The sequence below is a fragment of the Pelomonas sp. CA6 genome (assembly GCF_022549225.1).
Taxonomy (GTDB): domain Bacteria; phylum Pseudomonadota; class Gammaproteobacteria; order Burkholderiales; family Burkholderiaceae_C; genus Roseateles.
This window is the reverse complement of record NZ_JAKZFD010000006.1, coordinates 111847-168094: the sequence shown is the minus strand read 5'-3', so window position 1 is coordinate 168094 and position 56248 is coordinate 111847. Positions and strand designations below refer to the sequence as shown.

Annotated in this window: 50 protein-coding genes and 4 tRNA genes (2 of these 54 running past the window's edge); 13 read left to right on the top strand and 41 right to left on the bottom strand. The window is 68.2% G+C overall.

Going from position 1 to position 56248, the window contains the following annotated elements; all coding sequences use genetic code 11:
* Both LZ017_RS12145 and LZ017_RS22105 read right to left on the bottom strand, forming a co-directional pair.
* A protein-coding gene (locus tag LZ017_RS12145) for a sulfite exporter TauE/SafE family protein (protein WP_241397201.1) crosses the window boundary here: on the bottom strand, positions 1-116 show its 5' end (the start). It extends 622 nt beyond the left edge of the window; 116 of the gene's 738 nt are visible here — the first part of the coding sequence; it begins with the start codon at positions 114-116; its stop codon lies beyond the left edge, outside the window.
* Positions 117-157: 41 nt separating this feature from the next.
* Positions 158-688, bottom strand: coding sequence for an Arc family DNA-binding protein (locus LZ017_RS22105; RefSeq protein WP_277604659.1), 531 nt, complete (start codon positions 686-688; stop codon positions 158-160).
* 150 nt (positions 689-838) lie between these two features.
* On the opposite strand from LZ017_RS22105, the gene LZ017_RS12135 reads away from it, so the two are divergent.
* Positions 839-1351, top strand: a complete 513-nt coding sequence (locus LZ017_RS12135; protein WP_241397085.1) for a hypothetical protein — start codon at positions 839-841, stop codon at positions 1349-1351.
* A 29-nt stretch (positions 1352-1380) separates the two neighbouring features.
* Here LZ017_RS12135 and LZ017_RS12130 read toward each other — a convergent pair.
* The 5 genes from LZ017_RS12130 to LZ017_RS12110 all read right to left on the bottom strand — a co-directional run bounded on the left by LZ017_RS12130 (position 1381) and on the right by LZ017_RS12110 (position 10242).
* Positions 1381-1457, bottom strand: a tRNA-Arg gene (locus LZ017_RS12130).
* 115 nt (positions 1458-1572) lie between these two features.
* Positions 1573-3564, bottom strand: a complete 1992-nt coding sequence (locus LZ017_RS12125; RefSeq protein ID WP_241397084.1) for an OPT family oligopeptide transporter — start codon at positions 3562-3564, stop codon at positions 1573-1575.
* 308 nt (positions 3565-3872) lie between these two features.
* A tRNA-Pro gene (locus tag LZ017_RS12120) sits at positions 3873-3949 on the bottom strand.
* Between the two features lie 42 nt (positions 3950-3991).
* Positions 3992-7459, bottom strand: a complete 3468-nt coding sequence (locus LZ017_RS12115; RefSeq protein ID WP_241397083.1) for an exodeoxyribonuclease V subunit beta — start codon at positions 7457-7459, stop codon at positions 3992-3994.
* 5 nt (positions 7460-7464) lie between these two features.
* Positions 7465-10242 carry a PD-(D/E)XK nuclease family protein gene (locus LZ017_RS12110; RefSeq protein WP_241397082.1) on the bottom strand — a complete coding sequence of 926 codons (2778 nt, stop codon included), beginning with the start codon at positions 10240-10242 and terminating at the stop codon, positions 7465-7467.
* A 136-nt stretch (positions 10243-10378) separates the two neighbouring features.
* Between LZ017_RS12110 and trxA the strand changes: the two genes are divergently transcribed.
* The 4 genes from trxA (at position 10379) to LZ017_RS12090 (ending at position 14368) form a co-directional block, all read left to right on the top strand.
* Positions 10379-10708: a thioredoxin TrxA gene (gene trxA, locus LZ017_RS12105; protein WP_241397081.1), complete on the top strand. Its 330-nt coding sequence runs from the start codon at positions 10379-10381 to the stop codon at positions 10706-10708.
* Positions 10709-10931: 223 nt separating this feature from the next.
* Positions 10932-12194: a transcription termination factor Rho gene (gene rho / locus LZ017_RS12100; RefSeq protein ID WP_241397080.1), complete on the top strand. Its 1263-nt coding sequence runs from the start codon at positions 10932-10934 to the stop codon at positions 12192-12194.
* Positions 12195-12349: 155 nt separating this feature from the next.
* Positions 12350-12610 carry a type B 50S ribosomal protein L31 gene (locus tag LZ017_RS12095; protein ID WP_241397079.1) on the top strand — a complete coding sequence of 87 codons (261 nt, stop codon included), beginning with the start codon at positions 12350-12352 and terminating at the stop codon, positions 12608-12610.
* A gap of 114 nt (positions 12611-12724) precedes the next feature.
* Entirely contained in the window at positions 12725-14368 is a 1644-nt protein-coding gene (locus tag LZ017_RS12090; protein ID WP_241397078.1) for a hypothetical protein, read from the top strand.
* Positions 14369-14375: 7 nt separating this feature from the next.
* Here LZ017_RS12090 and phoR read toward each other — a convergent pair whose 3' ends face one another.
* The 7 genes from phoR to pstS all read right to left on the bottom strand — a co-directional run bounded on the left by phoR (position 14376) and on the right by pstS (position 21051).
* Complete coding sequence (phoR, locus tag LZ017_RS12085) at positions 14376-15731, bottom strand: phosphate regulon sensor histidine kinase PhoR (RefSeq protein ID WP_241397077.1); 1356 nt, start codon at positions 15729-15731, stop codon at positions 14376-14378.
* A 34-nt stretch (positions 15732-15765) separates the two neighbouring features.
* Positions 15766-16467, bottom strand: coding sequence for a phosphate regulon transcriptional regulator PhoB (phoB, locus tag LZ017_RS12080; protein ID WP_241397076.1), 702 nt, complete (start codon positions 16465-16467; stop codon positions 15766-15768).
* A gap of 23 nt (positions 16468-16490) precedes the next feature.
* On the bottom strand, positions 16491-17198 hold the full coding sequence (gene phoU, locus LZ017_RS12075) for a phosphate signaling complex protein PhoU (RefSeq protein WP_241397075.1): 708 nt from the start codon (positions 17196-17198) through the stop codon (positions 16491-16493).
* Positions 17199-17212: 14 nt separating this feature from the next.
* Positions 17213-17998 carry a phosphate ABC transporter ATP-binding protein PstB gene (gene pstB / locus LZ017_RS12070; RefSeq protein ID WP_241397074.1) on the bottom strand — a complete coding sequence of 262 codons (786 nt, stop codon included), beginning with the start codon at positions 17996-17998 and terminating at the stop codon, positions 17213-17215.
* A gap of 19 nt (positions 17999-18017) precedes the next feature.
* Positions 18018-18899, bottom strand: a complete 882-nt coding sequence (gene pstA / locus LZ017_RS12065; RefSeq protein WP_241397073.1) for a phosphate ABC transporter permease PstA — start codon at positions 18897-18899, stop codon at positions 18018-18020.
* Positions 18896-19918, bottom strand: a complete 1023-nt coding sequence (gene pstC, locus LZ017_RS12060; protein ID WP_241397072.1) for a phosphate ABC transporter permease PstC — start codon at positions 19916-19918, stop codon at positions 18896-18898. Before pstC ends, pstA begins: the two co-directional genes overlap by 4 nt.
* 98 nt (positions 19919-20016) lie before the next feature.
* Positions 20017-21051, bottom strand: coding sequence for a phosphate ABC transporter substrate-binding protein PstS (gene pstS, locus LZ017_RS12055; RefSeq protein ID WP_374109915.1), 1035 nt, complete (start codon positions 21049-21051; stop codon positions 20017-20019).
* A gap of 257 nt (positions 21052-21308) precedes the next feature.
* On the opposite strand from pstS, the gene LZ017_RS12050 reads away from it, so the two are divergent.
* Positions 21309-21794: a fasciclin domain-containing protein gene (locus LZ017_RS12050; protein WP_241397071.1), complete on the top strand. Its 486-nt coding sequence runs from the start codon at positions 21309-21311 to the stop codon at positions 21792-21794.
* 109 nt (positions 21795-21903) lie between these two features.
* Here LZ017_RS12050 and glmM read toward each other — a convergent pair whose 3' ends face one another.
* The 4 genes from glmM to LZ017_RS12030 all read right to left on the bottom strand — a co-directional run bounded on the left by glmM (position 21904) and on the right by LZ017_RS12030 (position 26994).
* Positions 21904-23238 carry a phosphoglucosamine mutase gene (gene glmM, locus LZ017_RS12045; RefSeq protein ID WP_241397070.1) on the bottom strand — a complete coding sequence of 445 codons (1335 nt, stop codon included), beginning with the start codon at positions 23236-23238 and terminating at the stop codon, positions 21904-21906.
* A 110-nt stretch (positions 23239-23348) separates the two neighbouring features.
* Positions 23349-24173, bottom strand: coding sequence for a dihydropteroate synthase (gene folP, locus LZ017_RS12040; RefSeq protein WP_241397069.1), 825 nt, complete (start codon positions 24171-24173; stop codon positions 23349-23351).
* A gap of 82 nt (positions 24174-24255) precedes the next feature.
* Positions 24256-26160 carry an ATP-dependent zinc metalloprotease FtsH gene (ftsH, locus tag LZ017_RS12035; protein WP_308194074.1) on the bottom strand — a complete coding sequence of 635 codons (1905 nt, stop codon included), beginning with the start codon at positions 26158-26160 and terminating at the stop codon, positions 24256-24258.
* Positions 26161-26325: 165 nt separating this feature from the next.
* Positions 26326-26994 carry an RlmE family RNA methyltransferase gene (locus LZ017_RS12030; protein WP_241397068.1) on the bottom strand — a complete coding sequence of 223 codons (669 nt, stop codon included), beginning with the start codon at positions 26992-26994 and terminating at the stop codon, positions 26326-26328.
* Positions 26995-27012: 18 nt separating this feature from the next.
* Here LZ017_RS12030 and LZ017_RS12025 point away from each other — a divergent pair, with 18 nt between their 5' ends.
* Positions 27013-27495, top strand: coding sequence for a YhbY family RNA-binding protein (locus LZ017_RS12025; RefSeq protein WP_241397067.1), 483 nt, complete (start codon positions 27013-27015; stop codon positions 27493-27495).
* A 75-nt stretch (positions 27496-27570) separates the two neighbouring features.
* On the opposite strand, the gene LZ017_RS12020 is transcribed toward LZ017_RS12025, so the two are convergent.
* From LZ017_RS12020 to LZ017_RS12000, 5 genes are all read right to left on the bottom strand, one after another.
* Positions 27571-28014, bottom strand: coding sequence for a DUF4149 domain-containing protein (locus tag LZ017_RS12020; RefSeq protein WP_241397066.1), 444 nt, complete (start codon positions 28012-28014; stop codon positions 27571-27573).
* A gap of 12 nt (positions 28015-28026) precedes the next feature.
* Complete coding sequence (gene greA, locus LZ017_RS12015) at positions 28027-28503, bottom strand: transcription elongation factor GreA (RefSeq protein WP_241397065.1); 477 nt, start codon at positions 28501-28503, stop codon at positions 28027-28029.
* Between the two features lie 88 nt (positions 28504-28591).
* Complete coding sequence (gene carB / locus LZ017_RS12010; RefSeq protein WP_241397064.1) at positions 28592-31858, bottom strand: carbamoyl-phosphate synthase large subunit; 3267 nt, start codon at positions 31856-31858, stop codon at positions 28592-28594.
* Positions 31859-31882: 24 nt separating this feature from the next.
* The gene (gene carA, locus LZ017_RS12005; protein WP_241397063.1) at positions 31883-33043 is read right to left on the bottom strand and encodes a glutamine-hydrolyzing carbamoyl-phosphate synthase small subunit; all 1161 of its coding nucleotides are present in this window, start codon (positions 33041-33043) and stop codon (positions 31883-31885) included.
* Positions 33044-33335: 292 nt separating this feature from the next.
* A complete protein-coding gene (locus tag LZ017_RS12000) occupies positions 33336-33749 on the bottom strand; it encodes a heme-binding protein (protein WP_241397062.1) in 414 nt (137 codons plus the stop codon).
* A gap of 217 nt (positions 33750-33966) precedes the next feature.
* Between LZ017_RS12000 and LZ017_RS11995 the strand changes: the two genes are divergently transcribed.
* Positions 33967-34659 carry a Bax inhibitor-1 family protein gene (locus tag LZ017_RS11995; protein WP_241397061.1) on the top strand — a complete coding sequence of 231 codons (693 nt, stop codon included), beginning with the start codon at positions 33967-33969 and terminating at the stop codon, positions 34657-34659.
* Positions 34660-34750: 91 nt separating this feature from the next.
* Here LZ017_RS11995 and rlmD read toward each other — a convergent pair whose 3' ends face one another.
* The 5 genes from rlmD to surE all read right to left on the bottom strand — a co-directional run bounded on the left by rlmD (position 34751) and on the right by surE (position 39808).
* Positions 34751-36115, bottom strand: a complete 1365-nt coding sequence (rlmD, locus tag LZ017_RS11990; RefSeq protein ID WP_241397060.1) for a 23S rRNA (uracil(1939)-C(5))-methyltransferase RlmD — start codon at positions 36113-36115, stop codon at positions 34751-34753.
* Between the two features lie 49 nt (positions 36116-36164).
* Positions 36165-37157: an RNA polymerase sigma factor RpoS gene (gene rpoS, locus LZ017_RS11985; protein ID WP_374109914.1), complete on the bottom strand. Its 993-nt coding sequence runs from the start codon at positions 37155-37157 to the stop codon at positions 36165-36167.
* A gap of 25 nt (positions 37158-37182) precedes the next feature.
* Positions 37183-38091, bottom strand: a complete 909-nt coding sequence (locus LZ017_RS11980) for a peptidoglycan DD-metalloendopeptidase family protein (RefSeq protein ID WP_241397059.1) — start codon at positions 38089-38091, stop codon at positions 37183-37185.
* Positions 38092-38154: 63 nt separating this feature from the next.
* Entirely contained in the window at positions 38155-38985 is an 831-nt protein-coding gene (locus LZ017_RS11975; protein ID WP_241397058.1) for a protein-L-isoaspartate(D-aspartate) O-methyltransferase, read from the bottom strand.
* 70 nt (positions 38986-39055) lie between these two features.
* The gene (gene surE / locus LZ017_RS11970) at positions 39056-39808 is read right to left on the bottom strand and encodes a 5'/3'-nucleotidase SurE (protein ID WP_241397057.1); all 753 of its coding nucleotides are present in this window, start codon (positions 39806-39808) and stop codon (positions 39056-39058) included.
* Between the two features lie 134 nt (positions 39809-39942).
* Between surE and LZ017_RS11965 the strand changes: the two genes are divergently transcribed.
* Together LZ017_RS11965 and LZ017_RS11960 are read left to right on the top strand one after the other, a co-directional pair.
* Entirely contained in the window at positions 39943-40920 is a 978-nt protein-coding gene (locus LZ017_RS11965) for an NADPH:quinone oxidoreductase family protein (RefSeq protein WP_241397056.1), read from the top strand.
* A 118-nt stretch (positions 40921-41038) separates the two neighbouring features.
* On the top strand, positions 41039-41779 hold the full coding sequence (locus LZ017_RS11960) for a response regulator transcription factor (RefSeq protein WP_241397055.1): 741 nt from the start codon (positions 41039-41041) through the stop codon (positions 41777-41779).
* A 170-nt stretch (positions 41780-41949) separates the two neighbouring features.
* On the opposite strand, the gene LZ017_RS11955 is transcribed toward LZ017_RS11960, so the two are convergent.
* The 7 genes from LZ017_RS11955 to uvrC all read right to left on the bottom strand — a co-directional run bounded on the left by LZ017_RS11955 (position 41950) and on the right by uvrC (position 48075).
* Positions 41950-42025: transfer RNA gene (locus tag LZ017_RS11955), tRNA-His, on the bottom strand.
* A gap of 95 nt (positions 42026-42120) precedes the next feature.
* Positions 42121-44040: a SurA N-terminal domain-containing protein gene (locus LZ017_RS11950; RefSeq protein ID WP_241397054.1), complete on the bottom strand. Its 1920-nt coding sequence runs from the start codon at positions 44038-44040 to the stop codon at positions 42121-42123.
* Positions 44041-44193: 153 nt separating this feature from the next.
* Positions 44194-44269: transfer RNA gene (locus LZ017_RS11945), tRNA-Val, on the bottom strand.
* A gap of 10 nt (positions 44270-44279) precedes the next feature.
* Positions 44280-44552: an HU family DNA-binding protein gene (locus LZ017_RS11940; protein ID WP_241397053.1), complete on the bottom strand. Its 273-nt coding sequence runs from the start codon at positions 44550-44552 to the stop codon at positions 44280-44282.
* A gap of 194 nt (positions 44553-44746) precedes the next feature.
* Positions 44747-45313 carry a CDP-diacylglycerol--glycerol-3-phosphate 3-phosphatidyltransferase gene (gene pgsA / locus LZ017_RS11935; RefSeq protein ID WP_241397052.1) on the bottom strand — a complete coding sequence of 189 codons (567 nt, stop codon included), beginning with the start codon at positions 45311-45313 and terminating at the stop codon, positions 44747-44749.
* 160 nt (positions 45314-45473) lie between these two features.
* Positions 45474-46016 carry a hypothetical protein gene (locus LZ017_RS11930; RefSeq protein WP_241397051.1) on the bottom strand — a complete coding sequence of 181 codons (543 nt, stop codon included), beginning with the start codon at positions 46014-46016 and terminating at the stop codon, positions 45474-45476.
* A complete protein-coding gene (gene uvrC / locus LZ017_RS11925) occupies positions 46003-48075 on the bottom strand; it encodes an excinuclease ABC subunit UvrC (protein WP_241397050.1) in 2073 nt (690 codons plus the stop codon). Before uvrC ends, LZ017_RS11930 begins: the two co-directional genes overlap by 14 nt.
* A gap of 33 nt (positions 48076-48108) precedes the next feature.
* Between uvrC and earP the strand changes: the two genes are divergently transcribed.
* Both earP and efp read left to right on the top strand, forming a co-directional pair.
* Positions 48109-49206: an elongation factor P maturation arginine rhamnosyltransferase EarP gene (earP, locus tag LZ017_RS11920; RefSeq protein ID WP_241397049.1), complete on the top strand. Its 1098-nt coding sequence runs from the start codon at positions 48109-48111 to the stop codon at positions 49204-49206.
* A gap of 87 nt (positions 49207-49293) precedes the next feature.
* A complete protein-coding gene (gene efp, locus LZ017_RS11915) occupies positions 49294-49848 on the top strand; it encodes an elongation factor P (protein ID WP_241397048.1) in 555 nt (184 codons plus the stop codon).
* A 51-nt stretch (positions 49849-49899) separates the two neighbouring features.
* Here the strand turns inward: efp and ilvB are convergent, their stop codons facing one another.
* Positions 49900-51735, bottom strand: a complete 1836-nt coding sequence (ilvB, locus tag LZ017_RS11910; protein ID WP_241397047.1) for a biosynthetic-type acetolactate synthase large subunit — start codon at positions 51733-51735, stop codon at positions 49900-49902.
* Between the two features lie 98 nt (positions 51736-51833).
* Here ilvB and LZ017_RS11905 point away from each other — a divergent pair, with 98 nt between their 5' ends.
* Entirely contained in the window at positions 51834-52295 is a 462-nt protein-coding gene (locus LZ017_RS11905; protein WP_241397197.1) for an Lrp/AsnC family transcriptional regulator, read from the top strand.
* A 42-nt stretch (positions 52296-52337) separates the two neighbouring features.
* Here LZ017_RS11905 and LZ017_RS11900 read toward each other — a convergent pair whose 3' ends face one another.
* The 5 genes from LZ017_RS11900 to LZ017_RS11880 form a co-directional block, all read right to left on the bottom strand.
* Positions 52338-52706 carry a hypothetical protein gene (locus LZ017_RS11900; RefSeq protein ID WP_241397046.1) on the bottom strand — a complete coding sequence of 123 codons (369 nt, stop codon included), beginning with the start codon at positions 52704-52706 and terminating at the stop codon, positions 52338-52340.
* Positions 52707-52769: 63 nt separating this feature from the next.
* Positions 52770-53624 (bottom strand): 2OG-Fe(II) oxygenase, encoded by an 855-nt coding sequence (locus LZ017_RS11895; RefSeq protein ID WP_241397045.1) that lies wholly within the window; start codon positions 53622-53624, stop codon positions 52770-52772.
* 22 nt (positions 53625-53646) lie between these two features.
* Entirely contained in the window at positions 53647-54435 is a 789-nt protein-coding gene (yaaA, locus tag LZ017_RS11890) for a peroxide stress protein YaaA (protein WP_241397044.1), read from the bottom strand.
* A 164-nt stretch (positions 54436-54599) separates the two neighbouring features.
* Positions 54600-55952 (bottom strand): TolC family outer membrane protein, encoded by a 1353-nt coding sequence (locus LZ017_RS11885; RefSeq protein ID WP_241397043.1) that lies wholly within the window; start codon positions 55950-55952, stop codon positions 54600-54602.
* A gap of 36 nt (positions 55953-55988) precedes the next feature.
* Positions 55989-56248, bottom strand: the 3' portion of a protein-coding gene (locus LZ017_RS11880; protein ID WP_241397042.1) for a rhodanese-like domain-containing protein. Its footprint extends 67 nt past the window's final position; 260 of the gene's 327 nt are visible here — the last part of the coding sequence; the start codon falls outside the window, past its right edge; it ends in the stop codon at positions 55989-55991.

Below are 56248 nucleotides of genomic sequence, written 5' to 3'. Positions count from 1 at the left end.
GCATTGGCCGCCACCGGCGGCACGCCCGCGAAGACCAGCGCCGGCAGGGTCAGGAAGCTGCCGCCGCCGGCCACGGCATTGAGCACGCCGGCCGCGAACGCCGCCGCGCCCAGCATCAGCCAGGTCGTCACGGCCTCCATCCCAGGGGCAAGACCTGTCACCGGCCCGCAGGCGACCCGGGGGCCGCGCCGCCCACGGCGTCGTAGAGGTCGTTCAGCCGCGTGCCCAGGGCCCGCAGCTCGGCGTGCGCCGCTTCCACCGGCTGCTCCGCCGCGGCGACCGCGTCCCACAGCCGCGCCTTCAGATCGGCTTGGGCCGGATCGGCGTCCCGGTAGGCCTGGTGCGCCTTCTCGATGGCCTCGCGGTGCAGCGCCACCTGCGCCTCGAGCAGCGAGCGCTTGCGCTCCAGCGCGCGGATCTGCATCCACACCGCCGCACTGGCCGACATCTCGGCGCGCGTCGCGCCACCCTCGGCCAGGTCCGACGGCCAGCCCGACCCGAGACGGGGGCTCTCGCGCGCCGTCAGCGCCGGCGAGGGCTCGAACGAGGTCCGCAGACGGGCCACGATCTCGGCATTCATCGAACGGTTGTTGGCCTTGGCCGCCTGCGCGATCCGGTCGCGCATGCCGTCGGGGAGACGGACCACGAACTGGTCGGCCGTGCGGCTGGGCGGCAAGTCTTTGCTCATCGCGGAATCGTACTAGCGATGTGCGATGACATGAAGAATATGCATTGGCGATGATCTCCAATGGCTATCCGCCAATCATCGTTGCAAATCCGGTCCCCAGGCGCCATGCCATCCCGCTCTCCGCCCCCACCCGCCCGCAAGGCGCCGCCCGTGGCGCCCCGCGCGGCCGGCCCTGCCCCGGAGGACACGGCCCCGCCGCGCGAGCTGAGGGTCTCCATCCGGCCGCACCAGCTCGCGTTCTGGGCCTACCAGGGCAGCCAGGCCCAGCTCGAGGCCGAAGGCGTCATCCCGCCCGGCCTGGTCTGGCCTGCCCCTCGAAAAGACTGCAGCTGGAGCGCGGGCCGCTTCGTCTACCAGCTGCGCCGCTGCCGCCCGCAGGGCCTCAAGGGCCCGCTGAGCGCCTGGAGCCAGGGCGACTGGTGGGAGCTGCGCTGCCGGCTGGCCGGCGGCGCCATTGACGATTCGCGAGCGGCGCGGGCCAGCACAGGCCGCGCCAGCGTGGAGGCCCCCTTCCCCGATGCCCCCACCCTGCGCCGCCATCGCGCGGCCCGCCAGGACGCCGGCTTCCAGGCTTTTTTGAACGAGCTGCTACCAGCGTGCAAGAAACGCGGCCGCAAGCCCAAGGCCGCCGGTCCGACGGCGGCGCGGCGGCTGCCGCGATGAAGACAAGGGCTTGCTCGTGCCTGATGGAGTGGCCTGCCCGGAGGGACTCGAACCCCCGACCTGCTGCTTAGAAGGCAGCTGCTCTATCCAGTTGAGCTACGGGCAGACAGGGCCTGTGAAAAGGCCTCCAACCCCTCCCCTCCCGGGGCGGCGACGGAGGCCGGCATTGTGCCACGAGGCCTGGTCGTGGCCGGGTTCGGCGCCCGGCCCGACGCGAGGCCTCAGTTGATCAGCACGTTGACGATGGCGTTGCCGATGCCCATCAGCGCGGCGCCGGAGATCAGGCCGGCGCAGATGGGCTCGCAGCCTTCCACCCAGCGGCGGTAGCCGGCGGTGCCCGGCGTGCTGTTGCGCTTGCCCAGCACCCAGAACAGCATGGCACCCACCCACATCGCAAAGGTGGATTCGGGCGGCAGCACCACGCCCAGGCCGATGGAGACCGAGGACAGCGGGAAGCGGCCCTTGGTGACGATGCGCAGCACCTCGATCACCACGGCCGCCACGGCGGCGAAGCCCATGGCCCAGATGGCCGAGCTGGGCAGGCCCTGCAGGCCCTTGGCGATGATCTCCGCCACGCCCTTCCACTGCAGCGCCGCGGGCATCGCGAACTGCTCGGAGATGATGGTGGAGGTGGAGCGCACGCCGTTGGCGTCGGCCGGCAGGAAGAGCAGGAAGTACAGCGGCACGCAGGCCAGCACGCCGGCGCAGATGCCGATCACGTGGCCCAGCGCCTGGTGGCGCGGCTTGCCGCCCAGCATGTAGCCGGGCTTGATGTCGGACAGCAGGTTGGCCGCGTTGGAGGCGATTTCGGCGGTCATGCCGGCCGGCAGCAGGTTGCTGGCCGGGTTGCTGCGGTCGATCGCGCCCATGGTGAACTGGGTGATCTTGGACAGCGAACCGGTCGGCGTCCACGAGGTCAGCGCCATGGAGTTGGTGCAGATCACCGTCAACACGAAGATCAGCGGCAGCGACACCAGCGCCAGCAGCATGGGCACGCCGAAGAAGGCATGCGTGATCCACGCGCCCAGCACGCTGAACACCGGCACGCCGATGTAGGACACCCACAGCGGCACCTCGATGTTGGCCAACAGGTCCTGGCCCGGCGCGGCGGCGCCCTTCTTGCGGCCCTTGAGCGACTTGAAGGCGCTGGTGAAGAGCTCGGGCTTGGCCAGCAGCGTGGTCAGCGAACCCGCCACCATCATCGCCACGCCCCACCACATGGACCACTGGTTGACGATCTCGGCGCGCGAGATCGGCACCACCGCGCCATTGGGCGCGACGCGCTGCACGATGTCGCCGGCCTGGATCATCATCGGCGCCAGCACGGCGAAGTTGATGAAGGCGCCCAGCAGACAGCTGCTGGCGACGACGATGCCCATCAGGCCGCCGACGCCGATCATCGCGGCGTCCAGCGTCAGGCGCAGGCCCAGCGCGCGGAAGTCGGTGCCCAGGATCTTGGGGATCCACAGGTCGGCCTTCACGGCCCACTCGTAGTAGTACTGGTCCAGGCGCTCGGAGAAATGCCAGGGCTGCTTCAGCCCCGCCCACTGGTCCATGCGCAGGACCTTGAACTGCAGCAGCTTCATCCAGCCGTCGCTGATGACGGCCTGGTACAGGGCGGCGAGGCCCGCCACCTTGGCCAGCAGGCGGGCCTTGTACATGCCGTCGCCGCCCTGGCCGTTGTACAGCGAGTCCAGCACCACGCCGCAGGCGCGCCCTTCGGGGAAGGGCAGTTGGTCCTCGTTGATGAAGCGGCGCTTCATCGGGAAGGCCACCAGCACGCCGAGGATGGAGATCACAACCATCCACAGCATCATCTGCCACCAGGGCACGATGTGGCCGGTGATCAGCATGTAGGCGGCCAGGCTGGAGAACAGCGGCGACACCACATAGCCCGCCGCGGTGGCGATGGACTGGGTGCAGTTGTTTTCCAGGATGGTGTAGTCCGAGGCCGCGCCCATGCCGTGCAGGATGCGGAACAGCGCGAACGCCAGGATCACCGAGGTCAGGCCGACACCGACGCTGATGCCGGTCTTGCCGCCGATGTACAGCGAGGTCGCGGCCAGCACGCCGCCGAGGATGAAGCCTGTGAAGCCGGAGCGCAGCGACAGCTGCGCCATGTCACCCCGGAACACATTCTTGAACCACCATTCGTCTTTCTGCGCGCGCGTCCAGGTGCGGACCTGTTCCTCGCTGAGTTGCTGAATCGCCATGTTGGAGTTGTCCTATGAAGTCAGCACAAGGCGGGCTTGTGGCCCGCTCTGCGCCACCGTTGTGGCCATAACAAAAAGTAAGCGCGGATTGTCCCCGGCTGACATCGAACTGACGCTTGCGGCAACCTAGGGATTCCCCCAAAAGTCATGCGCCGTGGCGCGACACTTGGGCGAACTCCGAACCGAGGCGCTCCGCCGTACCACCACCATGCGGTGAGTCCGTTAGATGGTGGGCTGTAGGTTAGATGTTGACAGCCCACCAAGGAAAAGAGCCACAACGGAAAACCGTTGTGGCTCAGTTAGTTAGTTGGTCGGGGTGAGACGATTCGAACGTCCGACCCACTGCTCCCAAAGCAGTTGCGCTACCAGGCTGCGCTACACCCCGACGAAGCCTGCCATTGTAGCCCGGGAAACCGGGGCCGCCGCATCAGCGCGCCGCCGCGTCTTCCACGGCCTCGGCGGCGGCGTCCAGCTGCGCGTCGCTGCACACGATCAGGCGTCCCTGGCCGCTGATGAAAGCGCAGCGCACCCGCTCGCCCGGTTGCAGCTGGCGCACCGCCTCGCGGTAGCGCCACAGCTGCTGCAGGTACTCGGGGTTGGCCTCGGGCCTGGGGTTGAGCTTGTAGTCCAGCACCCACCAGCAGGGGCCGTCGGGCTCGGCGCGGCAGACCAGCCGATCCAGGCGCAGGTCCTGCTCGCGCCAGCTCACCGGCACCTCGTTGCCGGACCACAACAGCTGCGCGGGGTCCAACAGCGGCGCGCAGGCCGCGCTGCCGAGGATGGCCTCCACGGCGCGCTGCAGCCGCTCGCTGCGCCGGCCGTCCAGCCCATACATCTGCGCCGCGGCGCCAAGCAGGCGTGCCAGCGGCTGGCTGCGCCCGCGTGGCCCGCTGAACCACTCGAGCACGCGGTGCAGCGCCTCGCCCAGCGCCGCGCTTTCGTCGACCGGCGCGGGCCCCTGCCCCAGCGGGTCCGCGCCGTCCGGCGCCGCCTCCACCGCGGCGATGGGCACGGGGCGCGGCTCGGACGGAGGCAGCGACGGCAACACGCGCAGCAGCGCGGGTTCGGTCCGCGCATCCTGTGGCGCCAGGTCCGCGGGCACGGACAGCGGCTGCCCCAAGGGGGCCAGCCGCTCCCACCAGGTCGCGCTGGCGGCCTGGCGGCGCGCCGGCGTGCGGCTGATCACGAGGCGGCTGCGCGCGCGCGTCATCGCCACATAGAGCGCGTTCAACTCCTCGCGCTGGCGCTGTTCGCGCTCGTCGTCCAGCAAGGCCTGCAGCGACGGCGGCGGCCGGCTTTCCGACGCGAGAAAGGCCACCGTCTGCGGCGTCGGCTGCTGCACCGGCCAGCCCAGTGCCAGCCCCATGGTCTCGGCACGCGCCGGTCCGGCCTCGCAGTCCAGCAGCACGACCACGCGGGCCTCCAGGCCCTTGGCGCCATGCACGGTGAGCAGTTGCACCGCGTCGGGCTCCACCGGCGCGCCCAGCTTGAGCGCGCGGCGCTTGAGCGCGCGCACGAAGCCGTACAGCGAGGCGTAGCGCCCGCCATCCAGCTCCAGCGCCAGCGCCAACAGGGCCTGCACCGCATGCTGGCGCGCACGCAGCTCGCTGGGCGGCACGCGCTGGGCCAGGCGGGCCATCAGCTCACCTTCGCAGATCACGGTGTCCAGCAGATCGTGCGGGCTGCGCTGGGCCGCCAGCGGCGCCCAGCGGCCGAGCAGCTCGCGGGCGCGCGCCAGCGCCGGGGTCAGGTCTTGCGGTAGCGTGGCCGTGGCCGCGCCCCCGCCCGCATCCGCGTCGCCGCCCTCGCCCGCCCCGTCCGCCCCGCCCATCAGCGCGTCCCACCAGCTGCGCGGGCCGGCGCTGGCCCGCTGCGCGGCGTCCAGCCAGGCGGCCGAGCCGGCGCGTTCGGCCAGCCACAGCAGCTCGGCCTCGTCCACCGCGAACAGCGGACTGCGCAGGGCATGGGCCAACGACAGGTTGTGACCCGGCGAGGCCAGCACGTCCAGCAGAGCGAGCAGGTCGCGCACGTCCGGGGCGTCGAGCAGGGCCAGGTCCTCGGGGGCCGCGTGCGCGATGCCCTGGGCCTTGAGCACCTGGGCCAGCACGCGCAGCCCTTCGCGCTTGCGCGCCAGCACGAAGATGTCGCCGGGCTGGACCTGCGCGCCGCGCAGCAGCTGGGCGATGCAGGCGGCGACACGCCGGGCCTCGGCCTCGCGGCGATGCAGCTCGGCCTCGCGCCGCGGCTCGGTCAGGCTGGGCCGCCAGGTCATCGCATCGCGCAGCGGCGCGGCATCGGGCGCCGCGGCGTCGCCGGGCACCGGCTCGGCATCGTCGATCACGAAGACGCCGCTGAGCGGATCGGCCGCGTCGCCCGAGGTCTCGGTGGTGTGGTCGCGAAACCCCTCGTACTGGCCGGCGCGCTGGGCGACGTCGAACACCGCATTGACGGCGTCCAGCACCGGCGGGCTGTTGCGCCGGGTGTGGTCGCAGGCCAGCAGCACGCCGTCCAGCGCCTCGCGCACGAAGTCGCGCGCGGCGGCGAACACGCGCGGCTCGGCGCGGCGGAAGCGGTAGATGCTCTGCTTGGGGTCGCCGACGATGAAGACCGACGGCCGGTGCTGGCCGCCGCCCGCCCCCGCGTAGCCGGACAGCCAGGCATGCAGCGCATGCCATTGCAGCGGGCTGGTGTCCTGGAACTCGTCGATCAGCAGGTGGCGGACCTGGCGGTCCAGGCGCTGCTGCACCCAGCCCGACAGCTCGGGGTCGCCCAGCAGGGCCAGCGCGCCGCGTTCCAGGTCGTTCATGTCGACCAGGCCGCGCTCGCGCTTCAGGGCCTCGAACTGGGTCAGCAGCGCATCGGCCAGCCGGCTCATCTGCCGATGGGCCTGGCGCGCGCGCTGCTGTTCCTGGGCCTGGCGGATCTGCGTCAGCGCGTCCGCGATGGCCAGCAGCTCGGGCGCGTCGCCCAGGGCCTTGCGCAAGCTGCCCTGGGCGGTGAACAAGGCCTTGCAGACGCCGGCCATCGCGGCCTCGTCCGGCAGGGCCAGGGCCTGCTCGATCGCGACCGCGGCCTCCTTGGGCGTCTTGTTCTTGTGCACGCCCAGGCTGAGCGCCAGCGCCTGCAGCTCCCCGCGCAGGCAGGCGAAGACCTCCAGCGGCGCGGACTCGGCAAAGACAGGCGCGACGGCTTCGGCGCCGGGCATGCTGGCGTCCAGCACGCCGCTGCGCTGCGCGAGGCGGATCTCGACCCGCTTGGCGAACGCCGACTGCAACCAGGACTGCAGCTTGTTGCGCCCCTGCTCCTGGCTCAGTTCGCGGTAGTCCTGCAGCAGCGCCGCGTCCGCGAGCACGGCGGCGTGGAAGCGCGGCCACAGCTCCTGCAGCAGGTCGCTTTCGTCCTCCAGCAGCTGCAGCTCGGGCGACAGGCCCTGGGCCTGCAGAAGCTCCAGCGGCGCGGCACGCAGCAGCTGCGAGAACCAGGCATGGAAGGTGCGGATCTCCACTCCGCGCGCCTGGCGCAGCAGCGACTGCTGCAGCGTGGCCAGACGTGGGGCCAGGTCTTGCGCCTGCGCGGGCGTGCAGCCGCGCTGCTGCAGCGCGGCCACGCGCTGGGCCGCGTCGGCATGGGCGAACTCGTCCAGCCATTCCCCCAGGCGCTCGCGCATTTCGCCGGCGGCCTTGCGGGTGAAGGTGATGGCGACGATGTCCTGCGGCCGCGCGCCCTCCAGCAGCGCGCGCAGGATGCGCGATACCAGCATCCAGGTCTTGCCGGCGCCAGCGCAGGCCTCGACGACCACGCTGCGCGCGGGGTCGCAGGCGAGCGCGTAAAAGCGCTCGCGCGCGACCCGCTGGCCATCGACGGTGTAGGCCGCGCCCGGGGGGGATGTCGACATGGAACTCACAAGGCCTCCCCCGCCCAGTCGTCGCGTCGGCACAGGCCGCGCATCTCGCAGTAGTCGCAGACCGGCCCCTCGCCCAGCGCCGGCAGGGGCTGGCCACCGTGCAAGGCGCCCAGATCCTCGCCCAGCCCCTGCAGCATGAGCGCAGCGCTGTGCTCGACCTCCGGATGCGCCACCGCGGCCAGCTCCCGGGATTCGTCCAGCGCCAGGTAGGCGGCCTGCAGCGCCGGCGGTCCGGCCGGCAGCTCGGCGCCCTGCATCAGCGCGGCGTAGACGGCCAGTTGCGTGTCCTCCAGCGGATCGGCCACCTTGTCCTTGAGCGACTGCAGGCTGCCGGTCTTGTAGTCCAGCAGCACACGGGCGCCCGGCGCCACGTCCACGCGGTCCAGCCGGCCCAGCAGCGCAAGCCCGGTCAGCGGCGGCTCGCGCCACGGATGCACCTCGCGCGCCAGCTCGCCAGCGGCATAGCACTGCCCGGCCGCCTCGGTTTCTGCCAACCAGGCGAGGTAGCGCGGCACGAAACGCGCCAGACTGGCGCTGAAGGGCAGGAACTCCTCGGCCGCCAGGCCCAGGCGGCGCTGCTGGGCTTGGGCCGCCAGCAGCAGCCGCTCTTCGTCGCCCAGCCCCGGCGGATCGCCGGCCAGGCGTTCTTCATGAAACTGCTGCAGCACGGCATGCAGCCAGGTGCCGTAGTCGCGCTTGTCCGGCGCCGCCTCGAGCTCCTGGTTTTCGCGCAGGCCCAGCAGCACGCGGGCGAAGAACTGGTAGGGGCATTGGCGCAGCGAGTCCACGCCGCTGGCGCTGAGCGCGCGCGGCAGGCGGCCCGCGGCCAGGGCCTGGGCACGGGGCTGCGGCAGACGCGCCAGCGCCTTCTGTTCGCGCGGGTCGGCCCAATCGCGCAGCACCGGCCATCGGGCCTGCTGCAGCGCCAGGCCCAGGCGCTCGAGCAGCGGGCTGGGCGGCAGCGGTTCGCTGCCGGCGTGGGCGCGGCGCAGCAGCGTCACCCAGGGCGTGCGCAGCAGCTGGGCGAACTGCAGCGTCAGCGCCTCGCGCTTGTCGTCCTGCGTGGGCAGCCCCAGCGCCCGGCATTGCGCCTCGTTGAGCAGGGCCGGTCCGGGCGGGACCGGTCCGAGGGTGTCGACCTCGGCGCCGGGCAGCACGATGGCGCCGAAGGGGCGCAGCATTGCGCGCGCCAGCGGGGTCACCATCACCTGCAGCTCGCCCTGCAGCGGCGGCACGACCTGGGCCGCCTCCAGGCTGGATCCGACCCAGGCAAGGAACTCGGCATGACTGAGCTGCGCCTGCTGCAGCACGGCCTCGTGGGCCGAGCCGGGCCAGGGCGAGCGACGCAGCCACAAGGCGTCCAGCAGCTGCGGGCCGGCGTCCTGCGCCTCCAGCGCCGCGTCCGCGCCCAGCCCCTGCAGCAGCTCGGTCAGCAGCGCCAGCCAGTCCTGCAGGCTGCGCCGGGCACCACCCTGCAGGGCCGCCAGCCCTTCCCTCGCCAGCGCCCACAGGCGCGCGGCGCTGGGAGCCAGGCGGTCTTCGCGCAGCTGCTGCGGCTTGGACCAGCCCTCGCTGCGGCAGCGGCTTTCGAGCAAGCCCAGCGCGGCCTGCCCGCAACGCGCGCGCAAGGCGGCGGCCAGCGGGGTCTTCAGCCAGGCGAGCCATTCGTCCAACGAGGCCTCGCGCCGGCTCGCGCGCAGCAGCGCCATCAGCTGGGCCGCGACCGGCGTGGTGGCCAGGGTCCAGCCCGTCTCGTCGGACAGCCCGACCTGCTGGCGTTCCAGCAGCGCGCGCACGCGGCGCAGCACGACGCGGTCCTGCGCGATCAGCGCCACCGGGGCACGGCCCGCGCGCAGATGGGCCAGCACCGCCGCGGCGCTGCATTGGGCCACATCCTCGAAGTCCTCGCAGACGGCCACCTCCACCTGCAAGGGCGGGCGCGCCTCACCCAGCGGCGCCAGGGGTTCCAGCACCAGCTCGGCGGACAGGCGCAGGCAAGGCAGGCCGATGGCGCGGGCCTCCTGCAGCAGCGCGTCGGCCAGGCGGTCGGGCCCGCCGCATTGCAGATGCACCCAGGCGGCGGGACGCAACTCGAAGAGCCGGTCGGTGGCCGGCTCGCGGTCGCTCGCAATGGCCCATTCCAGCGCCACCAGTGCCAGCGCACGTTCCAATTGCCCGGTCGCGGTGGGCGCCGACAGCTGCTCGCGGGCCCGGTCCCAGAAGGTCGGGCGGCGCGCCGGCGCCTGCAGCTCGGCCGCGCGCTGCAGCTGCTGCGCCAGCTCCACCAATTGCTGCAGCGCCATCTGGTAGGCCTGCGCGTCCGCGCGCTGCAGCTGCTGGGCCCAGCTCTGCCCCTGCAGCAGCTCACGGGCCGCGAGCAGGTCGATGGCGGCGTCGCCGCTGATCTCGTGCGGCTGCGGCAGCGGGCTGGGGCCCAGCGCGGCGGCCAGACTGTGCGTGGTCTCGAAGCGCGGCTGCCAGCCCATGCCCGGGGCCGCCCCGGCGCGCGCGCGGCGCTGCGCGGCGAGCGCCATCCAGGCGCGCCGCGCCGGTGCCAGGTGTTGCGCGAAAGGCAGCAGCACGATCACGTCGCGCGCGGCCAGGCCCCGCGTGCTCAGCCAGCCCTCGACATGCTCGGCCAGCCGGGTCCAGAACGCCTGCGCGCCATGCCGCTCGTCCAACGCGAAGACGTGGTCGAAGGCGGGCATGGCCTCATCGGGCAGCGGGTCGCCGGGCGGCGGATCGAACAGAGACAGGAGGGACGGATCGGGCAAGGGCTTGATTTCCTTGACGCAGGCGGCATCTATGGCATCCCCCTGGCCGATGGGGCCGGGGGCTTTATGTCAGAATCATTGTGCCCTGACGCCGACCTTGCACGGCATCGGTCCGGCCCTGATAAGGACCTCATTCATGAGCAGCGAACTGATCAAACACATCTCCGACGCGTCCTTCGACGCGGACGTCCTGCAGTCCGGCAAGCCGGTGCTGGTCGACTACTGGGCCGAATGGTGCGGCCCCTGCAAGATGATCGCCCCCATCCTGGACGAAGTGGCCAAGGACTATGGCGAGCGCCTGCAGATCACCAAGATGAACGTGGACGAGAACCGCGAGGTGCCCGCCAAGTTCGGCATTCGCGGCATCCCCACGCTGATGCTGTTCAAGGACGGCCAGCTGGCCGCCACCAAGGTCGGCGCGCTGTCCAAGGCCCAGTTGACCGCCTTCCTGGACGCTCACCTATAATCGTCCGTATCCGCTGGGGCCGCCCGGCCCTGGCGGAGATTGCCAACACGCCGCCCCGGCGTTGCATTGATTCCCGGGGAATGCGCGTGGACTCGGCGCCCAAGCTCCCGCATTTCACTCGTCCGCGCTGAACACGGTCTGCGTGTCGGCTCGGTGCTTTGGCAGCCGCAGTATGGGTCCATGGCCTTGGCAGGCTCTGGACGACACACCGGGTCACACCCCCATGCATCTTTCCGAACTGAAAGCGCTCCACGTCTCGGCCCTGATCAAGATGGGCGAGGAGCTGGAGATCGACAACGTCGCTCGCATGCGCAAGCAGGAGCTGATGTTCGCGATCATGAAGAAGCGCGCCAAGGCCGGCGAGCAGGTCTTCGGCGACGGCGTGCTTGAAGTGCTGCCGGACGGCTTCGGCTTCCTGCGCTCGCCCGAGACCAGCTACATGGCCTCGACCGACGACATCTACCTCTCGCCCAGCCAGATCCGCCGCTTCAACCTGCACACCGGCGACATGATCGAAGGCGAGGTGCGCGTGCCCAAGGACGGCGAGCGCTACTTCGCGCTGGTCAAGGTGGACCGCGTCAATGGCCTGACGCCGGAAGAGTCCAAGCACAAGATCATGTTCGAGAACCTGACCCCGCTGTTCCCCAAGGAACAGTTCAGGCTCGAGCGCGACATCAAGAGCGAAGAGAACATCACCGGCCGCATCATCGACCTGATTGCACCGATCGGCAAAGGCCAGCGCGCACTGCTTGTCGCCCAGCCCAAGACCGGCAAGACGATGATGATGCAGCAGCTCGCGCACGCCATCACGGCCAACCATCCCGAGGCGCACCTGATCGTGCTGCTGGTGGACGAGCGCCCCGAGGAAGTGACCGAGATGCTGCGCACCGTCAAGGGCGAGGTGATCTCCTCCACCTTCGACGAGCCCGCCGCCCGCCACGTGCAGGTCGCCGAAATGGTGATCGAGCGCGCCAAGCGCCTGGTCGAGCTGAAGAAGGACGTGGTGATCCTGCTCGACTCCATCACCCGCCTCGCGCGTGCTTACAACAACGTGCTGCCCAGCTCCGGCAAGGTGCTGACCGGCGGCGTGGACGCCAACGCGCTGCAGCGCCCCAAGCGCTTCTTCGGCGCCGCGCGCAACATCGAGGAAGGCGGCTCGCTGACCATCATCGGCACCGCGCTGATCGACACCGGTTCGCGCATGGACGAAGTGATCTACGAGGAGTTCAAGGGCACCGGCAACTGCGAAATCCACCTGGATCGCCGCATGGCCGAGAAGCGCGTCTACCCCTCCATCCTGATCAACAAGTCCGGCACCCGCCGCGAGGAGCTGCTGCTCAAGCCCGAGATCCTGCAAAAGAGCTGGATCCTGCGCAAGCTGCTCTACAACATGGACGAGATCGAGGCGATGGAGTTCATCCTCGACAAGATGAAGTCCAGCAAGAACAACCACGACTTCTTCGACATGATGCGTCGGGGTGGGTGAGTTGGACCCGGCGGAGTCCCTGCGGACGTCCGCGGCGCCGGCCGGCTGGACAGCCTGGCCGGCTTGTACGTTATAATCACAGGTTTTCCGCTGTCGCTAAGTGCTTCCCGCGTGGTGCGGGGTGTGGCTGGCGGCACCGCAGCGAGAGGTTTCCCATGAAAGAAGGCATCCACCCCAACTACCGCGAAGTCTGCTTCGTGGACCTGTCCAACGGCTTCCAGTTCGTGACGCGCTCGACCGTCCAGACCAAGGAAACCATCAAGCTGGACGACGGCCGCGAGCTGCCGCTGGTCAAGCTGGAAACCTCCAGCGAATCGCACCCGTTCTACACGGGCACGCAGAAGAGCGTGGACAACCTGGGCGGCCGCGTCGAGAAGTTCCGCAACAAGTTCGCTCGCGTCGGCATCAAGAAGTAAGCGTCGCACGCGCACACGAAGGAGGCAGCCTAGGCTGCCTTTTTTATTGGTCGCCCCGGCTTGGGGCATGATGCGGGGCACCGAGGTCTCGGGCCACCCGCCCTGTCCGTCTGCATGAATCTGCCCACCCCTGCCGTCGTTCCCGAGCGCAGTGCCAGCCCGATGCCGCGCTGGGCGCTGCTGCTGCTGTGCGCCGCCTATGTCGTCCCGGGCCTATTCGGCCGCGACCCCTGGCGCAATGCCGACCTGACCAGCTTCGGCTTCATGGCCAGCATTGCTCAGGGCCATGCCCCCTGGCATGCGCCGGCCATCGCCGGCATCGCCGCCGAGGGCGGGCTGCTGCCTTACTGGCTGGGTGCACTGTTCATCAAGGCCCTGCCCTTTCTCGACGCGTCGTTGGCCGCGCGCCTTCCCTTTGGACTGGCGCTGACGGGCGTGCTGGCGCTGGTGTGGTATGCCTGCCTGCACCTGGCGCGCACCGACGCGGCGCAGCCGGTGGCCTTTGCCTTCGGCGGCGAAGCGCAGGCGGTGGACTATGCGCGAGCGCTGGCCGATGGCGCGCTGCTGGCGCTGATTGCCAGCCTGGGCCTGCTGCAACTGGGCCATGAGACCACGCCGGAGATCCTGCAGTTGCTGGCGGTCGCGCTGTTCGTCTACGCGCTCGCCGCCGCCCCCTTTCGCCAGACCAAGACCCGTGTCGCGCTGTCGCTGTCGCTGCCGCTGCTGGCGGCCAGCGGCGCGCCGGCCGTGGCACTGGCGCTGGGCCTGGGCGGGCTGGCGCTGACCCAGCGCTCCAACTATGAGCAGGCGCGCGAGTTGCTGCCCTGGCTGCTGGGTGCCACCGCGGCGGCGGCGCTGGTCGCCTGGCCCATGGATGGCTGGGCCTGGCGCGTCAGCCTGGACGCCTCCAGCCCGACGGACTGGGCGGGCCTGGCGCTGTGGTTCTGCTGGCCCAGCTGGCCGCTGGCGCTATGGACGGTGTGGCGCTGGCGCGCCCACTGGCAGCGCCGCCATATCGCGGTGCCGCTGCTGGCGGTGCTGGTGGCGCTGGTCACCAGCTTGCTGATGGATGGTTCGGACCGCGCGATGATGCTGGCCCTACCGCCGCTGGCGGTGCTGGCCAGCTTCGCGCTGCCGACGCTGCGCCGTGGCGTCAGCGCCGCGGTGGATTGGTTCTCGGTCTTCTTCTTCAGCGCCGGCGCCCTCTTTCTGTGGGTGTATTACTGCGCGATGCAGACGGGCTGGCCGCCGCAGCTGCTCGCCAATGTGCTCAAGCTGGCGCAGGGCTATGAGCCGCGCTTCGCCTGGCTGCCCTTGCTGCTGGCCCTGCTGGGAAGCGCGGCCTGGCTGTACCTGGTGCGCTGGCGCACGGCCCGCCACCGGCATCCGTTGTGGAAGAGCTTGGTGCTGCCGGCCGGCGGCGTGGCGCTGGGCTGGCTGCTGGCGATGACGTTGGGCCTGCCAGTGCTCAACTATGCACGCAGCAACGAGCCGCTGGTGCAGCGCCTGGCGCCGCTGCTGCCGACGGGCGCCTGCGTCGCCGCGCCGGAACTGCCCCTGCATGTGCTGGCCGCGCTGGAGTTCCGCGGCCACTGGCTGGTGGATGGCCGCACGCCGCTGACGCAGACCCGCTGCCCGCATGCGTTGGTGCTGGCCGACAGCCCCCAGCCCATGCCCGCCGGATGGATGGCCCAGGGTCTGGTCCGCCGCCCGACCGAGCGCAGCGGCGGCTATGTGGTGCTGACGCGCCGCCCCTGAGCGGCGCTCAGGCGGCCTCTTTGTCGCTGCCAGCAAGCAGGGCCGGCGCGGACTCCTCGCCCAGCGCCGGGTCATCGCTGCGGCGCACGCGGGCGGCAGGGAAGACCAGTCGGAAGCGCGAGCCCTGCCCCACCTCGCTGTCGATGCGAAGCTCACCACCATGGCGCTGCACCACGTGCTTGACGATGGACAGCCCCAGGCCGGTGCCGCCGGTGTCGCGCGAGCGGCTGCCGTCGACGCGGTAGAAGCGCTCGCTGAGACGCGGCAGGTGCTCGCGGGCGATGCCAGGCCCGTTGTCGACCACGGCAATCTCGCCGCCGCCTTCGGCCCCCGGGCGCCATTGCAGCTCGATGCGGCCGCCCTCGGGCGTGTAGCGCACCGCGTTGCTCATCAGGTTGGCCACCGCACTGAGCAGCTCGGTCTCGACGCCCGCAATCTCCACGCCCGTCATGCGCTCCAGCACGATCTGGTGGCGCCCCGCGGACAGCGCGATGGCATCCGACCCCACGCGCCCCAGCAGCGGGTCCAGCGCCACCCAGTGGTCGGCCGCGGGCCGCGGGCTGCCTTCCAGCTGCGCCAGCGTCAGCAGGTCGCCGACCAGGGTCTGCATGCGATGGGTCTGCTGCTGCATCAGGTGCAGCACCCGCTTGCGCTCGGCCTCGGTGAGGTTGAGGCTGGCCATGGTCTCGATGAAACCGGCGAGCACGGTCAGCGGTGTGCGAATCTCGTGAGAAACGTTGGCGACGAAGTCGCGCCGCATCGCCTCGGCGCGTTCGCGGTCCGTGATGTCCAGCGACAGCACGAGCCGGTTCTGTTCGCCGTAGACGCGCACGATGACCTGCAGCGTGGCCTTGCCACGCGCGTTGCTCAGCGTCAGCGGCTGGGCAAACTGCCCAGCCTGCAGATAGGTGACGAAGGCCGGATAGCGGACCAGGTTGGTCACGCGCTGCAGGCGGTCACGGTTGGGGTCCAGCGAAAAATGATCGGCCGCGACGCTGTTGCACCACTGGATGTGGTCCTGCGCGTCCAGCAGCATCACGCCGTTGGGCGAGGCCTCGATCGCGTGCAGGAACTGCTCCAGGCTCAGGCGCTCACGGTCGGCCACGCGCTCGCGGTCGCGCAGGCCGCGCTCCATGCGGTAGCCCAGTTCGGCCCAAAGGCCCACGCCGCGCGGTGCCGGCCCGGAGGCATCGCCGCGCAGCCAGTTCATCAGGCGGTGGGCGCGGATCGAATCCAGCATCACCACCAGCATCACCGCGCAGCCGGCGCCGATCGCGGCCGCCAGATGCTGCAGATTCAACCAATGGCCCAGGTAGTAGCCCAGCCATCCCCCCAGGGCGGTCGCCAGGACCGCCAACACCATCCTCGGCAACAACCAGACCACGGATGCTCCCGGTTCAGGCCGACACGGCGCTGCTGTGCTGAGTCAGGCGGTATCCGGCGCCTCGGACGGTTTCGATCATGCGCTGGCACTGGACCTTCTCCAGTGCCTCGCGCAGCCGCTTGACGTGCACGTCCACCGTGCGCTCCTCGATGAACACATGGTCGCCCCAGACCCGGTCCAGCAGCTGCGAACGGCTGTGGACGCGTTCCGGGTGGGTCATGAAAAAGTGCAGCAGGCGGAACTCGGTGGGGCCCAGCTTGACCTCGATGCCCTCGCGGTTGACGCGGCGCGTGCCCGGGTCCAACACCAGGCCGCCGACCTCGACGACGGCATCCAGCGCCTCGGGCGCCTTGCGGCGCAGTACGGCGCGGATGCGGGCGAGCAGCTCATTGGTCGAGAAGGGCTTGGTGAGGTAGTCGTCGGCACCGGCGTCGAGGCCGGAGACCTTGTCGGTCTCCTCGGCGCGCGCGGTCAGCATGATGATGGGCAGCTCGCGCGTGCGCGCGGCGCCGCGCCACTGGCGCGCCAGCGCCAGGCCGGACTGGCCCGGCAGCATCCAGTCCAGCACGACCAGATCGGGCAGCACGCGGTCCACCTCCAGCTGCGCCTGCTCGGCATTGCCGGCCAGGGTCACTTCGAAGCCGGCATGGCGCAGGTTGATGGAGATGAGTTCGGCGATCGCGGATTCGTCTTCAACGACGAGGATACGGCTCATGGTTTGGCTCTTCTTTGAGGTGCTCAGCGCACCATGTTCTCGACGGCGTCCGGGGTGTTGTGGCGCACGTCGGTCCCCTTGACCACGTAGATGATGACTTCGGCCAGGTTCTTCGCATGGTCGCCGACGCGCTCGATGGCCTTGGCGACGAAGACCAGGTCAATGCTGGACGAGATGGTGCGCGGATCTTCCATCATGTAGGTGATCAGCTTGCGCATCAGGCCGTCGAACTCCTTGTCGATCTGGTCGTCGGTCTTCAGCACTTCCAGCGCGCGGTCCACGTCCAGGCGCGCGAAGGCGTCCAGCGCCTTGCGCAGCTGCGTGGTCGCAAGCTCGGCCTCGTAGGAGAGGTCGGACATGGGCAGGCGCAGCCGGCTGGAGACGCCGGCGTTGATCAGGCGCTGCACGGTGCGCGCGATGCGCGCCGCCTCGTCGCCCACGCGCTCCAGGTTGGCAATGGTCTTGGACACCGCGATCAGCAGGCGCAGATCGCGTGCGGTGGGCTGGCGCCGCGCGATGATGGTGGACAGGTCGCGGTCGATCTCGACCTCCATCTGGTTGACCCGTTCCTCGGTCTTCAGCACGGTGTTGGCCAGGTCGGCGCTGAAGGCGCTCAGCGCCTCCACGGCCTGGGCCACCTGCGCTTCCACCAGGCCACCCATTTCCAGCACGCGGGTGGAAATGCCGCTCAGCTCGGCGTCGAATTGCGTGGAGAGATGCTTGTCGGTCATGGTGTGTTCCTCGCTCAACCGAAACGCCCGGTGATGTAGTCCTCGGTGTCCTTGCGCTTGGGCTTCATGAAGAGTTCGGCGGTGGGTCCGAACTCAATCAGATCGCCCAGATACATGTAGGCGGTGTAGTCCGAGCAGCGTGCGGCCTGCTGCATGTTGTGGGTCACGATGGCCACCGTATAGTCGCTCTTGAGCTCGTGGATCAGCTCTTCGATCTTGCCGGTGGAGATGGGATCCAGCGCCGAGCACGGCTCGTCCAGCAGCAGCACCTCGGGCTTGATGGCGATGCCGCGGGCGATGCACAGGCGTTGCTGCTGGCCACCCGAGAGTCCGGAGCCGCTCTGATTGAGCTTGTCCTTGACCTCGGTCCACAGCGCCGCCTTCTTCAGCGCCCACTCCACGCGCTCATCCATCTCCACGCGCGAGAGGTTCTCGAACAGACGCACGCCGAAGGCGATGTTGTCATAGATGGACATCGGAAACGGCGTGGGCTTCTGGAAGACCATGCCCACTTTGGCGCGGATCAGCGAAACGTCCTCGCCGCTGGAGAGGATGTCATTGCCGTCCAGCAGGATCTGCCCTTCCGCACGCTGCTCCGGATAGAGCTCGAACATGCGGTTGAGCGTGCGCAGCAGCGTGGACTTGCCGCAGCCCGACGGGCCGATGAAGGCGGTGACCTTCTTTTCGGGAATGTCCAGGTTGATGTTCTTCAGCGCGTGGAAGCTGCCGTAGTAGAAGTTCAGATTGCGGACCGAGAGCTTGGCTTTCTCGTTCACCGGCATGTCGACTTTGGCGTCCATGGTTGGTTGGTCCTCAGGATCAGTGCTTGTTCTTGAACATGAAGCGCGCCACGATGTTGAGCAGCAGCACGCCGATAGTGATGATGAAGACGCCCGCCCAGGCCAGCTTCTGCCAGTTCTCGTAGGGGCTCATCGCGAATTTGAAGATGGTGACCGGCAGGCTGGCCATGGGCTGACTGAGGTCGGCGGTCCAGAACTGGTTGGACAGCGCAGTGAACAGCAGCGGCGCGGTCTCGCCGGACACGCGGGCCAGCGCCAGCAGGATGCCGGTCACGACGCCGGCGCGGGCGGACTTCAGCGTCACCGACAGGATGACCTTCCACTTCGGCGTGCCCAGCGCGTAGGCCGCTTCGCGCAGCGCGTTGGGGATCAGCGTGAGCATGTTCTCGGTGGTGCGGATCACCACCGGGATCACCAGCAGCGCCAGCGCCAGGATGCCGGCCCAGCCGGAGAAGCTCTTGAAGCGCGCCACGACCACCGCGTAGATGAACAGCCCCACGACGATGGACGGCGCCGACAGCAGGATGTCATTGATGAAGCGCACCGCCGAACCCAGCCAGGTCTTCTGGCCGTACTCGGCCAGGTAGACGCCGGCCAGCACGCCAACCGGCGTGCCGATGAAGGTGGCCAGCCCCACCATCGCGAGGGAGCCAAAGATCGCGTTCGCCAGACCACCGCCTTCGGCCTGCGGTGGCGGAGTCATCTCGGTGAAGGTGGCCAGGCTGAGGCCGCCCATGCCCAGGCGCACGGTCTCGACCAGGATCCAGATCAACCAGAACACGCCGAAAGCCATCGCCGCCAGCGACAGCGTCAGCGCGATCGCGTTGACGCGCTTGCGTCGGGCGTGCATCTTCAGGCGGCCGGCGTCCAGGCCGCCGGCGCTCGCGCGGATGGCGCTCATGTGCGCGCTCCTTCATTCTTCTTGAGTTTGTTCAGCAGAACCTTGGAGAAGGCCAGCACGACGAAGGTGATGAAGAACAGCACCAGGCCCAGGTAGATCAGCGAGGCTTGGTGCAGGCCTTCGTTGGCCTCGGCGAACTCGTTGGCCAGGGCCGAGGTGATGCTGTTGGCGGCCTCGAACAGCGACAGCGAGTTGAGCTGGTTCATGTTGCCGATCACGAAGGTGACCGCCATGGTCTCGCCCAGCGCGCGGCCCAGGCCCAGCATCACGCCGCCGACCACGCCGGTCTTGGTGTAGGGCAGCACCACCTTCCAGACCACTTCCCAGGTGGTGGCTCCCAGCCCGTAGGCGGACTCCTTCAGCATGGGCGGCGTGACCTCGAACACGTCGCGCATCACCGACGCGATGAAGGGGATGATCATGATGGCCAGGATGATGCCGGCCGACAGGATGCCAATGCCCACCGGCGGGCCGGAGAACAGCGCGCCGATGTAGGGCACGCCGGAGAACAGCGACTGCAGCGGCTGCTGCACATAGGTGGCCAGCAGCGGGCCGAACACCAGCAGGCCCCACATGCCGTAGACGATGGACGGCACCGCCGCCAGCAGCTCCACCGCGGTGCCCAGCGGCCTCTTCAGCCAGTTGGGCGACAGCTCGGTGAGGAAGAGCGCGATGCCGAAGCTCACAGGCACGGCGATCAGCAGCGCGATCAGCGAGGTCATCAGCGTGCCGTAGATCATCACCAGGCCGCCGAACTTCTCCTGGACCGGATCCCATTCGCTGGTCCACAGGAAGGACAGGCCGAACTGTTTGATCGCCGGTGCAGCGCCGATCAGCAGCGAGATCAGGATACCCGCCAGCAGCAACAGGGTCAGCCAGGCGGCGCCATGCGCCAGCGCGGAGAACAGCGTGTCGGCCCAAGGGCTGACCGGCTTGCGCACCGGCGGGCGGCTGCCGGGCTGGCTGCGCTGCGCGGCGTCATCGGATGGGTAGGTCTCGGCGGGAAGTATCGCGGCCACGGGGCCTCCGCTAGGTTCGAAGAAGGTCAGAGAGCCGATTCGGCAGCAGCCCGGCAGGCCTTGCGACCTCCGGGCTGCATCCCTGGCTCAGCTCGGGATCACTTGTGGGCGATGGCCTTGCCGGCGCCGTCCTTGATGTGCTCGGACCACTGCTTGCGGACCAGATCCTTCACCGAGGCAGGCAGGGCCACATAGTCCAGTTCGTCGGCCATCTTGTCGCCCTGGGTGTAGGCCCAGTCGAAGAACTTCAGCGTCGCCGCCGCGGAAGCCGGCTTTTCCTGCTGCTTGTGCATCAGGATGAAGGTGGCACCGGTGATGGGCCAGCTGTCCTTGCCGGCCTGTTCGGTCAGCACCTGATAGAAGCTCTCGTTCCACTTGGCACCGGCGGCGGCAGCCTTGAAGGCATCATCGCTGGGCGCCACGAAGTGGCCGGCTTGGTTCTTCAGCAGCACATGCGACATCTTGTTCTGCTTGGCGTAGGCGTACTCCACATAGCCGATGGAGTTGGGCAGGCGCTGCACGTAGGACGACACGCCCTCGTTGCCCTTGCCACCCGCACCGGTGGGCCAGTTCACCGCGGTACCCTCGCCGACCTTGCTCTTCCACTCGGCATTGACCTTGGAGAGATAGTTGGTGAACAGGAAGCTGGTACCCGAGCCGTCGGCGCGACGCACCGGAGCGATCGCGGCATCCGGCAGGGCCACGCCGGGGTTCAGCGCGGTCAGCGCGGGATCGTTCCACTTGGTGATCTTGCCCAGGTAGATGTCGCCCAGCACCTGGCCGGTCAGCTTGATCTGGCCCGGGGCGATGCCCTTGATGTTGACCACCGGCACGACGCCGCCGATCACGGTGGGGAACTGCACCAGGCCGTCCTTGGCCAGCTCGTCGTCCTTCAGCGGGGCGTCGGAGGCGCCGAAGTCCACCGTCTTGGCCTTGATTTGGCGAATGCCGGCACCGGAGCCGACCGACTGATAGTTGATGCGAACGCCGGTGGCCTTGTTGTAGGCATCGGCCCACTTGGCGTAAATCGGCGCCGGGAAGGACGCACCCGCGCCGGTCACATCCTGGGCCTGAGCCAGCGGCATCAGGACCACGCTCGTGGCGAGAATCAGGCCGGCACGGAGTTGGGTCATGCTCATACGTTCCTATCGCAGGGGGTTGTTGGCGACGGAAGGAATGCTATGACCCGAATGTGACATAACCGTGACTCAGATGTCAGCCCCCGGGCGCGTCTGCCGCGCCGCTCTCCTGACCTTCTCTCTGTGCGCACACGTCAACGTGGGCCGGGTGGGGACCACAGAGCCTGTCATATTCGATTCACCGCTTCGTCATCCAAGCCCTCTAGGCTGCAGCCAGCCCGGAAATCCGGCTCACCCCGATGGAGACGCCCATGATCCCAACCCTGATGACCCGACTGATCACCACCGCCGCAGTGCTGGCGCTGGCAGCCTGCGCCAGCACTCCGGCGCCGGCCCCGCTGGCCGACACGCTGCAGCGCCAGCCCCAGCTGAGCACCTTCAACCGCCTGGTCGACCAGGCCGGCCTGAAGGAAGAGCTGCGCGCTAACGGCCCGCTGACCGTGTTCGCCCCCAGCGACGAAGCCTTCAAGGCCGTGCCGGCCAAGACCCTGGATGCGCTGGCAGCCAACCCCGCGCAACTCAAGGAAGTGATCAAGTTCCACGTTGTCGCCGCCCGCCTGAGCAGCGCCGAGGTCAAGACCGCCAGCCAAAAGACGCTGCAAGGCGGCTCGCTGGGCCTGGCCCGTGCCGGCGATTTCGTCACCGTCGAAGAAGCCATGGTCCAGCAGGCGGACATCCCGGCCACGAACGGCGTCGTCCATGTGATCGATCGCGTGCTGATGCCGCCCAAGAAGTAAGCGCCACTTGCGGACCGCGCCGCCAACGGCGCCAGTCCTCGCCCAATGAAACAAGGGCGCCCCGGCCGTCACAGGCGGGGCGCCCTTGTCCTTGTGGGTGGAGTGGCTGTCAGCCCTGTAGAGAGTCGGCGAGCCGCTGCGCGCAACGCCGGGCCAGCTCGGCCTCCTGAGCCTCGACCATCACGCGCAGCAACGGCTCGGTGCCTGACTTGCGGATGAGCACGCGGCCGCGGTCTCCCAGTTCCGCCTGCACCTCGGCCTCGGTTCGCGCCAGCCCGGGGTGAGACTTCCAGTCCAGCTCCGACTGCAGTCTCACGTTGATCAGCGTCTGCGGGAACAGCGTCACGCCGTCCAGCAGCTCCGCCAGGCCACGGCCGCTGCGGCAGACCGCCTGCAGCACCAGCAGGCTGGAAACGATGCCGTCGCCGGTGGTGTGCTTGTCCAGCGCGAGCAGATGGCCCGAGCCTTCGCCACCCAGCTGCCAGCCGCGCGCCGCGAGTTCCTCCAGCACGTAGCGGTCGCCCACCTTGGCGCGCACGAACTCCACGTCCTGCCGGCGCAGCGCCAGCTCCACCGCCATGTTGGTCATCAGCGTGCCGACGGCGCCGGGCACACGCTGGCCCTGGGCCAGGCGGTCGGCCACCATCACATACAGCAGCTCGTCGCCGTTGAAGAGACGGCCCGCGGCATCCACCATCAGCAGGCGATCGGCATCGCCGTCCAGCGCGATGCCGTAGTGGGCGCCGTGAGCCAGCACGGCTTCCACCAGGGCCTTGGGTGCGGTGGCGCCGACGCCGTTGTTGATGTTGTAGCCATCGGGGCTGCAGCCCATGGGCACGATCTCGGCACCCAGCTCATGGAAGACCGCCGGCGCCACCTTGTGGGCCGCGCCATGCGCGGCGTCGACGACGATCTTCAGCCCACGCAGGCTGAGGTCGGAACCAAAGCTGGCCTTGCAGAACTCGATGTAGCGCCCTTGGGCATCCTCGATGCGCCGGGCCCGGCCCAGGCTGGCCGAATCCACCCAGACCGGCGGCTGCTCCAGCATGGCCTCCACCTCCTGCTCCCAGGCGTCGGGCAGCTTTTCGCCCTTGGCGGAGAAGAACTTGATGCCGTTGTCGGCGAAGGGGTTGTGCGAGGCCGAGATCACCACGCCCAGGTCCTGGCGCAACGCGCGGGTGAGATAGGCCACGCCCGGCGTCGGCAGCGGACCGGTCAGCAGCACGTTGACGCCGGCCGATGCGAAGCCCGCCTCCAGCGCCGACTCCAACATGTAGCCGGAGATGCGCGTGTCCTTGCCGATCAGCACGCTGGGCTTGCCCTTCTGCTGCCGCTTGAGCACCTGCCCCACGGCATGCCCCAGACGCAGCATGAAGTCGGGCGTGATCGGCGACTGCCCGACCGTGCCCCGTATGCCATCGGTGCCGAAATACTTGCGGCTCATGCTGAGCATCCTCCTGAATTCGTAGACCGGTATTGTCGCCCATGCGCGCAAGGCGCCCTAAGGGTCGAGCCGTCCCACCCCCTATGCCAAGGGAGCGCTGAGGGCCACCGTCAGGCGTGGGCGGCCTGCCAGACCTTCAGCGCATCGACGGTGGCGCCCACATCATGCACACGCAACACCGAGGCGCCCTGCTCCAGCGCAATCACGGCCGCAGCGATACTGGCACTCAGGCGCTGCTCCACCGGGCGGCCGGTGACCGCCCCCAACGAAGACTTGCGCGACCAGCCGGCCAACAGGGGACGCCCCAAGTCCAGCAGTCGGCGCTGCTGGCTCAACAGGCGAAAGTTCTGCTCCACCGTTTTTGCGAAGCCGTAGCCTGGGTCCAGCAGCACGCGCTCCGGGCGTATGCCAGCCACCTCCGCGCTGCGCAGGCGCGCGGCCAGGAACTCGCCCACCTCGGCGACCACATCCTCGTACTTGCAGTGCTGCTGCATGCTGGCGGGCTCGCCACGCATGTGCATCAGGCAGACGCCGGCATCCGCATGCGTCGCCAGCAAGGCCAGCGCGCCCTCGTCACGCAACGCCTGGATGTCGTTGATGATGTCGGCGCCCAAGTCCAATGCGCGTCGCATCACCTCGGTCTTGCAGGTATCGACCGAGACCGGGACGCCCATGTTCAAGGCCGCGCGCAGCACCGGAGCCAGCCGCGCCCACTCTTCGTCGACCGCGAGCCGGGGCGCACCAGGCCGGGTGGACTCCCCCCCCAGGTCCAGGATGTCCGCGCCCTCGCCCAGCAGTTGCTCGCAGTGGGCAATCGCCTGATGGGCCTGCGCATGATGGCCGCCATCGGAGAAGGAATCTGGCGTGACGTTCACGATGCCCATCACCAGCGGCCGCTGCAAGGACAGATCGAAACGGGTGGTCTTCCACAGCATGATGTTCTAACTCCGGCACGGCAGCGCGCCAATGCAAAAGGGCCAGTCCTCACGGACAGGCCCCTTGGGTTGTGGGATGGACTCAGGCCGCGGCCGGTGCCTCTCCCGGAGTGACCGGCGTGCCGCCGCCATCGGGCTTGCCACCGGACGGCGGCGTCCAATCCTTGGGCGGACGCGGCGGACGACCCTCCATGATGTCGTCCAGCTGCTCGCTGTCAATGGTCTCCCAGTCCAGCAAGGCCTTGGCCATCGCGTGCATCTTGTCCTTGTTGTCCTCGATCAGCTGGCGCGCAGTGGCGTACTGCTCATCGATGATCTTGCGGATTTCCTGGTCCACCTTGCGCATGGTCTCTTCGGACATATTGGTGGTCTTGGTCACCGAACGCCCCAGGAAGACCTCGCCCTCGTTCTCCGCATAGACCATGGGGCCCAGCTCATCGGTCATGCCGTAGCGCGTCACCATGTCGCGCGCAATCTGGGTCGCCCGTTCGAAGTCGTTCGAAGCGCCGGTGGTCATCTGGTTCATGAACACCTCTTCGGCGATGCGGCCACCGAACAGCACCGAGATCGTGCTCAGCATGCGGTCTTTGTCCATGCTGTAGCGATCCCCTTCGGGCAGCTGCATGGTCACGCCCAGCGCGCGGCCACGCGGGATCACGGTGACCTTGTGCACAGGATCGGTCTTGGGCAGCAGGCGCGCCACGAGCGCATGGCCGGCCTCGTGGTAGGCGGTGTTGCGACGCTCTTCCTCGGGCATGACCATGGACTTGCGTTCCGGCCCCATCAGGATCTTGTCCTTGGCCTTCTCGAAGTCCACCATCTCGACCACTCGGCCGTTGCGGCGCGCCGCGAACAGAGCGGCCTCGTTGACCAGGTTGGCCAGATCCGCGCCGGAGAAGCCGGGCGTCCCACGCGCCAGAATGTCGGCGCGCACGTCCTGCCCCACCGGCACCTTGCGCATGTGGACATTCAGGATTTGCTCACGGCCGCGCACATCCGGCAGGGTCACGTAGACCTGGCGGTCGAAGCGGCCCGGACGCAGCAGCGCCGGATCCAAAATGTCGGGACGGTTGGTGGCCGCCATCACGATGACGCCGAGGTTGGTCTCGAAGCCATCCATCTCCACCAGCATCTGGTTCAGCGTCTGCTCGCGCTCGTCGTTGCCCCCACCCAGGCCGGCGCCGCGGTGACGACCCACCGCGTCGATTTCGTCGACGAAGATGATGCAGGGCGCGCTCTTCTTGGCCTGCTCGAACATGTCTCGCACGCGAGCGGCGCCAACGCCGACGAACATTTCGACGAAGTCCGAACCGGAGATGCTGAAGAACGGCACCTTGGCCTCGCCGGCGATGGCCTTGGCCAGCAGGGTCTTGCCGGTCCCCGGAGGGCCCACGAGCAACACGCCACGCGGGATGCGACCGCCCAGCTTCTGGAATTTCTGCGGGTCCTTCAGGAAGTCGACCAACTCCTTGACTTCCTCCTTGGCCTCGTCGCAGCCGGCGACGTCAGCGAAGGTGGTGGAGTTGTTGGCCTCGTCCAGCATGCGAGCCTTGGACTTGCCGAAGCTGAACGCCCCGCCCTTGCCGCCGCCCTGCATCTGGCGCATGAAATACACCCAGACCCCGATCAGCAGCAGCATGGGACCCCAACTGACGAGGATGCTCATCAGGATGGAGGGCTCTTCCCGCGGTTTGACATCGAACTTGATGCCATTGTTGATCAGGTCGCCGACCAGCCCGCGGTCCAGATAGGTCGCGGTCGAACGCAGCTTGCTGCCATCCGTGGTCACGGCCTGAATTTCCGTACCGCCGCCGCCCTCCTGCAGTGTGACCTGCTTGATGCGCTTGGCCCGCACCTCTTCGAGGAAATCGGAGTAGGCGATCTGATTCCCTTGGGCGGTCCCGCGATCAAACTGCTTGAAGACAGTGAACAGCACCAGGGCGATCACCATCCAAACAGCCACTTTAGAGAACCATTGATTGTTCACCGCGACTCCTTCTGCTCGGTTTGGCCGCCTGCCTCCTACAGCGGGACGGACGGCCAACGCGTCATATGGGGTTCATTCTATTGCAGTCAAGCCCCCGGCCCTGATTGGCATTTCCGCACTCTGCGATAGAGATTGCCGAATCGCCCGGGTCTTGAGCGCCTTGCTTCATTTCAGGCCGATGCCGACCAGGAAGGTTTCCGACGAGCGATCGCGCGAAGCCTTGGGCTTGTGGACCTTGACGCGGCGGAACTGCTGCCGGAAGGCCTCCACCAACTGGTCGTAGCCGCTGCCATGGAACACCTTGGCCACCAGCGCGCCCTCGGGCTTCAGGTGGTGGGCGCAGAAATCCAGCGCCAGCTCGATCAGATGGGCGATGCGTGCGGCATCGGTGCTGGCGATGCCCGACAGATTGGGGGCCATGTCCGAGACCACCAGATCCACCGGCCGCCCTTCCAGCGCCGCCTCCAGCTGCGCCAGCACCTCGTCCTCACGAAAATCGCCCTGGATGAACTGCACGCCCTCGATGGGTTCGAAGTCCAGCAGATCCAGCGCGATGATGCGGCCGTTGAGCTGACCGACGGCCGCGCCGCCGGCTCCAGCCTCCTTGGGCGCAAAGCGTCGGCGCAAGTACTGGCTCCAGGCTCCTGGCGCCGCGCCCAGATCCACCACCACCTGGCCCGGCCGGGTGAGCTGGAACTCCTCGTCCAGCTCCTTGAGCTTGTACGCGGCCCGCGAGCGATAGCCCTCTTTCTGCGCCAATTTCACATACGGGTCGGTGACATGGTCATTCAGCCACGCCTTGTTGAGCTTTTTGCTCTTCGTATTGGTTTTCATTGCACGGATAATAGGCAGATGCCTGCAATTCAATTGACCCCCGCCCAGCGCAAGGACAAACGCGCCGATGCCCACCATCTGAATCCGGTGGTGATGATAGGCGCCGAGGGCCTGAGCGCCGCGGTGACGAAGGAGTGCGACGCGGCCCTCAAGGCCCACGGCCTGATCAAGGTCCGTGTGATGTCGGACGACCGCGCCGCCCGCGAGGCCATGCTGAACACCCTGGCGGACCAGTTGGACGCCGCTCCCATCCAGCACATCGGCAAGCTGCTGGTGCTGTGGCGCCCCGTCCCCGAGAAGGAGAAGGTGGTTCGCGAGGACGCCATGCCGGCGCCCAAGCTGGTGAAGATCGTCAAGTTCTCCAAGAGCGGGAACAACCGTCCGCAGATCAAGAAGGTCCAGGTGCTCGGCAACCAGCGCGTGACCCAGGGCGGCGAGATCAAGCGCGCCAAGAAGCGCAGCACCGCCACCAGCGTGAAGAAGCGCGCCAGCGGGGCCTGAACACGGCGTCCCTCGCTCCGCACAGATCAAGGGCAGCCGCAGGCTGCCCTTTGCATTGGCGCAGCTCCTCGCGGATCAGACCGCTGGCCGACTCACCCGCCAGGCCAGTACCAGCACCGCCAGCCCTTTGAGCGCGAAGAAGGCCATCGAAATGCCATGCAAGGCGCCGAAGGACAGCGCGCCCTGTCCGGCCTTGGCCGCCTCCATCATCGGCTGCAGCGCGTAGTACCCCGCGACGATGGTCGCGAGCGCCACCAGCGGCAGCACGGTGTTCCAGCCCAGCGCCGAACCGGCCCGGCCGGTCGACACGCCATCGCGCTGCAGCCGCCGCTCCAGCATCACCAGCAGCAGCCCGGCGGCCAGGCCAAGGCGGGCATCCAGCTCGAACAGGCGCTGCACCACGCTGCCCGCCTGGGCGCGCTCCAGCACCGCAAATGCGGTCGGCGCGGCGACGAAGGCGATGCACAGCAAGAAGCCGGCCCAGGCAGCCGCCAGCAAGGCGCGGAAGCGGACGAGCACGATGGCTGACGATCAGATGTAGCGGACGTCGACGATCTCGTAGCGCTTGATGCCGCCCGGCGCCTGCACCTCGGCGACGTCGCCGGCTTCCTTGCCGATCAGCGCGCGCGCGATCGGAGAGCTGATGCTGATCAGGCCCTGCTTCAGGTCGGCCTCGTCGTCGCCGACGATCTGGTAGGTGACCTCGGCGCCAGTGGCCTCCTCTTCCAGGTCCACCGTGGTGCCGAACACCACCTTGCCGCCAGCATCGACCGACGACGGGTCGATGACCTGGGCCGCGGCCAGCTTGCCTTCGATCTCGAGGATGCGGCCTTCGATGAAGCCTTGCTTGTCCTTGGCGGCCTCGTACTCGGCGTTCTCCGAGAGGTCACCCTGGGCGCGGGCCTCGGCAATGGCATTGATCACGGCATGACGCTCGACCGTCTTGAGTCGATGCAGTTCTTCCTTGAGCTTCTCGGCGCCGCGCTTGGTCAGTGGGATCGTGGCCATATGCAAAAAACGGTGAATGACAAAGCAAACCGCCGCTGCCGCTCAGCATCGCTGAGCCGCGGCGGCGGGTTGTGGAGTGGGTGGAAGTTTAGACCAGTTCCGCGTGCAGTTCCTGGAGGGATTGCACCAACAGGCCGTCCTTGTGCTTCATGCCCTCCACGGCGGCCTCGCAGCCGGCCATGGTGGTGTAGTAGGTCACGCGGTTGGCCAGCGCGGCCTGGCGGATGTAACGGCTGTCGGCGATCGCGGTGCGGGTCTCATCCACGGTGGTGAACACCAGCTGGATCTCGCCGCCCTTGATCATGTCCACGATGTGTGGGCGGCCATCCTTGACCTTGTTCACCACGCGCACCGGCACGCCGGCCTCGGCGATGGCCGCGGCGGTGCCCTTGGTGGCAATCACGCCAAAGCCCAGCGCATGCAGGTCCCGGGCCACGGCCACGGCGCGCGCCTTGTCGCTGTTCTTCACCGTGATCAACACGTGACCCTGGCGCGGCAGGCGGCTGCCGGCCCCCAGCTGGCTCTTCAGCATGGCCTCGCCAAAGCTGCGGCCCGCGCCCATGACCTCGCCGGTGGAACGCATCTCCGGACTGAGGATGGGGTCCACGCCGGGGAACTTGTTGAAGGGAAACACCGCTTCCTTGACGCTGAAGTACGGCGGCACGACCTCGTGCGGCACACGACCGTTGCGGTCGCGCTGATCCTTGAGCGGGACACCGGCCATGCAGCGCGCCGCCACCTTGGCCAGTTGCTGGCCCGTGGCCTTGGACACGAAGGGCACGGTGCGCGAAGCGCGCGGGTTCACTTCGAGCACATAGACCGTGTTCTCGCCCAGGCCTTTGCTGACATCACCCTGGATCGCGAACTGCACGTTCATCAGGCCGACGACCTTCAGCGCGCGCGCCATGGCCGCGGTCTGTCGGCGCAGCTCTTCCTGCAGCTCCTGCGACAGCGTGTAGGGCGGCAGGGAGCAGGCCGAGTCGCCGGAGTGGATGCCAGCCGCTTCGACGTGCTCCATGATGCCGCCGATCATCACATCGGCGCCGTCGCAGATGCAGTCCACGTCCACCTCGACCGCATCCTCCAGGAAGCGGTCCAGCAGCACCGGCGACTTCTCAGAAACGCGCACGGCCTCGCGCATGTAGCGCTCCAGATCCTTGTCGCCGTGCACGATCTCCATCGCGCGACCGCCCAGCACATAGCTGGGACGCACCACCAGCGGATAGCCGATCTCGTTGGCCAGTTGCACGGCCTGGTCTTCGTTGCGCGCGGTGCGGTTGGGCGGCTGCTTCAGGCCCAGTTCGTGCAGCAGCTTCTGAAAGCGCTCGCGATCCTCGGCGATATCGATGCTGTCCGGCGTGGTGCCGATGATGGGTACGCCGTTGGCTTCCAGGTCCAGCGCCAGCTTCAGCGGCGTCTGGCCGCCGTACTGCACGATCACGCCGACAGGCTTTTCCTTGTCGACGATCTCCAGCACGTCCTCCAGCGTCACCGGCTCGAAGTAGAGGCGGTCGCTGGTGTCGTAGTCGGTCGAGACCGTCTCGGGGTTGCAGTTGACCATGATGGTCTCGTAGCCGTCTTCGCGCATCGCGAGCGCGGCATGGACACAGCAGTAGTCGAATTCGATGCCCTGACCGATCCGGTTCGGGCCGCCGCCCAGCACCATGATCTTCTTCTTGTCGGACGGCTGGGCCTCGCACTCCTCATCATAGGTGGAGTACATGTAGGCGGTCTGCGTCTCGAACTCGGCCGCGCAGGTGTCCACCCGCTTGTAGACCGGTCGCACGCCCTGGGCATGGCGCACCTTGCGCACCTCGTGCTGGTGAGTGCCCAGCAGCTTGGCCAGACGCTTGTCCGAGAAGCCCTTGCGCTTGAGCAGCAGCAGCTCATCGCGCGACAGGCCAGCCAGGTCTCGGCCCTTGAGGCTTTGTTCGATCTGGATCAGTTGCTCGATCTGGGCGAGGAACCACGGGTCGATCGCGGTCTCCTCGAACACCTCCTGCAAGCTCATGCCGATCCGGAAAGCGTCGCCGACGAACAGGATGCGCTCCGGGCCGGGCTCGCCGATCTCCTGGATGATCTCCTCCCGGTCGGTCGAGCGTTCGCTCAGGCCGTCGATGCCGGTCTCCAGACCGCGCAGTGCCTTCTGGAACGATTCCTGGAAGCTGCGGCCCATGGCCATCACCTCACCCACCGACTTCATCTGCGTGGTCAGGTGCGCATCGGCCATCGGGAACTTCTCGAAGGCGAAGCGCGGGATCTTGGTGACCACGTAGTCGATGCTGGGCTCAAAGGACGCCGGAGTCACGCCTCCGGTGATGTCGTTCTTCAGCTCGTCCAGCGTGTAGCCGACGGCCAGCTTGGCGGCAATCTTCGCGATCGGGAAGCCGGTGGCCTTGGAGGCCAGAGCCGAGGAGCGCGAGACCCGCGGATTCATCTCGATCACGATCATCCGACCGTTGGTCGGATTGATCGAGAACTGCACGTTGGAGCCACCGGTGTCCACGCCGATCTCGCGCAGGATCGCGATCGACGCATTGCGCAGCAGCTGGTACTCCTTGTCGGTCAGGGTCTGCGCCGGCGCCACGGTGATGGAGTCGCCGGTGTGGATGCCCATAGGATCCAGGTTCTCGATGGAGCAGACGATGATGCAGTTGTCCGCCTTGTCGCGGACGACCTCCATCTCGTACTCCTTCCAGCCGATCAGGCTCTCCTCGATCAGCAGCTCATTGGTCGGCGACAAGTCCAGGCCACGCTTGCAGATCTCTTCGAACTCTTCCGGGTTGTAGGCAATGCCGCCGCCGGTGCCACCCAGCGTGAAGCTGGGACGGATCACCATCGGGAAGCCGGTGCCGCCGATCTCGGCCTGGATGCGCTTCTGCACGCCCCAGGCCTCTTCCATCGTATGCGCGATGCCGGACTTGGCCGAGTCCAGGCCGATCTTGGTCATCGCGTCCTTGAACTTCAGCCGGTCCTCGGCCTTCTCGATCGCCTTCTCGTTGGCGCCGATCATCTCGACGCCATACTTGGCCAGCACGCCGTGCTTGTGCAAGTCCAGCGCGCAGTTCAGCGCCGTCTGGCCGCCCATGGTGGGGAGGATCGCGTCCGGACGCTCCTTGGCGATGATCTTCTCGACCACCTGCCAGGTGATGGGCTCGATGTAGGTCACGTCGGCCGTGTCCGGGTCGGTCATGATGGTCGCCGGGTTGCTGTTGACCAGGATGACCTTGTAGCCCTCTTCGCGCAGGGCCTTGCAGGCCTGGGCGCCGGAATAGTCGAACTCGCAGGCCTGGCCGATGATGATGGGGCCGGCGCCGATGATGAGGATGCTCTGGATGTCGGTACGTTTTGCCATGTCTTGTTCTCCTGCCGTCGGGCTTTAGGCCTTGGCCATCAGACCGATGAAGCGGTCAAACAGGTAGGCGATGTCATGCGGGCCGGGGCTGGCCTCGGGGTGGCCCTGGAAGCAGAAGGCGGGCTTGTCCGTGCGCGCCAGGCCTTGCAGCGTGCCGTCGAACAGGCTGATGTGGGTGGGGCGCAGGTTGGCGGGCAGCGTGTCGGCGTCGACCGCGAAACCGTGGTTCTGGCTGGTGATGCTGACGCGGCCGTTGTCCAGGTCCTTGACCGGATGGTTGGCGCCATGATGGCCGAACTTCATCTTGAAGGTCTTGGCACCGGAGGCCAGCGCCATGATCTGGTGCCCCAGGCAGATGCCGAAGGTGGGAATGCCGGACTCGATCAGCTGCGCGGCGGCCTGGATCGCATAGTCGCAGGGCTCCGGGTCGCCAGGGCCGTTGGAGAGGAAGACGCCATCCGGCTCCAGGTCGAAGACCTCGGAGGCCGGCGTCTGTGCCGGCACCACGGTGATCTTGCAGCCGCGCGAGGCAAGCATGCGCAGGATGTTGTGCTTCACGCCGAAGTCGTAGGCAACGACATGGAAACGAGGCGCGGTCTGCTCGCCATAGCCCTGCCCCAACTGCCACTCGGTCTGCGTCCAGGATTCGCGCTCGCTGCGGCTGACCACCTTGGCCAGATCCAGGCCGGCCATGCTGGGCGCGGCCTTCGCGGCGGCGACGGCCTCGGCGATCAAAGCATCGGTGATCTGCTCGCCGGCCTTCAGGGCCAGGATGCAGCCGTTCTGCGCACCGGTGCGGCGCAGGACGCGGGTGAGACGACGGGTGTCGATGTTGGAGATCGCGACCGTCCCCTCGTCCTGCAGGTACTGGCGCAGGCTGCGGTCCTTGCGGAAGTTGGAATCGAGGACCGGTGCCTCCTTGATGATCAGGCCGGCGGCATGGATCTTCGTGGCCTCGACATCCTCGGCATTGACCCCATAGTTGCCGATGTGCGGATACGTCAGCGTGACGATCTGGCGGCAGTAGCTGGGGTCGGTGAGGATTTCTTGGTAGCCGGTGAGCGAGGTGTTGAACACCACTTCACCGACGGTTCGGCCGGCAGCGCCTAGCGCCGAACCCTTGAAGACCGTGCCGTCTGCCAGGGCGAGGATCGCGGGGGGAGCGGAAAGCAGATCAGGCAGCACGGGTAACTCCGTTGTTGTGCGCGCGCCCAGCTCTGCTCCAGGGCCTGTCCGGATCGGTGTTCCGACGCCCCTGTGATTGACAGAGGCCGGACCCGGTTCGCGGACCCTCCTGGCGGAGTGAATCCTAAGGGATTGGGGGTGGAGTTTTGCTCGACGCGGTAGGTTGCGGGTAAACCCATCAAGTATAACCCACCAGGGTTATCACCGAGACAAAACCCTCAGCGATCAAGCCTCATCACGCTTCGCGTTATGCGGAGCCAGCCTTCCCGGCCGCCCCGCGAACCGAAACGGCTCAAGCCCCCAGTTCCAGCGCCGCGATGGCCGCGCGGGCGATCTGGGCATCTTCGCCGGACTTCACGCCGCTGACGCCCACCGCACCAACACAGTGGCCGTCCACGATCACCGGCACGCCACCTTCCAGCATGCCCTGCAGCTGCGGCGCACTGAGGAAAGAGGTGCGGCCCTGGTTGATCATGTCCTCGTAGATCTTGGATTCACGGCGGCCCAGCGCGGCGGTCCGCGCCTTGGCCGGCGCGATCTCGGCCGAAATCGCGGCCACACCATCCAGCCGCTGCAGCCACAGCAGATGGCCACCGTCGTCGACGATCGCGATGCTCACGGGCCATTGGTTGGTCAGTGCATGGGCCTCGGCCGCCGCCGCCATTCGTTTGACATCTTCGAGGGTGAGATAGGGTTTTTGCTTCATGATCGACTGCCTTGTCCAGGATCTGGGGCCCGCGCCCCGCAGACGCCGACTGTAACGACTCGGGCGATACCGGACATGGGCCGCCCGGAAGGCCCTGCCCCTCATCCGCTCTTCATGCGCCGGACGTCTAAAATGCTACGACGTACCGCCGAACCCGGCGGACCGGATCGGGCCTCAGCCTTGCCGGAGCCCATCCATCCATTTCGACGGAGGACGAATGAACAACAGCATGCAAACCCAATACGGCGGCTATGGCACCGGCCTGGCGGCCGACCGTCAGCGCGTTCTGCGCAACACCTACTGGCTGCTGGCCCTGTCGCTCGTGCCGACGGTGCTGGGCGCGTGGATCGGTGTTTCGACCGGCATCCTGGCCAGCCTGGGCATGGGTGCCAGCACGATTCTCTTTCTTGTGGGCGCCTTCGGCCTGATGTTCGTCATCGAGAAGACCAAGAACTCCAGCACCGGCGTCGTCGCGCTGTTGGCCTTCACCTTCTTCATGGGCTTGATGCTGTCGCGCCTGCTGGCGGCGGTTCTGGGCTTCCGCAACGGCGCGTCGCTGATCATGACTGCCTTTGGCGGCACCGCGGCGATCTTCTTCACGATGGCCACCATGGCCACCGTGATCAAGCGCGACCTGTCCAGCATGGGCAAGTTCCTGATGGTGGGCGCCGTGATCATGCTGGTGGCCGGCCTGGTGAACATCTTCCTGCAATCGTCGGCGCTGATGCTGACGCTGCTGGTGCTGTCGCTGGCAGTGTTCTCGGCCTTCATGCTGTACGACATCAAGCGCGTGATCGACGGCGGCGAGACCAACTACATCACCGCAACGTTGGCGATTTACCTGGACCTGTACAACGTGTTCCAGAGCTTGCTGTCGCTGCTGGGCATCTTCGGCGGCGACCGCGACTGACCCAACCCATGCCCCGCGCCGCGGCGCGGGGCTCCAAAGGAAAGGGCTCCCTGGTGGAGCCCTTTTTCATACCCGCTCGGACAGTGGCGTCTCAACGCTCGAAGACGGCAATGGACTCGACGTGAGCCGTGTGCGGGAACATGTTCACCGCCCCGGCCCGCGTGCAGCGATAACCCGCCAGGTTGACCAGCAAGCCGGCGTCACGCGCCAGCGTGGCGGGATTGCACGAGACATAGACAATGCGCCGCGGCGGCGTCCAGCCCGGCGCCAGCGCCGGGTCCTGCACCAGATCCGCAAGCGCCTTGGCCAGCGCGAACGCCCCCTCGCGCGGCGGGTCTACCAGCCAGCGATCCGACTCGCCATCGGCCGCCAGCAACTGCGGCGTCATCTCGAACAGATTGCGCGCCACGAAGCTGGCCTTGTGATCCAGGCCGTTGCGGCGCGCGTTCTCGCGCGAGCGCTGCACCAACGCCTCGCTGCCTTCGATGCCCAGCACCTCCCGCGCCTGCGTGGCCAGCGGCAGCGTGAAATTGCCCAGGCCGCAGAACCAGTCGATCACGCGCTCGCCCGGCTGCGCCTCCAGCAGCCGCAGCGCGCGGCCCACCAGCGTGGTGTTGATCTGATGGTTGACCTGGGTGAAGTCGGTCGGCTTGAAGGGCATCACGATGCCGAACTCGGGCAGCGTGTAGGCCAGCTCCGGCCCGCCCGTGTCCAGCAGGTGCACGGTATCCGGCCCCTTGGGCTGCAACCACCACTGGACGCCGTACCGGCCCGCGAAGTCGCGCAACAGGGTCAGGTCATGCTCGCTGAGCGGCTCCAGATGGCGCAGCACCAGCGCAATGACCAGGTCCGCCCCCTGCCCCCCGATCGCCAGCTCGATCTGCGGCAACCGGTCGCGCGCCTGCATGGCACCGACCAGCCCGCGCAGCGGCAGCAGCATGTCGCTCACACGCTGGGGCAGGATGGGGCAGACCGACATATCGGCGATGTAGCGGCTCTTGCGCTCGTGGAAGCCGACCAGCACATGCCCTTTCTTGGGCACATAGCGGACGGACAGGCGGGCCCGGTAGCGGTAGCCCAGCGCCGGCCCCTCGATGGGTCTCAGCAGCGCCTCGGGCTTGACCTTGCCAAGATGCCAGAGGTTGTCTTCCAGCACGCGCTGCTTCACCGCCACCTGGGCCGCCGGATGCAGGTGCTGCATCTTGCACCCCCCGCAGGCGCCGGCATGCAGGCCGAAGTGAGGGCAGGCCGGGCGCACTCGTTGCGCGCTTTCGCGCCGCATGGCGGCCATCGCCGCCTGTTCCCAGTTGTTTTTCTTGCGGCCGACCGCGACCTGCACTTCCTCGCCCGGCAACGCGCCTTCGATGAAGACCACCTTGCCTTCGGTGTTATGCGCGACGCCCTGCGCGTCCAGGTCCAGCGACTCGACCTTGAGCCATTCGGATACATCAGTCATGGGCGCGATTATCCCAGGCATGCCGGGCATGACCGGGCCCCCAAAGCGCCTAGAAGATGGAATCGCGGTTGATGCCCTGACGCATCATGTTGCGCTTGAGCTTGGCCAGGGCCTCGATCTGGATCTGGCGTATGCGCTCGCGCGTCAGCCCCAGCCGCCCGGCCAGCACATCCAGGGTCTCGGGCTCGCGGTCGGCCAGGCCATAACGCCCCGACAGCACCTCGCGCTCCCGATCACTCAGCGAGGCCATCCCATGGCGCAGCAGGTCCTCGATCTCGTGATTAAGCCGCTGTCCGGCGGGGTCCACCGCCTGTTCGTCGGCAACCAGGTCCAACAGCGATTCGCCGCCATCCCCATTGCGGTCCACCGGCGAATCCAGCGAGCTGGGCTGTTCGGCGTAGGCCAGAATCTCGGCGATCTCCTGCACCGGGCGCTGCAGCAGCGCCGCGACCTCCTCGGCGCGCACGGTTTTATCGCCGCCGTTCTGGGCCGACAAGGCCTCCAACGCGCGGCGCGCCTTCAACACCTGGTTGAGCTCGCGCACGATGTGGACGGGGAGCCGCACCAGTCGCGCCTGATGCATCAAGGCGCGCTCGACGCTCTGGCGTATCCACCAGCTGGCATAGGTGGAGAAACGGAAGCCGCGTTCGGGTTCGAACTTGCCGATCGCGTGCATCAGGCCCAGGTTGCCCTCCTCGATGAGATCGCTCATCGGCAGGCCGCGGCCGAGGTAGTTCTTCGCGATGCTGACCACCAGACGAAGGTTGTGCTCGATCATCGCCTGGCGCGCCTGGAAGTCACCGGCGCGGGCGCGCACCGCGGTGTCGTACTCCTGCTGAGGCGTCAGCAGCGGTGTGCGTCGGATGTCGCGCAGATAGGACTGCAGCGCGTTGCCCGGATCGGCGTCATTGGGCGGCAGCATGCCGTCCATGTCCGGCGTGGCGCGTGCCTCGCCGTCCTGGGCGCCCGCGGCCGCGCCGTTGAGCGCGCCACCGGCAGGAAAGCCGGGTTCGTACGGAGAAGCGGCGCGATCGGTATGCATGATGCGGCGCTCTCCGTCGGGATGTTCAGCGCGAAGGCAGCAGCTTCGCCGGGTCAACCGGCTTGCCCTGCTTGCGCACCTCGAAGTGCAGCTTGACTTGGTCGGAGTCGCTGGAGCCCATTTCGGCGATCTTCTGTCCCTTGCGTACCGCCTGCTCCTCCTTGACGAGCAAGGTCTGGTTGTGCGCGTAGGCCGTGAGGTAGGTGTTGTTGTGCTTGATGATGATCAGATTGCCGTAGCCGCGCAAGCCCGAGCCGGCATAAACCACACGCCCATCGGCCGCGGCCAGCACCGGGTCCCCGGCCTTCCCACCAAAGGCCAGCCCTTTGTTCTTGACTTCATCGAAGCCGGCCGTCACCGGCCCCGTGGCGGGCCAGGAGAAGTGCACGTCGTCGTCGCCACCGGCCGCAGCGGCGGCGGGCGGCGTCGCAGGGGCCGAGGCCGGCGCCGCGGTCGTGCTGCCGCTGGCGGCGCCGCTCGCCGGCGCACTGCCAGCCGGGGCCTTGCCGTCCAGCGGGCGGGTTTCGACCTTGGCGGTGGTGATGGGCTTGGTGCTGACCACCGAGGGATCCACACCCGGAGGCGCGACACGCAAGACCTGACCCACCTCGATCAGGTTGGGGTTGTCCAGCCCGTTCCACTTCGCGACGTCGCGCCAGTTCTGGCCGTTGTCCAACGCGATGCGGATCAGGGTGTCACCCTGCTTGACGGTGTAGTACCCCGGCTTGCCGGCGTTCTCCGCGCCCGGCAGCGGCTTGACCTCGACCGTCGGGGAAGCCGACGGCAGCGGGGCGCCGGGCTTGGTCGCGCCGGGACGTCCCACGTTGCGCTCTTCGACCGGAGCCCTGTTGGGCGACGATGCGCAGCCGACCAGGGTCAGCACCAGAAGACCGGCCGCTGTCAGGCCGAGGTAACGGGCTTGGGGTTGTTGCATGAACTCTCGATCTCTCGCTGGTGGATCATGCGGATGGGCGCGACGCGCAGCATTCCGCATCGACTACACGATGCCGGATTTTAGGGGCACGAACAGCACCGCCTCATGCAGGCTGCGCACAAAGCGGCTACCACTTGCATCTGAGACATGGTCGATCAGCACCAGCACCTGGCCCTTGCCGCTGGGCGCCGTCATCGGTGCGACCAGCCGCCCACCGGGCGCCAGTTGATCCAGCCAGGGCTGGGGGATGTCATCGCCACCGGCTGCGGCAATGAGGCTGTCGTAAGGGGCACCGGCCGCATGCCCGAGGCGACCATCGCCATGCAGCAGCTGGATGCGTCCCTGCCCCTGCAGGTTCTGGCGCGCCTTGTCGTGCAGCGGGCGCAGCCGCTCGATCGAGACCACGCGCTGGGCCAGCTGAGCCAGCAGGGCCGCCTGATAGCCGCAGCCGGTGCCGATCTCCAGCACGCGGCCCAGATGACCGCGCCGCTGCGCGCCCGGCCCAGCCAGCAGCAAGGCCATCATGCGACCGACGACCGAGGGCTTGGAGATGGTCTGACCATGTCCGATCGGCAGGCTGGTGTCCTCATAGGCCTGGATGGCCAGCGCGGTATCGACGAACTGGTGGCGAGGCACCTGGGCCAGGGCCTGCAGCACACGCTCGTCGCCCAGCCCTTCGCGCCGCAGCCGGTCGGCCATGCGCTGGCGCACCAGCGCGGAGTCCAGCCCCAGGCCAGACGGCGCGGCGACGCGCCCTGCCGCCTCCGCCTGCTGCCAGTGCAGCTGGGGCCGGATCAGCTCACGCGCCCCCGCCGGACGAGGTCCGGCACCGGGACTGTCCAGTTTGTCCAGAGACAGCGGAAAGCGCTTGGCGCGCGATCCCGGCTCGCTCACCGGGCGACTCCCGCCTCGATGTGGCAGGCCATGCCCGACGTCCGGCAAGACCGCTGCGGCACGCCTGGCCTCATGCCGGCTGCCCCAGCAGACGCTGGCGCCAGTACGATGCGCCGGCGTGGTCGGTCAGGTCCACCTGCAGTGGCGTGATGGACACCATGCCATTGGCCGTGGCGTGGAAGTCCGTGCCCTCGCCCGCCTCGCGCGCATCGCCCGCCGGGCCGATCCAGTAGATGGGCTCACCGCGCGGATTGCGCTGCTCGATCAGCGCTTCGCTGGCATGCCGGCGGCCCAGCCGGGTGATGCGGCGCGGCAGCGCCAGCGCGTCGGCTCGGTTGGGAATGTTCACGCTGAGCAGGAAAGGCTGGCCCAGGCCGCCGGCGATCACCTGCTGGATCAGCTCACGCGCGACCGCGGCCGCTGCGTCCAGCTCGCCCCAGCCCTTCTCCACCTGGGAGAAGGCGATGGACGGAATGCCGAACAAATAGCCCTCGGTCGCCGCCGCCACCGTGCCCGAGTACAGCGTGTCGTCGCCCATGTTGGCGCCATTGTTGATGCCCGAGACCACCAGGTCGGGCCGATAGTCCAGCACGCCCGTCAGGGCCAGATGCACGCAGTCCGACGGCGTGCCATTGACATAGCGATGGCCGTTGGCAGCGGTGAAGACCGACAGCGGACGCGACAGCGTGAGCGAGTTGGAGGTCCCGCTCGCATTCTGCTCGGGCGCGATCACGTCGATCTGTCCCAAGCCCTCGCAGGCCTTCACCAGCGCGGCAAGCCCGGGCGCCAGATACCCGTCATCATTGGCAATGAGTATTCGCATGCGGGCATTGTAGGCAGACACCCCGCCCGCGCCGGAAGAGACCCGGACGTCACCTGAGCGACGCCCGCTCACCGGCGGGCTTCCTATCATGCGCGCCAGGCTCCGAGCCGGGGCCAGATCAAACGGAGGTCGAGATGAAGGGCTGGTTGTGCGAGAACCCGGTGGGCGTGCAGGCGTTGCAATGGAAGGAGCTTCCGACGCCGGAACCGGGTCCGGGACAGCTGAGGGTCGCCATACGCGCGGCCAGCCTGAACTTCCCGGACCTGCTGATCGTGCAAAACAAATACCAGGTCAAACCACCACTGCCCTTCGTACCTGGCACCGAGTTCGCGGGCGTGGTCGAGGCGGTGGGCGAAGGCGTCAGCGGCTTCAAACCCGGCATGCCGGTCGCCGCCTTCACCGGCACCGGCGGCTTCGCCACCCATGCGCTGGTGCCTGCGGCGCTGGCCCTGCCCTTGCCGCCCGGCTTCGCCTTTGAAGACGCCGCAGCCTTCATCTGCACCTACGCCACGGCCTACCATGGCCTGCTGGACCGGGCCGCGCTGAAGGCCGGCGAGACCGTGCTGGTGCTGGGCGCCGCTGGTGGCGTGGGCACGGCGGCCATCCAGGTGGCCAAGGCGGCCGGCGCGCGCGTGATCGCCGCAGCGTCCAGCGCCGACAAATGCACACGTTGCCTGGAGATCGGCGCCGATGCCGCGATCAACTACGCCGACACCGATCTGCGCGCCGAACTGAAGACCCTGACCGCGGGGCGTGGACCGGACGTGGTGCTGGACCCCGTCGGCGGACCATTGGCCGAGGCCGCCTTCCGCGCCATCGCCTGGCGCGGCCGCTATCTGGTCGTCGGCTTTGCCCAGGGCGAAATCCCCGCACTGCCGCTGAACCTCGCCCTGCTCAAGGGCGCCTCGCTGATTGGCGTGTTCTGGGGCGAATTCGCCAAGCGCGAACCCCAGGCCAATGCCGCGATGATGATGCAACTGGCCGGCTGGTACGCCCAGGGCCGGATCAAGCCGGTGCTGGACCGCGTGCTGGACATGGAACAGCTGCCGCAGGCCTTTGAGCGCATGAGCTCGCGCCAGGTCGTCGGCAAGCTGGTCGTGCGCAACGCCTGAAGCCTCGGCGCCCAGCGAAGGGCCAGCCTCCCCCCGCAAATCGGTGGCTCCCTGTTCCCCCGTCTATGCCAATGCACGACCATGCGCAGGTGCTAGCATGCCGCAATTGGACCTTGCCATGGCCGTCAAAGTACTCATCGTTGAAGACAATCCGGTTGCCCGCAGCTTTCTCTGTCGTGTCGTTCGCGAGAGTTTCAGCGACGCCATGGACATCACGGAGGCCGGCGATCTCGAAGGTGCCCGGCGGCAACTGGCCGCGGTGGACCGCAGCTCGCCGGACCACGGCTTCAAGCTCATCCTCGTGGACCTGGAACTGCCCGACGGCAGCGGCATGGAATTCCTCGCCGAGCTGGCCGGACGCCAGGCGATCAAGATCGTCACCACGCTGTACTCCGACGACGACCATCTCTTCCCGGCGCTGCAGTGCGGCGCCGACGGCTATCTGCTGAAGGAAGACCGCTTCGAGGTGCTGGTGGAAGAGCTGCAGCGCATCGTGCGTGGGCAGCCCCCCCTGTCGCCAGCGATCGCGCGCCGCCTGCTCTCGCACTTCCGACCTGGCGCCGGCTGGGACAGCGGCCCCATGGGCCTGCACTCCGGCTTCGGCGCGCTGACGGCCAGCAGCACGACGCCACACCGCGCCGTGAGCCTGGAGCCGGGCGCCGAATGGGAGCGCCTCACGCCGCGGGAGAACGAAGTTCTCACCTACTTGAGCAAGGGCTTCACGATCAAAGAGATCGCCAACCTGATGGGCATCAAGTGGTTCACCGTCAACGACCACATCAAGTCCATCTACAAGAAGCTCAATGTCTCCAGCCGCGCTGAGGCGGCGGTGCTGGCGTCGAAGCAAGGCTTGGTCTGATGATGATCACCCGAGGAGCGACACCGGTGTCGCTCCATCGCCCGCTGAGCGATCCGCCAAGCGGGGACTGAGCAGCCCACAGCGAATCCGGGTGGGTGCTCCACACCGGAACACAACGCCCAAACAAAAACCCCGGCCGTCTTGCGACAGGCCGGGGTTTTCTTATTCGGTGGGGTGGCTGATGGGACTCGAACCCACGACAACCAGAATCACAATCTGGGACTCTACCAACTGAGCTACAGCCACCGAAGAAGCCTTAGATTATAGAGCGAAATTTGCGAGGTAGGGAAGAGTTTTGGAAATTTCTTTCGATGCCCTGTCCCGCCCCTCTCAGCGCTCGCTCAAGGCTGCGGCGCGGACGCCGCCAGCGCGGCCTGCGGCGCGGTGATCTTGGCCTTGTGCTCGGCCTTCAGCGCGCCGTAATAGGCTTGCGCTTCGGCCGCGCCCCAGGCCTGCGCGTACTGCTGCGCGGCGCGCTTGGCGTCGACAACGGCCGGGTCGCGCGGCAGCACGCGGTTGATGCGCACCACCACATAGCCGTCGGCGCCGGCATCCAGGCCGGCATAGGCGGGCAGCTTGCTCGCGTCCGTGCGCATCAGGTCGTTCAGCAGCTTGCCGTTGAACAGCGGATCGGGCTTGGCGCGCGACAGCACCTGGGCCTCGCCGAGGCCGGCGGCATCACCACCCTTGCGCAGATCGGCCAGGCGCTGCTCGCCGGCCTTCACGGCCAGGGCCTTGGCCTGCTCGGCCACCCAGGCCGTGCGCAGCTCGTTGCGCACGTCGGCCAGCGCCGGCACACGGGCCGGGCGGTGCTGGACCACGCGTGCCGACACCATCTGGTTGGGGCCGGTTTCGACGGCCTCGGTGTTGCGCTTGTTGTTCAGCGCGTCCGTACCGAAGACGGCCTCCAGCAGCTTGGCCGAGGACAGCGCCCCCGTCGCGCCGGCCGCGGGCTTGCGCTGCACGGTGGCGGTCTGGATCTTCAGGCCCATCTTGTCAGCCGCCGGCTTCAGGCTGTCGGACTGCTCGTAGACCATGTTGCTGAATTGCTCGGCCAGCTCGGAATAGCGCTTGGCCGCCTGCTGGCGGCGCAGCTCGGCCTCGATCTCCGCACGCACGCTGTCGAAGCTGCGCTTGTCGCCACCGCGCACGCCGGTCAGCATGATGATGTGGTAGCCGAAGTCCGAGCTGACGACATTGCTGATCTCGCCCTGCTTCAGCGCATAGGCCGCATCCTCGAAGGGCTTGACCATCGCCCCGCGGCCGAAGAAGTCCAGGTCGCCACCGCGCGCGGCCGAGCCTTCGTCCTGCGAGTTCTTGCGCGCCAGCTCGGCAAAGCCGGCCGGGTTCTTGCGGGCCTCCTGCAGCAGGGCCTCGGCGCGCGCGCGCGCCTTGGCCTTCTCGTCGGCCGAGGCGCCCTCGCCCGCCTTGATCAGGATGTGGCTGGCGCGGCGCTCCTCGGCTACGGTGTAGCGCGCCACATTGGTCTCGTAGTACTGGCGCAGCTCGGCCTCGTTGACGCTGACGCCGGCGCGCAGCGCGTCGATGTCCAGCACCAGGTATTCGATGTCTGCGCTCTCAGGCAGCTGGAAGCGCTGCGCCACAGCCGGCTGCTTGTAGTAGGCCTCGAGCTCGGCATCCGTGGGATTGAGCTTGGCCGCGAAGTCCTTGGCCAGGAAGCGCTGCACCTGCACCTCGCGCTGCTGCAGCAGCGCATCGAAGGCCAGGCTGGCGCTGGCCTCGGTCGGCAACGCCGAGTCACCGACGACGCTGAGCACCTGGCGCAACGTCAGGTCCTGACGCAGGCGCTGCGCGAACATCTCTGAGCTCATGCCCTGGGCCGCGAGCACGGCCTTGTTGACCGAGCCATCCGGGTTGCGCAGGAAGGCGAATTGCGGGTCGTTGCGGAACAGGGTCTGCAGCCGCTCCTTGCTGATGGTCAGGAACTGCTCCTTGGCGGCCGACTGCAGCACGCGCTCGCGCAGCAGCTGGTCCAGCGACTCCTGGCGCAGCTCGGGCGCATCCAGCAGCTTGGGATCGACATTGGGCATCTGCTGACGGATCTGGTCCACGCGCTGGCGGTGCGCGGCATCCCATTCGGCCTGGGTGATCTTGCGACCGTCGACCGTGGCGACGCCGGCATTGCTGCCATCCATGAAGCGTGAATAGCCTTCCACGCCCAGCAGCACAAAGGACGGCAGGATCAGGATCAGCAGCAGGAACTGAAACAGCCGGGTGTGCTTGCGAACGAAATCAAACATCAACAACCTCGGAAAGGCGGCGCGCCGGCCAGCACCGAACACCCCGGTGCGAAGGACCTGCGACACGACAGTAAACGTGACAAAGGCGAACCGTGGTTCGCCTTTGCGAGAGCGGCATTCTAGCCTTGGCTCCGGGGATGGCCCGCAGGCCACTGGTGGGTGCTGAGGGGCTCGAACCCCCGACCTACGCCTTGTAAGGGCGCCGCTCTACCAACTGAGCTAAGCACCCCCGGAAAAAATCAGTTCACCGCATCCTTCAGGGCCTTGCCCGGACGGAACTTCGGCACCTTGGCCGACTTGATCTTGATCGCGTCGCCGGTACGCGGGTTACGGCCCGAGCGAGCGGCGCGCTTGCTGACCGTGAACGAGCCGAAACCGACCAGCGAGACCGTGCCGTTCTTCTTCAGGGTCGTCTTGATACCGCCGATCACGGCTTCCAGCGCTCGACCCGCCGCCGCCTTGGAGATGTCGGCTTGCTTGGCAATGTGCTCGATCAGTTCGGACTTGTTCACGAAGACACCTCTTGGTGGGTTCAACTCAGGCCGCAGCGCGACCGGTGGATGAGGGCGATCCGCAACGCATCTCCGACACCGAAGAACGTGACATGCACGGCGCGCGGGAAGCGGATTCTAGACGCATTCCCACGGCCACCCAGGCAGGGAGAGTCCCGATCGCCCACCGTGGCGCAGCCATGCAGGCGAGCCCTTCAACGCGCCTTGGCGCGGATCTCCGGCAGAGCCTTCTGCAGGTAGTAGGCCATGGACCAGATGGTGAGGACAACCGCGGCCAGGATCAGCCATTGCCCCCAGGCGCGCGTGTCGATCACGCCGAACAGCCGTCCGTCATAAAGCAGGAAGGGGATCGCCACCATCTGCACGGTGGTCTTGAGCTTGCCCACCATGTGCACGGCCACCGAGCGCGACGCGCCGATCTGCGCCATCCACTCGCGCAGCGCCGAGATCGCGATCTCGCGGCCGATGATGACCAGCGCCACCAGCGCATTGACCCGCCCAAGCTCCAGCAGCACCAGCAGGGCCGCGCAGACCAGGAACTTGTCGGCCACCGGATCCAGGAAGGCGCCGAAGGACGAGGTCTGGTTGAGCTTGCGCGCCAGATAGCCGTCCAGCCAGTCGGTCAGCGCCACCGCGATGAACAGCACCGTCGCCAGCAGGTTCTGGTGCGCGGGCGCGATCTGCAGATGGAACGCGCCCACGATCAGCGGAATGGCCACGATGCGGGCCCAGGTCAGCAGGGTGGGCAGGGTCAGGAACATGAGGGCATTGTGCCCAAAGAAAGCACCGCGCCGGTGCTCTCCGGGCCCGGCCTTCCCGCCCTGTCGCTTTCTCGCCCCGTCGCTGAAGAAAACGGAGGGCCGCTCCCGATTTTCCTGACCTCGGCGGCGCCTGGCGCGAAGCGACCGGACGGATGGGCCTTCAGTCGTCCAGCGTACGCGGCTTGAAGCGCCTTTCGTCGTTGAACAGGAAGACCTCGTTGAACTTCCAGGGCCGCGGCAGATGGGACAGATCGCCATAGGGCGCGGCGCGATGCACCGCGTCAATGGCGAGCTGGATGGTGTCGCGCGCCTGCCCCGGCTCGCGCATCACGGCGACGCGCTTGACGCTACCGTCGCGGTTGAGCTCGACTTCCAGCACCGGGATGGCCAGCAGCACCGCCGGCACCTCGCCCATGTAGCTGCGCTCGGGATTGGCGGCGACCAGGCGGCGCGCCGCCTGTAGGCGCAGCTCGTCATGGGTGCGCACCGGCTGGGCTGGCGCCAGTTCGACAGGGCCGTGGGCGCCGGCCGTGGCCGGCTGCCCAGGCGACTTCTGCGCCGCGCCCGCTTGGGGCAGGTTCGCGCCGGAGCGCGGTTCGGCCGGGCCGCGGCTGGTGCCGCAACCGGCCAGCACCAGGCTCAGGCCCAGGCCCAGCGCCCGCTTCAGCCACGAGGCGGCGCGTTGTTCTTCAATGCAAGGCACGATAAATCTCCTCTGCCAATTCGCGCGAAATGCCTTTCACGCCTGCCAATTCCTCGACGCTGGCGCCAGCCACGCCACGCACGCCGCCAAAGCGCTGCAACAGCTGCGCACGCTTCTTGGGCCCCACGCCGGGCACGTCCTCCAGGCGCGAGCCTCCGGTGCGCACCGACGCCCGGCGTGCGCGCATGCCGGTGATCGCGAAGCGATGCGCCTCGTCGCGGATCTGGGCCACCAGCATCAGCGCCGCCGAGTCGCGGCCCAGGTAGACCTTCTCGCGCCCATCGGCGAACACCAGCTCCTCCAGGCCCACCTTGCGCCCCTCGCCCTTCTCGACACCGACGATCAGGCCCAGGTCCAGCCCCAGCTCCTCGAAGACCTCCCGCGCCATGGAGACCTGGCCCTTGCCGCCGTCCACCAGCACCAGGTCCGGCAGGCGGCCCTGGCCATTCTGGGCCGCCTCGGCCAGCTTGCTGTAGCGGCGCGTCAACACCTGCCGCATCGCGGCATAGTCGTCGCCGCCGGTGACGCCCTCGATGTTGTAGCGCCGGTACTGGCTGCTCTGCATCTGGTGGCCCTCGAAGACGACGCAGGAGGCCATGGTGGCCTCGCCCGCCGTGTGGCTGATGTCGAAGCACTCGATGCGCAGCCGGTCCAGGTCGCCCAGGTTGAGGTCCAGTGCCTCGGCCAACGCGCGCGTGCGCGCCTGCTGCGAGCCTTCCTCGGCGAGCAGACGGGCCAGCGCCAGCTCCGCGCCCTTGACACACATCTCCTGCCAGATGCGGCGCTGCCCGCGCGGCTGCGGCTGGGTGCCGACCTTGTAGCCGGCCTGCGCGGACAGCGCCTGGCCCAGCTCCTCGTCCACCGCATGCGACAGCACCAGCAAGGGTGGCACCGCGGCTTCCAGGTAGTGCTGCGCGATGAAGGCTTCCAGCACCTGGCGCTCCGGCGAATGCTCGCTCTCCGCGAGCCCGCGGTCGTCGTCATCGAGCGCGTCCAGGCGCAGCGCCGTCGCATCGTCGACATGGCGCGGGAAGTAGGCACGGTCGCCCAGATGGCGGCCGCCGCGCACCATGGCGAGGTTGACGCAGGCGCGTCCGCCCTGCACCTTGACGGCGAGGATGTCGACGTCGCGGTCGCGGCCGGTGGCGCTGTTCTCGTCCACCGCCTGCTGCTGCAGCACGCGCGACAGCGCGCCGATCTGGTTGCGCAGCTCGGCCGCCTGCTCGTACTCCAGGCGCTCGGCATGCGCCATCATCTGGTCCTGCAGTCCCTGCAGCACCTCCTCGGTCTCGCCGAGCAGGAAGCGCTCGGCGTTGCGCACATTGCGCCGGTACTCATCGGTCCGCCCCTCGGGCACACAGGGCCCCGAGCAGCGCCGGATCTGGAACAGCAGGCAGGGCCGGCTGCGGTTATTGAAGACCGTGTCCTCGCAGGTGCGCAGATGGAAGACCTTCTGCAGCAATTGGATGGACTCCTTGACCGCCCAGGCACTGGGGAAGGGGCCGAAGTAGCGATGGCGCCGGTCCACCGCGCCACGGTAGTAGCTGATGCGCGGCCACTCATGGCCGGACAGACGCAGATAGGGATAGCTCTTGTCGTCGCGGAAGAGGATGTTGAAGCGCGGGTCCAGCGCCTTGATCAGGTTGTTTTCCAGCAGCAGGGCCTCGGCCTCGGTGCGCACCACCGTGGTCTCCAGCCGCGCGATGCGCGCCACCATCATGCCGATGCGGGTGCCGCCATGGTCCTTCTGGAAATAGCTGGACACGCGCCGCTTCAGGTTCTTGGCCTTGCCCACGTAGAGCACCTGGCCCTGGGCGTCGAAATAGCGGTAGACCCCAGGCAGGCTGGGCAGCGCGGCCACCTCGGCGAGCAGGCGCTCGCGCGACTCGCGCGCCGCCTGTTCGACCTCGGCCACCCGGCGCGCCTCGGCCGCCTCGTCGGCCTCGCGCTCTTCGCGCCATTGGCTCAACACCTGTTCGCCCAGCGCGGTCAGCTGGGTCTGCTTGTCGTCCTGAGTGGATTCCGGGGCCTTGTCGTCGCCCGGCGCTTGCGTGTTCATGCCCGCGATTGTGCCGCCGCCGATAATCCGCCCATGCCCTCCCCTCTCGTTCCGGTCGCGCCAGCCCCGCGGCGCTGGGATTTCTTTTGCCGCGTGATCGACAACCACGGCGACCTGGGTGTGGACCTGCGGCTGGCGCGCGAGCTCGCGCAGCGCGGCCATGCCGTGCGTCTGTGGTGCGACGACCTGTCGGCCCTGGGCTGGATGCAGCCCGCCCCCGTGCCCGGGCTGGACTGCCGGCCCTGGGCCGCCAGCGAATCGGCCGATCCGGCCGAGGTGGTGCTGGAGACCTTCGGCTGCGAGTTGCCGCCGGCCTATCTGCAGCGCATGGCCCAGGCCCGCGTGGCGCCGACCTGGATCAATCTCGAGTACCTCAGTGCCGAGCCCTATGTCGAGCGCAGCCACGGCCTGCGCTCGCCGCAGTTCAGCGGCCCGGGCGCCGGCCTGCAGAAGTGGTTCTTCTATCCGGGTTTCACGCCGCGCACTGGCGGGCTGCCTCGCGAGACGGGCCTGCTGCAGGCGCGCGCCGCGCACGACGGTGCGGCCTGGCTGACCGAGCGCGGCTGGGCGCCGGAGCCGGGCGAGCGGGTGCTGATGCTGTTCGCCTATCCGCATGCGCCGCTGCGGGCCCTGCTCGACGCCCTGCCCGGCCGCTGGTTGCTGCTGCTGTGCCCAGGCGACGCGCAGACGCGCGTGCCCGCGTTGCTGCGCCCTGGCCAGCGCTGCCTCACTCTGCCCTATCTGAGCCAGCAGGACTTCGACCGCCTGCTGTGGTCCTGCGATCTGAACCTGGTGCGTGGCGAAGATTCCTTCGTGCGCGCGCAATGGGCCGCGGCGCCGATGCTGTGGCACATCTATCACCAGGACGACGGCGCGCATGGCCCCAAGCTGCGCGCCTGGCTGGACCTGGCCTGGGCTGGCGCGCCGGCGGCGCTGCGCCAGTCCTGGCAAGCCCTGGCGCTGGCCTGGAACGGGCTGGGCCCCTGGAACGAGGAGGCCCGTCGCGCCCTGCACCAGCTCCCCGAGGCGGCCCGGCAGCAGCGGCGCTGGCGTGACGAACTGGCGCAGCAAGCGCCTCTTGCCGAGCAGCTCTGTGGCTTCGTCGCCCGGAAACACGGCATCTCGGGCTAGAATAGCGGGCTTTTCGCGCGTTTTGGCCGTCCAGCCTGGGTTGTCAAGATGCGTTCAACACCCGGAACTACCGATACCGGAACCATCATGAAACTCGCTCAAGAAATCCGCGCCGGCAACGTCATCATGCAGGGCAAGGACCCGATGGTCGTGCTGAAGACCGAATACAGCCGGGGTGGCCGCGGCGCCGCCACCGTGCGCATGAAGATGAAGAACCTGCTGAACGGCGCTGGCGCCGAAGTGGTGTTCAAGGCCGACGACAAGATGGACCAGATCATCCTCGACAAGAAGGAGTGCACCTACTCCTACTTCGCCGACCCGATGTATGTGTTCATGGACACCGAATACAACCAGTTCGAGGTGGAAGCCGAGAACATGGGCGACACCGTGCAATACCTGCAGGACGGCATGGAAGTGGAAGTGGTGTTCTACGACGGCAAGGCCATCTCCGTGGAGCTGCCCACCACCATCGTGCGCGAGATCGAGACCGAGCCGGCCGTCAAGGGCGACACCTCGGGCAAGGTCATGAAGCCCGCCCGCATCGTCGGCACCGGCTTCGAGATCGCCGTGCCGCTGTTCGTCGAATCCGGCGACAAGATCGAAATCGACACCCGCACGCATGAGTACCGCAAGCGCGTCTGAGCGCCCAACCGGACTCCCGCAAGAAAGGCAGCCTGCATAGGCTGCCTTTTTTTATGGCTGGGCGCCGGATGGGCCCTCGGCATAGGGCTGCCCCTCGGCCAGCCAGACTTCGTGGTGGCCCGCGCCCGCCGGCACCATGGGAAAGCAGTTTTCCTGCGCCACCACGGCCACATCCAGCAGCTGCGGCCCCGGGGTATCCAGGCAGTGCGCCAGCGCCTCGTCCAGTTCGGCGCGTCGGGTGACGCGGCGCGACTGCCAGCCGAAGGCCTGCGCCAGCGCGACGAAGTCGGGCAGCGCCTCGGTGTAGCTGTGGCTCAGCCGACCGCCATGGATCAGCTGCTGCCACTGGCGCACCATGCCCATGTAGCCGTTATTGCTGAGGATCAGCTTCACCGGCGCGCCGTGCTGAACCGCGGTGGACAGCTCCTGGATGTTCATCAGCACCGACGCATCACCGCTGACGCAGACCACCAGCGCCTCGGGGTGCGCGATCTGCGCGCCGATCGCCGCCGGCAGCCCGTAGCCCATGGTGCCGGCGCCGCCCGAACTGAGCCAGCGCCGCGGCGACTCGATGCCCAGGTGCTGGGCCGCCCACATCTGATGCTGCCCCACGTCGGTGGCGACGATGGGGTCGCGCGCGCGGCGCGCGCGCAGCGCCGCGTCCAGCCGCGCCATCAGCGCCTGCGGCAGGATGGCGCCACCGGCCGGGTCGCGATAAGCCAGGCAGCGGCGCGCCCGCCAGCCCTCGATGCGCCCCCACCAGGGGGTCAGGTCTTGCCCTGAAAACGCCCTGCGCTCCCAGGCGGCCCGCAGCGCCGCCAGCCCCGCGCCCGCGTCGGCACGCAGCGCGACATCCGCGCGCCGCACCTTGTGCAGGCTGCAGGGATCGATGTCCAGGTGGATCACGCGCGCCCCCGGGCTGAAGGCGTCCAGCCGGCCGGTCACGCGGTCATCGAAACGCGCGCCGACGCAGACGAGCAGGTCCGCATGATGCATCGCCAGATTGGCCTCCAGCGTGCCATGCATGCCAGGCATGCCCAGGAACAATGGGTCGGAGGCCGGGAAGGCGCCCAGGCCCATCAGCGTCAGCGTGACCGGCGCCCCGCAGGCCCTCGCCCAGTCGGCGAAGGCGGCGCAGGCCTCGGGGCCGGCATTGATCAACCCGCCTCCGCCATAGAACAACGGCCGGCGTGCCGACGCCAGCAGCGCCACGGCCTGGCACAGCGACTCCGGGTCCAGCGCGGACGGCAAGGCCGGCTTGCGCAGGGGCACGGCCGGCGCGGTGCGCGGCACGGGCGCCTGCTGCACGTCCTTGGGCACGTCGATCAGCACCGGCCCCGGCCGCCCCGAACCCGCCAGCGCATGGGCGCGCCGCAGCAGCGCGCCCAGCTGTGCGGGATCGCGCACCTGGGCATTCCATTTCGTCACCGGGCGCGAGATGCCCAGCGCATCGCATTCCTGGAACGCGTCCGTGCCGATCGCGGCGCGCGCCACCTGGCCGCTGATGCACAGCACCGGGATGGAGTCGCTCAGCGCGTCCAGCAGGCCGGTCGTGGTGTTGCTCATGCCCGGCCCGGAGGTGACCAGCACCACGCCCACGCGGCCGGTGCTGCGTGCATAGCCCTGTGCCGCATGCACGGCCGCCTGCTCGTGCCTCACCAGCACATGGCGCAGCCGTGGTTCGTCGAACAGCGCGTCGTAGAGCGGCAGCACCGCGCCGCCCGGATAGCCGAACACCGTGTCCACCCCCAGTTCGACCAGGGTGTCGACCAGGGTCTGCGCGCCATTGCGCGGCGTCGGGGCGGGCGGCTCGGCGAGGGATTCGACGCCCGCCTCAACCGAGGCGGCGGGAAGTACGCGGGAGGGAGGATCGAGCAGGGAGTTCATGCCCCCACTGTCGATCAAGCTCCGCGGCAAAGGCTTCCGAAGTTGCCGGACAATCGGCTCTTCGCAGAAAATCCTCCCGCCAGCAAGCGCAAATGCAGATCAAGCTCGACAAACTGGACCTGACCATCCTCAGCGAACTGCAGCGCGACGCGCGCATCAGCCTGCAGGAGCTCAGCGGTCGCGTGGGCCTCAGCAGCTCACCGTGCTGGACCCGGATCAAGCGCATGGAGGAGTCCGGCGTGATCGAGGGCTACACCGTGCGCGTGAATGCCGCCAAGGTGGGCCTGCCGGACACGGTGATCGTCCATGTGACGCTGGACAGCCATTCGGACGAGGCGCTGTTCGACTTCGGCCGCGCGCTGGAAGCCATCCCCGAGGTGCAGGAGGCTTTTCTGGTGTCCGGGGACTACGACTACTACCTGCGCATCGCCGTCGCGGACACGCGCGATTACGAGCGCCTGCTGCGCGAGCGCCTCTACAAGATTCCCGGCATACGGCACAGCAAGAGCAGCTTCGTGCTGCGGCAGCTGAAGCAAAGCCCGCTGCCGCTGCGCCGCTGACGCGGCCACCCTTCCCGTGCCGAGGGCCGGGCGGCCGGCCGATCAGGCGTGCGTCTTGGCGCGCGAGCCCTTGTGTTTGGCCATCTTGGGAGCCTTGCCGCTCTTCATGGAGGCCTTCTTGCCGGCGTGCTTGCCGGACTTGCGGGCCGCCGACTTCTTCTTGCCAGCCTTGTGCGACGAGCCCGCCGCGGTCTTGCCCTTCTTGGCCTTGGGCGCCTGCGCCGCGGGCGCCATGTAAGCGGGCTGGGCCTGGGCGGCCGGCGCCATCACGGGGGCCTCCACCGCGGGGGCCACCGGCGCGGCCTTCACCACACCGGACTGGGCCTGTCCCTGGGCTTGGCTGAGGCCGCAGAGCGCCAGCGCGCCCGCGGCGATGGCGGCACGCAGAGTCAAGCGATTCGTGATCTTCATAGCAGTCCTTCTAAAAAACTCTTTGTTCATGGCACAGCCGGGGCCCGGCCCCGGAACTGGCGCTCAAATGAATTCCCGTTCGCGCAGCCACTTGGTGGCCACCCATTTTTCACCATCCAGCACCGGCGCACCGCCGTGCAGTGTCAGTGTCGCTGGATCCGGCCGGTCATAGCTGAAAAAAACCGCATTGCCCTTGACCGCCATCACATCGAGCTTGATGTCGGGGAAGGTCGTGGCGCCCCCGCGCTCGGGCGTGTTCAGGTACATCACCACCGTGCCCACGCGCTGTCCGCCGCGCTGCAGGATGGCCTTGGAGCTGGCGTGGTGCGGCTCGAAGTAGTCGTAGTGCGGCAGGTACTCGGCGCCGCGCCGGTAACGCAGCACCTGCAGGCCCTCGCCATGGCTGGCCGGCCAGTTCAGCAGGGCCGCGAGCCTGGCCTCGACGCGCGCGCAGACCTCGGTCTCGCCGCGCTCGAAGAACATGCCTTCGCTGGTGCGCGCGGAGTTCACCTCGGACCCCTCGTTGCGCGACGCCACCGTTTCGGAGCGCGCCAGCCGGTTGCGCGCGGCCAGCACCATCGCATCGCACTCGTCGTCGCTCAACAAGCCGCCGAACACCACCACCCGCGGGCGCTCCAGCGCCATCAGCACGCGGACCTTGCGCCCCAGCACCTCGATCTCGCTGTGCTGCGCGGCCAGGTCCGGCTCGGGCAGTTCACCGCGCGGGCGTGCCGGCTGCGCCGGCGCCGGCGCGGTCCATGACGGCAGGGATTCGGCCTGCTGGCCCAACGCCTGGCTGGCCACCTCGGGCATCCACCCGCTGCTGAGCATGGATTGGTACAAGGCCTCCCGCGAGACTCCGGCGGCAAGCTGCTGCTGCACCCACTGGCGCAGTTCTGGCGTGACGGATTGGCTCATGTCCTGTGGTGGGCCCCGGGGCTCACTCCTCGTTCAGGCGGCGGCGGAAGACCAGGCGCTCCTGGCTGGAGGCCTCGGCCGCGTAGCGATAGCCTTCCAGGTCGAAATCCAGCAGCCCTTCCGGGCGGTCGATGCGGTTCTGGATCGCATAGCGCGCCATCAGCCCTCGCGCCTTCTTCGCGAAGAAGCTGATGATTTTGTAGCGCCCGCCCTTCCAGTCCTCAAACTGGCAGTCGAGCACGCGCGGCTTGAGCGCCTGGCGATCCGCGGCCTTGAAGTATTCCTGCGAGGCCAGGTTGACGATCACCGGCGTGCGCTGCTGCGCCGCGCGTTCGTTGAGGTGTTCGGCGATGCGGTCGCCCCAGTAGGCATAGAGGGTGCGGCCCCGAGGATTCTCCAGCGCCGTCCCCATCTCCAGCCGGTAGGGCTGCATCAGGTCCAGCGGGCGCAGCACGCCGTACAGCCCGGAGAGCATCAGCACATGGTCCTGGGCCCAGCGCAGCTCGTCCACGCCCAGGCTGGCGGCCTGAAGCCCCGTGTAGACATCGCCATTGAAGGCCAGCACCGCGGGCTTGCTGTTGTGCTCATCGAACCGCGTCGACCAGGCGGCATAGCGCGCCGCGTTGAGCCCGGCCAACGCTTCGGACAGGTCCATCAGCTCGGCAATCTGCGCCGGCGTCTTGCGCCGCAGGATGCCGATCAGCGCGTCGGCCTCGGGGATGAACTGAGGCAGCGTCTGCAGCGCCCGCAACGCGCTGGGCGTGGGGCTGTCGTAGTCCAGGGATTTGGCAGGGGAAAGCAGGTACAGCATCGGCTCATGCAGAGGCCGGATTACCGCCGGCCAGTTCGCAGGACTGGCATTGTCGCGCAGCCGGACATGCGCACGGCGCAGACATGAAAAAGCCCGCCATCGGCGGGCCCAAACCGGCGAAGGCGGCGACTCGCAAGGTCAGGCAAGACCTGACCCCACGGCGCTTACTTCGCCAGCAGCTGGTTGATGGCCGTGACGTCCTCGGGCTTCAGCTGACCCGCGGCCTGGCGCAGCTTGAGGCTGTTCACCAGCACGTCGTAGCGCGCCTTGGCCAGGCTCTGCTGGGTGCTGTAGAGCTGGGTCAGTGCGTTCAGCACGTCCAGGTTGACGCGCACGCCCACCTTGTAGCCGAGCTGCGTGGCCTCCAGCGCCAGCTTGGACGAGGCCTCGGCCGCCTCGTAGGCCTTGACCTGGGCCTGCAGCGACTGCACGCCAAAGAAGGCACGGCGGGTGCCCTCGATCACGCTGCGGCGGGCGAAGTCCAGGTCGTTGCGGGACTTCTCTTCCAGCGCGACGGTTTCCTTGATGCGGTTGGTGACCGCGCCGCCGGTGTACAGCGGCAGCGACAGGCTCACGCCGATGCTGGCGCTGGGCGTGGTGCCGCTCTGGGCCGCGTACAGCGTGCCGCTCTGGCGCAGGGCGCCCAACGAGCCACTCAAGTCCACGGTGGGCAGGTGGCCGGCCTTGGCCTTGTCGATCTCCAGGCGGGCGATGTCCAGTCCCACGCGCGCCTTGCGCACGCCGGGATGCAGCTCCTCGGCCTGTGTCACCCAGGGGTCGACCTCGGCCGGCTGCACGGCCGGCAGCGCCACCGGTTGGGCCAGCGGCTTGGGCTGCACGTTGACGCGCCCCACCAGTTGGTCCAGCGTCACGCGCTTGACGCGCAGGTCGTTGTCGGCGCCCAGCTCGTTGGCCACGGCCAGGTCGTACTTGGCCTGCGCTTCGCGGGTGTCGGTGATGGTGGCGGTGCCGACCTCGAAGTTGCGCTTCGCGGAGGCCAGCTGCTCGGCGATCGCGGTCTTGTTGGCGCGCGAGGTCGCCAGCGTGTCCTGGGCCGCCAGCACGTCGAAATAGGCCTGGGCCACGCGCACGATCAGATCCTGCTCGGCCGACTCCAGGTCGGCGGTGGCGATTTCCAGATTGCGGCGCGCCTGCTCAATGGTGACCGAGTTGCTGCGATTGAACACCGCATACTTCGCCGACAGGCCGGCCTGAGCCTGCGTGCCGCCGAAGCGGTCGCGCGGCAGCGAACCCGGCGGGTCGGTTTCGGTGCGGGTGGCGCTCACGCCCAGCCCCAGCGTCGGGCGGTTCAGCGCCTCGGCCTGGCCGTACTTGTACTGCGCCGAGTCGGCAACGGCGCGCGCACCCAGGTAGGTGGCGTCGAAGGCACGGGCCGCGTCGTACAGCTCCTGCAGGCTCTGCGCCTGGGCACTGCCCAGGGCCAGGCACAGCGCGGCAGCCAGCGAGCTGGCGCGCAAGGCAAGAGATGGGAGAGACGGGCGACGATCTGCGGCCATGAGGCTTCCTTGATGTGACTTGATGGCTTCTTGGTTTCAGTACCTGGGCACCGTGGGGTCGACCTCGCACGACCATGCGTCGATGCCGCCGGCGAGGTTATAGACCGAATCCATCCCTTGTTGCGAAAGAAATGCGACGACCTGCATGCTGCGCATGCCGTGATGGCAATAGCAGACGATGGGCTGCGCAAGACCGGCGAGTTCCGTCCAGCGTCGGCCCAGCTCCTGCATGGGGATGAGCCGCTGTGGCTCCGCGGCGATGCGGGCCAGCTGCGCCTCCCAGGGCTGGCGCACGT

Excerpts from the sequence above, each read along its gene's own strand:
- pstS (WP_374109915.1), bottom strand. The coding sequence starts at position 21,051 with ATGACCCAACTCCGTGCCGGCCTGATTCTCGCCACGAGCGTGGTCCTG.
- glmM (WP_241397070.1), bottom strand. The coding sequence starts at position 23,238 with ATGAGCCGCAAGTATTTCGGCACCGATGGCATACGGGGCACGGTCGGG.
- LZ017_RS11950 (WP_241397054.1), bottom strand. The coding sequence starts at position 44,040 with ATGTTTGATTTCGTTCGCAAGCACACCCGGCTGTTTCAGTTCCTGCTG.
- LZ017_RS12025 (WP_241397067.1), top strand. The coding sequence starts at position 27,013 with ATGCCTGCAATTCAATTGACCCCCGCCCAGCGCAAGGACAAACGCGCC.
- LZ017_RS12000 (WP_241397062.1), bottom strand. The coding sequence starts at position 33,749 with ATGAAGCAAAAACCCTATCTCACCCTCGAAGATGTCAAACGAATGGCG.
- phoB (WP_241397076.1), bottom strand. The coding sequence starts at position 16,467 with ATGAGCCGTATCCTCGTCGTTGAAGACGAATCCGCGATCGCCGAACTC.
- LZ017_RS12115 (WP_241397083.1), bottom strand. The coding sequence starts at position 7,459 with ATGTCGACATCCCCCCCGGGCGCGGCCTACACCGTCGATGGCCAGCGG.
- LZ017_RS11885 (WP_241397043.1), bottom strand. The coding sequence starts at position 55,952 with ATGGCCGCAGATCGTCGCCCGTCTCTCCCATCTCTTGCCTTGCGCGCC.
- LZ017_RS11960 (WP_241397055.1), top strand. The coding sequence starts at position 41,039 with ATGGCCGTCAAAGTACTCATCGTTGAAGACAATCCGGTTGCCCGCAGC.
- LZ017_RS12125 (WP_241397084.1), bottom strand. The coding sequence starts at position 3,564 with ATGGCGATTCAGCAACTCAGCGAGGAACAGGTCCGCACCTGGACGCGC.
- LZ017_RS11980 (WP_241397059.1), bottom strand. The coding sequence starts at position 38,091 with ATGCAACAACCCCAAGCCCGTTACCTCGGCCTGACAGCGGCCGGTCTT.
- ilvB (WP_241397047.1), bottom strand. The coding sequence starts at position 51,735 with ATGAACTCCCTGCTCGATCCTCCCTCCCGCGTACTTCCCGCCGCCTCG.
- LZ017_RS11900 (WP_241397046.1), bottom strand. The coding sequence starts at position 52,706 with ATGAAGATCACGAATCGCTTGACTCTGCGTGCCGCCATCGCCGCGGGC.
- LZ017_RS12050 (WP_241397071.1), top strand. The coding sequence starts at position 21,309 with ATGATCCCAACCCTGATGACCCGACTGATCACCACCGCCGCAGTGCTG.
- pstB (WP_241397074.1), bottom strand. The coding sequence starts at position 17,998 with ATGGACGCCAAAGTCGACATGCCGGTGAACGAGAAAGCCAAGCTCTCG.
- LZ017_RS12090 (WP_241397078.1), top strand. The coding sequence starts at position 12,725 with ATGAATCTGCCCACCCCTGCCGTCGTTCCCGAGCGCAGTGCCAGCCCG.
- LZ017_RS22105 (WP_277604659.1), bottom strand. The coding sequence starts at position 688 with ATGAGCAAAGACTTGCCGCCCAGCCGCACGGCCGACCAGTTCGTGGTC.
- phoR (WP_241397077.1), bottom strand. The coding sequence starts at position 15,731 with ATGGTGTTGGCGGTCCTGGCGACCGCCCTGGGGGGATGGCTGGGCTAC.
- LZ017_RS12095 (WP_241397079.1), top strand. The coding sequence starts at position 12,350 with ATGAAAGAAGGCATCCACCCCAACTACCGCGAAGTCTGCTTCGTGGAC.
- trxA (WP_241397081.1), top strand. The coding sequence starts at position 10,379 with ATGAGCAGCGAACTGATCAAACACATCTCCGACGCGTCCTTCGACGCG.
- uvrC (WP_241397050.1), bottom strand. The coding sequence starts at position 48,075 with ATGAACACGCAAGCGCCGGGCGACGACAAGGCCCCGGAATCCACTCAG.
- rho (WP_241397080.1), top strand. The coding sequence starts at position 10,932 with ATGCATCTTTCCGAACTGAAAGCGCTCCACGTCTCGGCCCTGATCAAG.
- rlmD (WP_241397060.1), bottom strand. The coding sequence starts at position 36,115 with ATGACTGATGTATCCGAATGGCTCAAGGTCGAGTCGCTGGACCTGGAC.
- rpoS (WP_374109914.1), bottom strand. The coding sequence starts at position 37,157 with ATGCATACCGATCGCGCCGCTTCTCCGTACGAACCCGGCTTTCCTGCC.
- phoU (WP_241397075.1), bottom strand. The coding sequence starts at position 17,198 with ATGACCGACAAGCATCTCTCCACGCAATTCGACGCCGAGCTGAGCGGC.
- folP (WP_241397069.1), bottom strand. The coding sequence starts at position 24,173 with ATGCTGTGGAAGACCACCCGTTTCGATCTGTCCTTGCAGCGGCCGCTG.
- pgsA (WP_241397052.1), bottom strand. The coding sequence starts at position 45,313 with ATGTTCCTGACCCTGCCCACCCTGCTGACCTGGGCCCGCATCGTGGCC.
- carB (WP_241397064.1), bottom strand. The coding sequence starts at position 31,858 with ATGGCAAAACGTACCGACATCCAGAGCATCCTCATCATCGGCGCCGGC.
- yaaA (WP_241397044.1), bottom strand. The coding sequence starts at position 54,435 with ATGCTGTACCTGCTTTCCCCTGCCAAATCCCTGGACTACGACAGCCCC.
- earP (WP_241397049.1), top strand. The coding sequence starts at position 48,109 with ATGCCCTCCCCTCTCGTTCCGGTCGCGCCAGCCCCGCGGCGCTGGGAT.
- LZ017_RS11895 (WP_241397045.1), bottom strand. The coding sequence starts at position 53,624 with ATGAGCCAATCCGTCACGCCAGAACTGCGCCAGTGGGTGCAGCAGCAG.
- LZ017_RS11995 (WP_241397061.1), top strand. The coding sequence starts at position 33,967 with ATGAACAACAGCATGCAAACCCAATACGGCGGCTATGGCACCGGCCTG.
- greA (WP_241397065.1), bottom strand. The coding sequence starts at position 28,503 with ATGGCCACGATCCCACTGACCAAGCGCGGCGCCGAGAAGCTCAAGGAA.
- LZ017_RS11965 (WP_241397056.1), top strand. The coding sequence starts at position 39,943 with ATGAAGGGCTGGTTGTGCGAGAACCCGGTGGGCGTGCAGGCGTTGCAA.
- LZ017_RS12030 (WP_241397068.1), bottom strand. The coding sequence starts at position 26,994 with ATGAAAACCAATACGAAGAGCAAAAAGCTCAACAAGGCGTGGCTGAAT.
- pstA (WP_241397073.1), bottom strand. The coding sequence starts at position 18,899 with ATGAGCGCCATCCGCGCGAGCGCCGGCGGCCTGGACGCCGGCCGCCTG.
- surE (WP_241397057.1), bottom strand. The coding sequence starts at position 39,808 with ATGCGAATACTCATTGCCAATGATGACGGGTATCTGGCGCCCGGGCTT.
- efp (WP_241397048.1), top strand. The coding sequence starts at position 49,294 with ATGAAACTCGCTCAAGAAATCCGCGCCGGCAACGTCATCATGCAGGGC.